Source organism: Pseudomonas sp. W22_MBD1_FP4 (assembly GCF_052113765.1).
In the GTDB taxonomy this organism is placed as follows: domain Bacteria; phylum Pseudomonadota; class Gammaproteobacteria; order Pseudomonadales; family Pseudomonadaceae; genus Aquipseudomonas; species Aquipseudomonas sivasensis.
Genome location: NZ_JBGQOI010000013.1, coordinates 56,343 through 114,013 on the forward strand (window position 1 = coordinate 56,343; position 57,671 = coordinate 114,013).

Sequence of the window (57,671 nt, forward strand, 5' to 3'; positions counted from 1 at the left end):
CATTGGGTTATTTCAAATAAACTCAATGCACCGTAAGACATTTGAGTCTCAAGGTATTTCTGAAGAAGAGCTGCGAGATGATGGGTGCACTAACGCAATCGCGGCTGCGTGGCACCTGAAAAGAGTTCTTACTCCTGATGTTATCAGCGAGATAAAAACCCAAGATGATTATCTGAGGGCAATTGCCTTGTACCACTCAGCAACGCCAGAATTTAATAAAATATACGCCGCCAAGTTAAGAAAAGCGTTCGAACGCATGTATGCGAGTGATGCAAAATGAATCAAGGTGATACTTCATCATCCGGCTTAATCGAATTCGGAATTTGGACGGCAGTTCTCCTTGGCCTGTGCTTTGGCCTATGGTGGATATTTCGGCCTTACATTATGTGGTTTAGCTTTTATACATCTTTTTTTGTTTTCAAGCATATTTATACACACTTGTCATTTTTGATGACTGACCATCAGTACGAAACCCTTATAAACGCTTTGAAGAACATTCCTCACATCTCCCCTAAAAGGTACGGTATTGAGGCTCTTTACAGATTATTTGAAATTCATGGCTTTGTTCTGCGCTGGCCAGTGAGCATCGGAATGATCTACCTCGGATGGGTAGTCAAAAAAGGCGTAGTACGCTTTAAGTACCGTCGCGAAATTAAAAACGTATATGATCTGATCGACATTCAGGCAGAACACTTTCCGGCCAGCAAAATCATTCAAGGCAAAAACCTTCTAAGCATGCATCTCTACGACGGACCATGGCGCACTTATGCCATACCAGTAGATTTTGCCCTAGACTTCAATTTGCTTTGGACGCACAAAGGAGCGAACACTTCCATCCTTGACCCTGCAATGCCGGTCAACGAAAAAGAAATGATTCCTATCCCGCCGTTTACTAAAGATGAAAAGTTAAAAGAGTTTTCTTGGAAGCGCCGTGCGCTACCGCACTACCGGTATACGGCCCTTAATCTTGCAAGAGCTAATAAATTATTTGCTTCACAGTTGGGGTCGCTGTGGAAGGGTTCTAGTGCGTTACCGCCTATGGAGCGAGGCCTCTACGCGGCATTTTGCGCTCAGGCAGCAGGTAACGGAGCCGAGGCTATCGAACTAATCAACCAGATGGCATTTTCATGGGTTGAGGCGACTTACGACACCAACTGGAACCCAATTACCCCCCATCATTGCGATACAACCGGTGCAGATGAACTCATCGCGAAATACGAAAGCCATGAAGACATCCAACGAGTTATTCAAACTCATGCCCACAGCTACAATGTTTTATATGGTGTGCTACATCTGGCCCGATCAAATGGGCGACTCTTCCATGCGAACTTTGGCTGGCTTAGGCCAGTAAATAGACAACTATTTATCTTGCTATGCTCCCATGGGGGCCAATGTAGTTACTGGGAGGTGGCAGGATTGTGGGCTCATTATCAAATCGAAGAACAAATGGGTAAAAGGCTGATTAAGCCAATGGTATTTTCTGCTGTATACGCATTTCACGACACGCTTTCAAAAGAACACTGGATCGATCCCGGCGAATACAGCGAGGACGCGCAAAGACGGGAAGTTGAAAGTGCGAACAAGATTATCAGGGACGCCAATGACGCTTCGAAAGGTGCAGTCTCTTCTACCGGATTTTCTGCACCTCAAAGAAGTACACCTGCGAAGGGGGCCAACACCAACAGCAGAGGCGACCACGGAGATGACGTGCCATGAGTGAGCCAAGTTCCGTCATTCATAAAAGCCAGGAAATTAGTCTTGATCAAATTATTATTGATCATCGCTCACTTTCCAAGAAAGCCTGGGACCTGCTCCAGTATCCTCAAATCCCATTCATATTTGCCTGCTTGGCTGCACCGCTGATTGTATTCGCTCCGGCGTTGTTTTTCCTTTCGACAATAATATTCTATATTTTGCAGCTGGCAGTAACTACTAAAGATGACGTTTTACCAATCCACCTTCCGTTAGGCGCCGGCAAGCCAGATAAAAATGATCCGAAGCCAGGCAATAACAAAGGTTGGTTTCTTGCGCGCGGTAGCTTTTATTTAGGTATTTGCCGAATAACCGGCATGGAGTTATGGGCTAACTTCAAAGCCCTAACACAGCATTTCTTGTGCATGGGCACAACCGGTGCCGGCAAGACTGAAAACATCGTTTCAATGATAGTCAATTATCTAGCTGTCGGTAGCGCGGCAGCAATGAACGATGCAAAAGCAGCCCCTAAAGCGATGTACCAAATTGCGACGTTTTGTCGTATTTTCAGTCGCGACTTCGATTTCCGAGTTACAAACTATATTAAAAGTCAAAATCCAGAAACTGAGGACCCTGCTTCTCGCAGTTCTAATGATGCGGGCATCTTCGCTCGCGGAACACCGGATTCAAACACTCAACTCCTAGTATCGCTTATGCCGCCAAGTGGCGGGGACAACAAGATCTTTTCTGAGCGCGCAATTGCGCTTGTTGCAGCCATCATGCCGGGGCTAAATGACCTTCGAAATCTTGGTAAAATTCAAATTGACCCATCAGTTATTCGTCGCTTCATGGGCTTTAAGGATTTTGTAGGTCTTTGCCATAACAACTTTATCGGGAAAAGCTCACGTGATGCACTTGTAGGCTATCTAAGCTCCCTTTCAGGATACGATGATAAAAAAGATATAAGCCAGCAAAACGAGGAAGTAACTAGGCAATTTGGCTTTGCGCAAGCATATTTCACCCGTGCCCTTGCATCCTTGTCTGATACTTACGGCCATATTTACTTGACTGGGCAAGGTGAAATTGACTACCAAGATGCAGTTTTGAACGGCCGCATATTAATTACTCTTCTGCCGTCAATGTCTAAGTCAGGAGATGAACTTGCCAACCTAGGTAAAATTGTTCTCACCGCAACCAGGAACGGTATGGTTGTCGGTTTAGGTACGGTGTTTGAAGGTAGCGCTGAGAAGGTTGTTCACAACCTACCTACAAACTCAGACATCCCTTACGGGATCATGAATGATGAAAATGCGTATATGTTAGTTGAGGGCCAAGAGATGATAAATGCTCAAGCCCGAGGCCTCGGTTTTGGTGTGCTCACAGGAACACAAGATGCTCCTGGCATGCTTCTAAGTATTGAGAAAACAACCAAGCAGATCATGGCCAACTCTGCATTTAAGCTATTTATGTACTTGGACGACGATGATACAACAAAGTTGGCTTGCGAATTGTCCGGTGAAGCCACTGTACTTATGCGTGGTGGCTTCAAACATGAAGGCACAATGAACCAGGTTTATGCCTCAGACCATATCAACGTTGATAAACGATACCGCCTGACCACTACCGCCATTAGAAAACAGAAGATGGGCCAGGGTTTTCTGCTCTATCAAGGTCAAATTCACGAGACTCAAGTCTTCAACCACGGGATTCAGGAAAAAGATAGCGACCCCAAAATGTGCTACCTGAAACATTGGTGGCCCGTGCGAATGGCTAAGGTACACATACCGTCGCAGGACGAGATCACGAAGCTGCTTAAAATTGACCCTTTGCCCGAGTGGGTCGAACTTGGTGAGATGATCCACGATGACTCGCGCTTCCTGCTGCGCGAAATGAAGATCTACTTTGGCTCGATGATTGCGATTCGGAACATTCAGCGTCGCGTAGCCGAGAATCCTGAATTGGCCAACATCGTCCGCCAGACCATGGGCAGTGAAGTCGCGGTAGATGAAAAGACCAGCTTGAGCAACATCGACAAGCAGCGTGACGCATTAACAGGCCCACTGAGCGTTGTAGCTAGCTCTCAGCTGTTATCGCCGGCAGACGTCATCAGAATGGTTCAAAAAATCACCGACGAGAAGCAAGGGCCTGCCAAGAAAATTCGGGACGCTGCCAAGCAGTCTGGCATTGGTGACTTCCTCACCGAAAATGCTGGGCTAGACCTGAGCGACCTGGGTGATGATCAAGAGGAAGTTGGTTCAGGTGGAGCTGGCGGATCCGGGGGTGGGCAGAGCTTGCGCACAGGCGCAACGCCCGAAAATATGGGCTCATTGCTCGACGAGTACCTCGAAAGCGAGCCTGACCAGCTTGAGTACGATCACCAGTTCGATCACCAGTATTCCTCGCCTGGCGCTCCGCCAGACCACCACGCTGATTACTTCGAAGAATTCGACAACATGTCTGATGAGGTCCCTTCAGATTTTGCTTCCAACGCTGAAAAGTCCGAGATGGCGATGGTTGTCGAGCAGAACCTGGCACTGATGCCATGGATGGCGAACGTGGTTGATTACACCGCAACTCGAAACGATTTAATTGAAGTTGAGACCTACTTCAATGGCGACGATGAGGTGGCTGCTGCTCAAAGTGTCGATGCCGGCCTGGACATCGTGGCATCGAAGATGAACTACCCAACGACGCCAATGAATCAAGCCACACCTCCGAACCTAACGCACATCCGCTCGCTACTTAATACTCCTCGCTAACGGGAGCCCAGTTACGAAGCCCGCGTAAGTCGCGCGGGCTGACGCTGCCTAACCAATCATGAATGAACGACCGATGACCACCCACCCACCTCAAAATAAGTCACCAATAGCCCTACTTGGGCCGCACTGGATCGAGTTTGTCTCTTCTGCATTGCCGCTGATGTTCGTAAGCCTTGTGGCGGTATGTCTCACAGCACCAGCTTTTCTCAAAACAGTAATGCTGGTGCTCCCTTGCGCTTTTTTTATAAGAGGCGTGGCAACGGTCTTCAGTACGTCTGTGACACTGCATCAGGGCGAAGTCGAACTGAAATCCGGGATTCTTCAACGGGCCACAATCAGCATCCCTATTTCGCGAATCGAGAGCGTAGGGATGCGGCAAAGCATACTTGGCCGCACCTTGGACTATGGAACATTAACCATCAGGACGATTGGTGGAGATTCTGTCTCGACCATCAACCTGGGTTCTCCTGAAGTCTTCCGCAAGCAGATTTACTTTGCTCTATCGATGTCGATTTAGTAACACCTCTCATATCCCAGCGTGCCATCGGTCGGCCAATATCACATTCACGTCGTAGCGCGGTTGTCGCACGGACTGTGCACACCGCATTGCTGTACGAACAAGGAAAAATAGAATGGCGCGCCGCCGCAAAAGTTCGACTTTCGATGACCTGTTTGCCGTAACGTTGAAAATTCCACTTTGGGCAAATTTACTCATTGCTTGTGCAATCTTTGTCAGCCTACGAATCTATGTCGGCAGTAGCGCACCGATGATCATCACCAGTTCGGGGAACCCTGGCATAGCGGCCGCTGAGTATTTGGGCAGGGTGATTTGTTTTTACAGCCAATTTTTGATCCCTCCAATTTTTGTACTCGGCGGTATCGTTGGATCACTGAAACGAAAACACAAGGCCCGAAAATTCCACAATATTTCGAACTCCTCCGACCCCGGCGATGCTATACGCCAATTGACTTGGCAAGATTTTGAAAGGATGACTGGTGAGGCTCTGCGGAGGCTGGGGTTCACCGTGAATGAAACGGGGAAAGGCCCAGATGGCGGAGTTGACCTGGTGTTACGCAAACACGGGGAAATCCACCTGGTGCAATGCAAGCAATGGAAGGCGCAGCGTGTTGGCGTTCAAGTCGTTCGCGAGTTATACGGAATAATGGCAGCCCGAGGTGCCGCCGGGGGTTTTGTTGTCACCTCAGGTGACTTCACCCAGGAGGCCAGGAAATTCGCATCAGGTACGAGCATTGAGCTGGTAGATGGCACTAAGCTGACACGCTGGTTTACCCAGTTCGCTAAGACCTGAACAAATCTTCGCTCTAATGCACGACAATGGGTAGGAGGAATTTCGAGGTACAAGGAATATGCCCAAAGAGCAAAGTATTACGTTTGAAACGCTGCCCCTCGTGAATTCGGGACTCACCGCGCTGCACCACGAGCAACCGGAGCGGTGTACTTCGCGTCCTGTTCTACCAGATCGATCAGTACCTGGAGCTGGTCACGGATTTGGTTGTTGATGTCCATCGGCGATTTATCCGTAGATTCAGTCGAGGCCGCTCAAGGGCAGGCCAAATTCATCTCGCAGAACGGGAAATTGCTCTTTATCCATTTCTTCCAGGTCCGAACAATCTGCATCGGCCAGGCCCTGGCGGCGCAGCAGTGCCGCAACGTCATCTTCCTACTTCGTTACGGTCTTGTTTGAAGGCAATGCCCACACTAGGCCAAGCAGAGGATGGCGACGAAGGCAGTAGGTGACTTGCTCTTTCGTTTTGCTCCGAGTACTGCTCAGCTCGAAGGTAAATTGATCATCCGTATTTGCTATTCGCTGCCCTTTGCACGGACCGTCGATCACCGGCAACTTCGCTGCTTTGTCGCGGTTATGCATGGATTTTTCCTACCGCTGGTTGAACATGTCAGTTTGCTTGTTCCCTGGATCTGCCTTCGGCGCATTCAGCGGATGCCCCAACTGACGACGAACCTCGCCTCGCCAGGCCTTGTACGGCGTATTTTCTCGCTCTCCCCACGGGTACGCCTCGGTCAAAGCCTTGCGCAGCGCTTTCATGTCGCTGCGACCCACGGTGCGAATTACTTCCGCGACGACCGGCGCCGCTGCATCTGCCCAAGACATTGCTTACTCCCCCTGCTGATCAACTTCAACGGCGGTACCAATTGAGCTGGTAACACCTGGCATCTGCGGGTATCTGATCAAGTACCCAGCGAACGCAGTCTAGATATAGGCGTTCAGGCTTGCTCGGACTGGGCCGAGTTGCTTGTACTAGGTAGGCAGACCCACCGGACGTGACGATGTAGTCGCCGGCGCTCAAGCCGTCTGCTCCGTCGATGTACAATTTACAACGCGTGAAGGGCTGACGGCGGCTAGCCATAGTCGTTTTTCCTAAACCTTCCGGAGACCTGGCCAACTGCCCAAAAGTAGTAGGGTCAACCCGGTCGTGAATGGAGCAACCACGCACGCAAGTATCGGTGCACGTCGATGGCGAGGGAGAAAGCCAACATTCGCTACCCCGACAATCAGGGCAAACATGGCCCAGAACAGAAGTGCCAGGGCGATCCCAGCTAGAACACCCTGCGCTTTGTTGTTTCCCATTGAAAGGACACCCGCAAGCGTCGATCCGAAAAGTATGCTTAATTCCATTTTTCCCGGTCTCATAACTTTTTTCCGGATTATTGCGCGGCCAGCCGCATGTCCAATCCCGACTCGTCGTCGAGGTTGAGTTTGCGCAGCGCTTCAAGCACTGCCTCGGAATGGTCACGGGCCTGAACACCGTCAACCCATTTGCCGTCCTGGTACACATCCCAACGCTTCATCGTGTTGCCTCCACTTACTAAATGTAGTGGCCAGTCAGCTGCGCCGGCACACTGAGTTCAGGTGTTGGGTAGTTCTTTGAGGGTAACCAATTTGGTCGTCATAGCGGTTCATTCCTTCGATACCCCGCTAGGCGTCACGGCTAAAATCTGAGCTTTAATCGGAGGAGTTTGTGATTTGACGCTCAAGACTATCAAGTGCGGTACGCAAATTTGCCAGAGCTTCAAGCTGCGCCCCTGGACAGGCCTTGATCAATGTATCCATGGTGGAATTCAGCTCGTTCAACACGCTCCAAGCGTTTAGAACGTTCTGTTTCGACGGTGACGTCATTACAAGAATTCGGCCTAAAACCTCAAGGTTAAGGCTTCGCTCAGGATCTGCGCAAAACGCCGCATGCAGAAGTTGCTCATGAAGTTCGGCAGGAGTTCGCACGCAAAAGGGTTTGGCCTGGGTAAGCTGAATGACAGGCATCATCTCAATCACTGGATAAAGCTTGAGGCTATCGCTCAGCAGGGAGAGCACAAAGACGTTCATACTTAATGCGTGAGCGCGTGCAGTGCTTTTGATTGCTGCGTGCAAGTCGGGAGGGATTCGAGCCAGAAAAGGGTGCAGTCCGTCACTCTTCACATTATCGCCTTAATTATTTGTTAGAAGGGCACAGGACTCTATTGCCAAGCCAGGCGGAACACGTACGGCATGCTCCGCCCCGCCAGTTACGACTGGAGCCAGCTTTCTACAACATCAGAGCCGTGCTCAGCTTTCCACTTCTTCAAGAGTGCGTGATTGCCGCCTTTGGTTTCTACCCGCTCCCCCGAATGTGGGTTGAGGTAAACCTTGAGTACCCGAGGCCTGCGCTCTTGTTTTCCTTTAGGTTGCTTATTATCAGCAGTGGGGAGCCGAGATGGATCAAGGATAGCGATGACGTCGCGAAGAGATTTGCCGTAAGTACCCAGCAGCCCACGGAGCTTTGTATCGAACTCCTTTTCAGCCTTGAAATCATCATTGCTGGAAATTTCATCCATGCGAGCCTGGGAGGCCCGAATCAATTCTTCCAGCTCGTTATATTCCTGAATTAAGCTCATATCTAATGCACCTCATGCGATTTTTGGAACTTGAAAATCCACGCCCAGCTCTTCCAAATATCGGTTCAGCAACTCTGGGGAAGAAGCTCTGAGGCTTTCCCTGCCCCTACCACCTGCTAGGATGGCTGGCAATGCTTTGGACAAATAGAGATTGCTTTCGTATAGGAATTGGCTTGCGACAGACCTGTTTTTAGCAAACGGGATTACATCATCACAGTTGCCGCCTTTACAAGCCCTCAACCATTCATCCAGCTGCGGGTCACGTGGGGCAATCATGTAAAGCTGCCTAATAGCGCGAGTCATACCAACGTAAAAAAGGCGACGCTCGTCCGCAAGATGAGTTTCGATTTTGGACTCATTAATAGACCTTGGGACAATTGGAAACGCCCCTTGATATAGGCTCGGCATAATGACGCATGGCCACTCCATTCCCTTTGATCTGTGAATACTGGTGATCAGGAGCGCTACTGTTGACTCCTTCGCCTTTTCCGAGAATGTAAGGAGATCTTGGATATGATTCATGAACTCTGGGAGGGACTTACCCTTAGAATTCAACTTAACATACTCAATAAACGCTTCGATGAGGCTCAGAATTTCGTCAGCCTCTTCGTCTGTGTCCGACTCTTTAGTGACATTTTTTTCAATATCAAGAAAGTACATCAACTCATTCAATAAAATCACTGCTTTGGGATACTCGCGCGCTTTGCCCATATGGCGGAGCTTCCGCCACAACTTGCCGCGTTTCAAAACCCTGTCGGACATCTGCTGATTCTGTGAGGCAACGTGCAAGGATACAAAGTTGCCAAACCCCTGCCCTTCCTCAGGGTGCTGAAGCACCATTTTGGCAAGGATCCCGCTTTTCTCCCATCCGATATCGAGCAAGGGTACGTCAATGACCTTACGGATACCCACTATTGATCCAATGTCAGGATCGCCGGCGTAAGGGTTGATCGCTAGCTGTCCCGCTGCGAGCTGCATCCAGCCAATCAGGGAAGCCACCCATTTGTTTTCAAGAACCGACGCCTCATCACCGCCTTCCAGCCTAAAAGGAATGCCATGCTGAAGAAGATGAAACTGGCTTTCAGCTGACTTTGAGTAAGACCTAACCAGCACAACCATTTCTTCGAGTTGACCGCCTTTCTTCAACCAGTGATCAACGATATTTACAATTTTCGGCTTGCCGTTCTGTATCACCTCATACTCAAGAAACAGCTCTGTATTCGGTGCTTTGGAACTGGAAATGCAGAGCTTGTCTGCTCTGTCAGAATTCCCGGATATGACGTAGTTGGCGGCGCAGGAAAGCGCGTGCCCATATCGCCAGGTCCGGTTTAGCTTGTAGATGGTGCCACCTGGAAAGTCGCGGTGAAAGTCCCGCAGGATGTAATCCGACTTCGCGCCACGCCAACCGTAGATGGTTTGATCATCATCGCCAACACACATAACAACAGCAGTAAGCCCTGCGATGAACCGAATAAGCGCCTGCTGACTTTCACAGATGTCCTGATACTCATCTAGAATTACATGGGCGTAGCGACCTTCGATATAACTCGCAGCAGCAGGGTTATTCAGCATGATCTGAACAGGATCATAGATAAGATCAGAAAAAAATCGAATGCGTTTTTCCCGGCGCTCTTTTTCAAACTGGTTGTACCATGGCACGAACCACTCATACCGTGCAGGCCAGTTACCGTTTTCCCAAACGGATTCAGGGGATTCAAGATCGCTTTTTACTCGGTCAATGAACGACAGAAATTCCTTTGCAACAAGGCGAGGGTATTTATGACCGTATTTTCGGCATGCAGACCCAATTACTTCAGCTGCGAATTTGGTTGCCTTATGCGTGTTCGCCTCGAAAGCCCAGGGCTCGGCGAAGCCCCCCTGAATCAACCGCTTCAGCGTCCTAGTGCCCAGACCATGGAACGTGTACGACTCTGGTGCATTACGCTTTCCAATTCGCTTCTGGAGCTTTAGAAGCATCTCATCAGCTGCTTTCTTATTGAACATGACTGCGACAATTTTGGTTGGGTCAACCCTAATGGCCTCAACCAAATAAGCAATTCTTTCGACCATCGTGAATGACTTGCCTGAGCCCGCTACTGCAAGTACAAGGGCATGCAGCTTGAAGTCGTGCATTACAACAGAATGCTGCTGGGGGGAAAGCGCCAAATTTAATTCTTCTCTATCGCGAGACTAATGAGTAGTTAGTTCGACATCGGGACTTTTGGACATTTCGCCAAGTAATCGGGTCGTTTTTTCTTCTTCAGATCGTTCAATTTTTTAAGGGGCGACTCACACTCTGCCAGGTCCTTGCCAAACTCACCGAGGCAAAGATTGGAGTTGCATGAGTCCTCCTCATCCTTTTTCAATTCTTTCGGCGTCTGAGGCTTCGGAAAGGTATCAGCGTATGTATTCACACAGAACATCAAGGCGACAACGATCAATGCAGGTTTTAGCTTGGAGTTAAACATTATGAAGGTCCTGTCAGTTATCGGGAGGAAACGCCAAATTGCTTGGCGCCCTTCGCTTCTTTATAAGAAACAATGATCTGCCGGAGCGAAGGGTTGATTCGAATATCGGCGCTATCACCCACTTGGTAGCCCGCATCAGCAACCCAAAGCACTGGGGCTCGGCGTTGCTCCGTAAAAGCAACCATCAGCGGCAAGCTAGGTGGTGTTCCGAGAAATATCGGCGCAGGCCAACCGACAGAACTGGCAATGCTCTTGATAAAAATCTCTAGCTCGCCGTTGAAGCCGCCCTCTAGCAGCAAAGGTGAACGCATTTCAGGGGGCACCTTACTCAGGTCGACCTTGAGTTCTTGCGTAACCCTGCCTCTCTGATTTTTCACGGTCTGAGAAAGAGAAGCCTGCTCAGCTGCGCGTGCAACTCGCTGGGCTGCATCATTAAGCTCTTGCACAGCGGGATCATTCTCGGTCATGAGCGGCCGACTCTGCTGAGCCTGGCAGCCGGCGAGAGTCATTGCCGCCATCAGCGCCACCATTTTGAACGTCATTTTCGAATGCACCTGCTTTCCCCACTACTAGATTTAATGATATTGCACCATGCTATCAGTGCTTAAGATACCTTATTTTCACAGCACCTGGAATCCCAGGTGACCGTCGGGCAACCTGATCCCGCAAACAAATGCCTGTAGCCCAGTCTCCTGGATGAACATAAAAAAGGCCTGCATTAGCAGGCCTCTAGTGAAGGGTTTTCCTTCTATCCCATTCGCATTTCCATACGAGAAGTAACCGCATCTCCCCCAGCAAGACCCACTTCTTTTACGCTCAACCCGGCGTCGAAAGAAAACCCTTCGCTAAGCAACTGAGTGTCACCATTGGCATCAACGATGCGTTCGAGTTCAAGCAATTTCATTGCCTGTTCGTTCGCAAGTTCCAATGCCGCTATACGGTCAGCAAATGGATCGCCCGCTGATGTGTCATCAAATTTCTGGCTTGCAAACCATCTGTTCAGTTCTTGCTGGCGCGCATGCAACATTTTGTACTCGGCTTCATGTGGCCACTCCATATCGAGCTTGAAGTCTTTGACCAGGTCGTAACTAGCGGCAGCCCGAGCCAGTTCGAACTCGTGCCTTTTGATTCGGTACTGAGTGTCGTAAAACTCGCGAGCGAAGCCGCCCATCACCTGGGCACTCTTCGAAAGACTGAATCTCAAAGGCAAAAGCTCACCATCGAGCTGCCCGCGCATGAATGACAATTTACTGATCGGGTTGATCTCCAGCACCAGCTCAATTCGCCCGACACGTATCCCCAAACTCTCGCAGTCCCCTTGAAACTTCATCAATCGAGCTTCAGCCATAGGGGCTCGCGCCAATATCGCCTCACCTACTTCAGTAGCGCGCAAAAATGTTGCGGAAGCTTCGAGACCCATCTTGCTCACGCCACCGAAAACCTCCACTGGTTTCCGGTCTGAGGATGACGATAGAGCGGCCTCAATTTTCCTTTCGCCATCAATCATTCGCTGAAGGATCTGCATCGAGCGGCTGAGGCTCTGCGCCTCGCTTGCCTTACCATACAAGTCACTTTGAAAGGCACGTCGCTTACGCTCCATTTTGTTGACTTTATCGTCCGTCTCTACCTTTTCGCGGATCTTCGGATTGCCCGTGGTGACCGCCATAACTTCGGCGTATCCAAGATCCATCTCTTCACTCACTTCGCGGCCCACTTGAGTCGGATCACTCAGTGCCTGCTCAGAAAATGTAGCCTTCCGCTGGTTGCCGCCCCACATAAACAGATCGAACGAATCCTTGGTCGTGTAGCGGTACTCAGTGACCTCATTGAATAACTTATTACCCTGGCGCTCGATGCGGCCGCGACGCTGGGCAATATCAGCTGGGCGCCAAGGGCAGTCCACGTTGTGTAATGCGCACAACCTGTCTTGAACGTTGGTACCCACACCCATTTTTTCGGTAGAGCCAATTAAAACGCGTATTTCCCCACTACGCACTTTTGCAAAAAGTGCATCTTTTTCGGCATCGTTTTTGGCCTCATGGACGAACGCAATGTCTTTGTCTGGCATGCCCAACTGGCCGAGCAGATCCCTCAGTTTCTGGTAGGTTGAGAAGGCACCATCTTTTTTCGGGGTCCCCATGTCCATAAAGACCAACTGAGTCGCTTTAATGTGATTGTGTTTTTCCCATAGCATGTGGATGTTTTCGGCGACCGCATTAAGTTTTGCACTAGCCGCAGCTGGGATCAAATCGTTGACCAACTGCATATCCAGCGCCGCTTTACGGCCCGCTGAAGCAATCGACAACATGTTGTCTTCGTGCGGTTTCACCTTGCCTGTCCGGATTTTTATCGCTCGCTGCGCGAGATGCTTCATGAAGTCGACCTGCCAATCTGACTGATCGACAGAAACGATCTCCAGGTGAACATCAGGGACCGGCAAGTTCAAATCACTGGCGTTTTTAACATCAGCAAAGGACCTGAAGAGCTTGATCATTTCGGGCAAGTTTACAAACCGCGCGAAGCGCTCATTCACACGAAAACCGCCGCCCTCTGGAAGCGGTTCTAGTGCGGTTACTACGTCACCAAACCGCTTGGCCCATTCATCAAAATCATGAATCCCCTGATCTTTGAAAATTTCGGGCCTCTGGATCATCCCGTGCACAAACAGCTCGCACATGGTGTTTGCAATAGGAGTACCTGTGAACGAGTTCATACCAAAACTTCGCCCATGGAGCTGGCGCATGAATTCGGTCAACATTTTATAGTTTTCAGCCCGCTGCGATCCTCCACGGGTGACACCTAGAACATCCATGTTTGAGTTGATGGCCAGGTTCTTGTAGAGGTGAGTTTCATCTACGTTGATCAAGTCAATGCCCAGCAAATCTATGGTAAGCACGCCCGACTTGCGCTGTTCATCGGCGAACATCTTTTCCACGTCAGCGAGACGCGATTGCTGTGATTTCAGCTGCGCCTCTAACTGACGTCGTACGCGTCCATCCGAGTCTTCAATCTTTGAGGCGATTAAGCGAATCGACTCCAGGTATTGAGCGGTCTGGATCGGTAGTGGCGCCTGAATGCGATTCATCATTCCGTGCGTCATAACGACTAGATCCCACTCGTTATTTCTCACACGTGCTAGGAATCGCTGGCGGGCTGCTCCTTTGAGGTCGTCAGCCGTAACTTGGAGAATCCGCGCAGACGGATACATCTGCTTGGCTTCTCTGGTGATTTGGCCAAGCATATGGTTGGGCACCGCGATTGCTGGCTTGTTGCACATGCCAACTTGGCGAAGCTTCATCGCGATTGCGACCATCTCGAAGGTCTTCCCAGCGCCGACGCAATGCGCTGCCATACAGTTGTAACCCATCAAAGCCATTGCAGCCTGGTTACGTTGATGCTGACGTGGCGTAAATGTCGACACGAGCCCAGGGAACGTCAGGCGTGTCCCATCGACCTTCGGCAATGCGATGGTGTTGCAGTTTTTGTTATACAGCTCGGTGTATCTGCCCATTCTCTCAAGGTTACGTGCAACCCAACCTTTGAAGGACTCCTCCAGCTCCTCCTGCTTTGTTCGGGAGGCCATCGTACGTTCATCGTTGACGACGCTGCGGCCGTCGGCAAGCTTATCGTAGTGCGTGGGTTTTTGAGCGTTCAGCTGCATTTCGAGCAGGCGCTCAAACGGAATGTCCTTCGTACCATTCACCGTCAATCTTCGGGTGGCATGGTTGTTTTTGAACGAGTTCGAAACCTCGACCGACCAGCTGCTTATTTCAGGGGTGTACCGTACTGAAAAGTCGCGCGCCGAAAGAGTCACACCAAACAGTTCGTTCGTGAAAGCTTCGATGTCCCGCACAGGTATCCAGCCAACGCCAAGTCGAATGGAAATATCCTCAAATGGAATTGTCGCCGGCTGCGCCTGCCTGAGCTTCTCAACGTTGACTTGAAGTTCGGGCATGGACACAAGTGCCTGCTCCGCCTCCGCCAGCTTGCGAACCACGTTACCGCTTAAGTACTGATGTTGTGCTTCATATTCATGGGTAACAGGATTGAGAAAAACAAGATCGCCTACGAGCTTTTGCTGGATAGACTCTTCGTCCATACCCAGCGCCTCAGCCATGAATGGAAAATCTATTCGACCCTTGATGTCGAGTGAATGGAAATAGGCATCCTCTGGCGTGGTGATGTTTGGAACCAAAGGCGCGCCAATAACCCGCTTTTCAAAGGTGTCGGCGGTGGCAAGAACCTTCTCGTTTTCGTCGTCCCAGATTTCTAGAGCACAGACCTCGGCTGACCCGGCATCGTCACCAAAAATTCTGACGTTTTTGGATTCGTTTACCGGGCCAAATTTATTCGTGAAAGAGTCATAGGCTTGCTTTGCCCGCGACTGAGCATCAGCCAAAACTTCGTCACTGCCATTCAACTGTGCAGCGATCAACTCACGACTAACGTCGCGCAGACCAATGTACGCCAGCATTACTTCCATGCGCCGCTTGCTGGTGAACTTCGTTTCGGCAACAACGTGCTCAAAACCAATTCGAATCCCATCAGCATCGAACTGGTCAGCGATATCGACAATCTCAATGATGCGACCGGTTTCATCAATGATGTTATCGCCAACGTAGTTGCCGACACGCTGCTGAACGCGCTCGAATTGACTCCAATCCTCAGGCTTAACCACCCTCGCGCTCTTCTTGAAGCCGTCCTGGCGTACCCAGTCCGTTTTCTTTGAAATGCCTTCCGGTACAAACTCTTCTACTCGAAGATCGACCAAGCGTTCCAACGTGTCGAAGCGATCTGGCACATCCATCGCAGAGAGTCTTTGGTTAATCAGTGCTGCTTTAGGACCGAACGCCGTACTGACCATCTGATAGCTGCCGAGCAGATTCTCAGGGTTATCTAAGTAGTACCGATTCAGATTTGAATCGCCTTCAGGATCCTCAAACATGCGTCCAGTTTCCGGATCGACTGTCACTCGAACCGACTCTGTGTAGTCAAAGGAAGGTTGCGTACCGGGTGGGCGTCGTTGCAAAAATAGGATGTCGGTGTCAACGGAAGCTTTGAGGTGTGAGAACGCCTCCCTCGGCAATCTCACTGCCCCGAGTAGGTCGGCCCTGCTGAGCATTTCTTCACGTACTTTAGGATCAAGCTTATCAAGCGAGCCGGAAGACGTGATAACCGACATCACCCCTCCTGGCTTCAGCTGATCGAGGCTGCGCAGAATGAAATAGTCGTGAATGTGATGTGCGTCTGGATAGTTAGAGTCATGGATTTTCGACGACCCGAATGGGACGTTGCCGATAACCGCATCGAAGTCCCGCGCTAGTACAGCTTGCTCATACTTGCTATGAAGAATGGTGGCATCAGGGACCAATGCAGAGGCCAGACGCGTGGTGATCGGGTCGCACTCAACGCCTATCAACGTGGCATGAGATTGTACTTCGTCAGGCGCACCCGTGAAAAATGCACCAGCACCGCAGCCAGCATCAAGGAATTTTCCGCCAACATTGACGCCGGAGCGAATAATCCCCTTCCAGATTGAAGACACCAGCTGAGGTGGGCTGTAATACGACTCCAATCGGTTATCGAGATACGCGCGCTGAAACTCCGATGCGCTCATGCCCAGAGAACGTGCAATTTTCTGTCCGTTCAAGTTGTCCCGTTCCTGACGGTTATCAACTCGAAGTAAATCCCCCTCGACACCCCAACCTCGAAACGATGCGAGCAAGCGCATTCCCATTTCACCAAGAGGCTCACCGCCTTCTTTTTTCGCGAGCGCATCGAAAATGGAAGTCGTGGTTGGAACCTTCACCTGGCCCGCTAGCATGTGTTCCAGCGTTGCGCCGCGCCAGTGACGGTTAATGGCATACCCGACTGTAGCGTCATCTTCTACAAACGTCGTTGCAGGCGCTGCCAACGCCGGCGCATTTTTCTCCAGAGTTTCCTCCGCGCCCTTAAGAAGGGTATCGGAATGCTCTGATGATTCTTGATTGATTGCTTCCGGTGCTTCAGCGCCTTTGGTGACCGGAGCAGCTACGGCGCGCTGCCCATTGAGCAAGTTCTGGCTTGCTAAATCACGAAGGTTCTTCATCTCCTTGAAGGAAATATGCTGAAGTGCCCTGATCTGAGGAGCCAGTTGATTAACCAGTTCATCGGGTGTGAACTGTTTCAGATAGTTTTCGCGATACTCATTCTCAACCAGTGCCATCTGAACTTGCAGATCCATCGGAGCAACCACGATAGCTGATGCATTTAGCTTGATGTTTTCGGTGATGTACATCTGCGCGAGGCTGTCTTTCAAATCGACCGCAGCGTAATGAACCCCATCCAAAAAACGGCCATTTGCTACCGCGTGACCAAACAACGGCCTGGCAGCGTTCATCACGATCCAGCCGTCAGTAAACTCAGGAATGCGGTCAGATTCGGCAACGACCGACTTCATTGCATCAAGCATTTCTTCAACATGAGTCGAGGCGTTAGTAGCAACCCCTGTGCCGGTGTTACCAGGCTCGTCGATCTGGGCGACGGACCCAGTGGTTGACTCAGTAAGCTGTTGTGTCTCAGGCGCGTCAACAGAGACAGGGACGTTGTCGATAGGCGCTGCGACTTGAACCCCGTTAGGCACCAAATGAGGCCAGTGCTGAGCGATGTGAGTGAGTAATTCCGCGCCCACCTCTTCAACGGTCCCTGCCAAGCTGTCCTGAATTTCAAAGAGAGGAAGAACCTCTCCTTTGTGATGGCCTGTGATATGGAGAACCTGCCGGCCTACGGCAATAACTATCTGAGCGCCTTCGCCTTCAAACAGGTATTCAAGGTCAGCATCCGAATCAAGGGAGTCGTTTTCGCGCGCCGTGAAACCGTAATTCAGCAGTTGGCCTGTGAGTTGAGTTTCACCCTGGATACGGCGCGACAAAGCGGCCGCGATGAGAGCGTCATTCTGGGTTGCGAAGTCAAAAGCGTGGACAAGATTTGCATCTGCCCCCGTATACCGAATGGCGAAATCTTCGATAATGTTGTCACGCAGGCCGAGACTGTGAAGTACACGCCTCTGTGAGGCGCTCAGAGCGCTCGCAGCAACACTGCCTCCAGCAGAGCCAGCCAGGGCATCAATGAAGGCGTCGCGCGTCATCCCATCGGCTCCAAGGCCGTCCTGGTAGATCCGGAATGCCTCATCGTAGTCACGGCGATTAAAGGCTTCGCGCGCTACTGACTGAGTGTCTGCATCGATAAAGAATGTTTCAATTGGTGCGTTAGCAATTGCTACTGTGCTTGCGTTTCCAATAACCGTATCAACGGATGTCGTAATTGAGTCTTCTGCATTCGAATTGCCGGGGGGGCCATTTCGGTAAAGCTCACCAACAGCCTCATATTCAGGTTCGGTAAACTCTTGAAGCTCAGGCGCTTCGACAGCATTTGCCCGCACGCGTGGCTTCGGCGCCGGATCGGTTACTGGGTTGCCGGCCTGTTCTGCTCTTCGCTCAGAACTATCAGGCTCATGTTCACGTCGTTCATCAGGGTTTCCCTGCTGAACGACTTCGCTGCGTTGTACCACGCCGCCCGATCTGGGTGAGTTGCGGGCGCCGGAAGCGGATTCTTCAGTCGGTACTCCCTCTCCAGCTTTCTGGCTGCTTCGCTCAGGATTTCCTGTTGTTTGTCCAGGTACGCTATCAGCTTGCCCGTCTGGAACAGCTCCAGCATCATCTGAGGGTTGGCCTTGTACATCAGCTCGTGAACTGTTCTGGACCAAAACTCCATCGGTTCGAGTTCCGGCATCATCGACGCTTCTAACGGCATCATCATTTGCGCTTCTAGCGCTGACTGGCTCCGCGATTGCACTTGTTCCATCGGAATTACCTGCTTTCTGTTTCTGTTCAAGGTCAAATTTTGCAGCTGGAGAAATTTGCTCAACTGTCCAATCAACAATCGCTGCTTGCGGGAACTGTTTAAACAAAGTCCCTAAGGTGAACCCCACAATACTCCGCGACCAATATTGCTTTTTGGGAAAGCGCATGTCACGGCTAAAGCCTAGGTTTGTAAGGGTGGCGCGAATGGCATCACTTTTTAAGCCAGGTCCCGCCAAAACGATTGTGTGTTGTTTTTTACCGCTGAGATCGCGGCCGAGCACCAGCTTCATCTGGTATTCGGACAAATCTAGCCACTTTGAAGTTTTGCTCATGAAAGATCTTCCGACAATTGGCAATCCAGGTGTCAAGGCCACCTGGCTCGTAGTGAGAAATGCTTGTTAGCCTAGGCGTGGGGCCGTAGACCGCGCGGCCGAGATAGCCTCAGCCTGCTCGAACATCTCGTTGAGATCGTCTTGAGGAAGGTCTTTGCTTAACGACTCAATCGCGTGAAGGTCGTCTTCGAAGCTTGCATAGTCGTAATGGTCGTCGTCCAAATCGCTCGCACTTTGCGCGGACTGCTGCGACTGAGGCGGTTGAGGTGTGACGTCTTGATTAGAACCGCCAGTACCGGCGCCAGCCGAACCAAAATCATCGACAGCAGCAATCTCCCGGCGACTCAAAGGCCGCTGATTTGGTGATGACTGCGGAGTGACCGACTGCGACTGTTGGGCGGTTATACCTGCTGCCAAATTTGCACGGTGTTGCTCACGCTCAACCTCTGCGGCAAATAGAGGGACACCAGCAGTCAGCTTACCGCCAGGCGCTGGTGCAGTATCAACTACACCTACTCGCCCAGTGCGTGTGTGCTTCAGATGGATGAATGACTGTTTGTGGCCAAAGAATGGCTCTCGCCCTTCCACCTTTACTTCATAGGCGTTTGGAACGGAGAAATACTCACGCTTTGCTTTGTTATTAAAAAGAATCATGTCTCGCCCGACAGACAACGAAATGCCAGGAAGCACCGATACGTCAATCTCGTCGAGTTGCGCTGGACTTGCATGAGACTCCGTCAGGCCTTTGATTGCCGCAAGAATGTTCTGAACACCAGGATGCGCTGCAACTCTTTCTGTAATTTCTTGAGTCGTAGGGAAGCGGTAGCCCGCACCTTTATCTTCAAGATCTTGCTTCACCCCCCCTAGCCCATAAACCTTGAACGATTGGGAGCTGTATCGAACAACTGCCACAGGGGCCATGCCGCCCAACGGGCCATTTTCCCACAACGACTTACCCGAAACGTCATGGGTAATCGCAGACACCACGTCTGATTTCCATGGCATCAAATGCTCAACAATCTTCGAGACCAGATCCGACTGAAGCTGCGACCCGGTTAGCACTGAAGCCGGCGCACTAGGGTCATAGGCGAGTACAGCGGCGTCTTGCATATTGCTACGCACACGAACTGGTAGTGGCTGCATCACAGCGTTGATGCAGAAACCCTTTTCGTAAGTGTGAAAAAACTCGGCGGTGAAAACAGGCACGTTTGCAGTCCCGTTTTTTCCCGTTACGACGGCCTTGTCGGCACGAAGGACATCGCCAGCTTTGGGGACTGCCTGGCCTGCATTTGATTTGACTGCGATGACGTAGACTCGCTCGTTCGTATCCGTGCGGATCCCGCGTACACGGAAAACGTCAGGTTTAGCCGTAGAAAATGCCGGATCTGCCTCTACCTGAACAAGAAAATTGCGAGGCTTCACAGAGGCTTGTTGTGTCTTTACCTGCTGTGCAAATAGCTCTTTGACATCCATTAATTGGTACTCCTAGCGCAAGCCTGGAAGGGCTCTCATGGGGTGTTTTTGGGTTTTTTCTTCTTCGCTCGCGAATGTTTCATCAACTGCCGCGAATGCCTCGCTGAGGTGCCCCGTACTCACCCCTACTGGCATATAGGTTTCGATACTCGAATCGTCCGCATCAAACTCACTTGGATGCCCCTGGTTCGAGATCAGACTTTCATCAATCCATGCCCCAAAGACATCTGCTGCTGCGGTTCGATATACCTCGCCAATTTTCACATCGTCCTTTTTCTGAGAGAGGGCAATTAACATCCCCTCCTTCCGAAATTCGGACAAATCAACACCTTTGTCTTTCAAAAATGTAGAAGCCTTACTCGCATCTAGGGTGCGATTGAAAAGGTGGTCAAGGTTCACCTGGCCACCCAAAATTTGAATTTCTTCCAGCAATGCTTGAACTGAGTAATCACGCTTATCCGGAAGTAGATCGTCGTCGGTTGCCCCTAACGCCAGGGCTTCTTTGATTATCTTGTCGTCATCCAATTTATTTGGTTTGACGGTGACGACTGACAGGGGCAAGGCTTTGTTTTCATAATCCACGTCGGAAAGAAGCTCGTTTATGCCCGCTTGAGCCTTTTTGAAGACCTTCTCCAGATGAGAGATTCCAGACTTGGCCATCATGTACTGCTGTTGATATTTGGCCAGATCAAATTCGACGTGCTCATCCAGTTCAAGCTTCCCGGACACGCCTGGTGTGGGGACAACCCCCTTCAGGACATAATCGTTCCAAAGATCTTTGCCGGCCGCGAGCAGTTCCGCTTGGAGTGAGGTTTTGAGTTCGACTGGTAACGCGACGATCCGACACCCAGGAATGTCCATATGAGCAATGGAGTGAGCCAGCTGAGTCATCCGCTCCGCTCCCAGCCCATCAATGCACCTTGTGAGGTACTCCGTCATCGTCGGCGGGAGATCTAGTTTCACCAGTTCAGCACCGTCGAGTCGAATGCCCGCAATTTTCGCCATGGTCGCGTAATGATGAAGTTGAACCTCGTAGTCAAAGTCAATCGTCTCAGAAAAAACGTTTGGAACCTTGTAGTCAACGAGGATGCGCTTGCCATTTTTGATTACGATATCGTCGGTGTTCCCGACCATGAATTCGTAACCTGCGGCCTTGCGCGCGGCAATAAACAAAGCCGTAGCAGCATGGTCTATGACTGCCCCGTGCCGTGCCAGGTACACTTGCCGCCCTAAATCCTCAAGGGTGTTACCGCGCCGCATGTGCCAATTTTCGAATTCTGGCAGTCGAATCATCAACTTGCCCTGAACCACTTCCTTGACCGACTGGAAACCTTTATGCCGCTCTCCGCGATAAAAGCTGACCACGGCACCCATCTCAGAGCCGCCTATCCCCATCAAACGCTTTGCATGCCACTCAGCGCGGCTAGCGTGGTGACGCATGATGCCTTCAACCCAGCGCTTGGCATCTGCCTGCTGGATCACTGAAAGCTGAGGAAGGTTGCTAAGGATGTTTTGCATATAATGATATTGCACCTTGCAAGCCGATTTAAAAAAAAGGGCACGCTGCGGCCACCCCCTAAGCAGGATGGTAGGCGCTAGCGCCCCTTGTCGTCAATTTTGCGTACGGCGATTTTTCGACGCCCTGACCAATGATCAAAAGCCTTGACCCAGGTCATCGACCACATAAAATCAACGCAAAACCAATTTAAAAGTAATAAATATACAACGCCTTAATTAACTGCGTTTTCTAGCAACAACCTGAACATCAGACAGTAGATTTCCATAGGTTGCTGTCTTCATAGCGGACAAATCAAAGAGTGTGGCAACTTGAAAATCACCAGCCTCTTTACTGCTGATCGTGTAAGCAATAACCTTTAGATGTTTAAATGAGTCCATCTCTATAACTTGATCGAACAAGTTTGCGAACCTTGTTCCACCCTTGGGGAAACTTTCAGCGCCTTCTGGTATATTTCGCGTCCAAACCGAAACAACAGCATCCATAACCTCCTTTTTAGCGCGCACTAATGCAAAAAAACCTGTGTTTTCTATCCCTTTGCCTGGATCATTTTTGTCGAAACCAATCTTGTCTCTGAGCCATAGCCCAATATCAACGTGTACCGTAGCAATAGATGCTGCATAACCTTCTTCAGCTGCTTTCCTTAGCAGATATGCTTCGCCAGGATTGCGATGCCCGTATAAAAATGTGATCCCCTTCTCAGGAAATTTCACACTTGGAAACCGGCTCTCTATTCCCTCTAAGGTTACGGTTGGTCCAATCGGCCTCCCGTCCTTACCTGCCTGAAACCACACCACGGTGGTCAGATTGATTTTAGACATACCTACTCCACTGGACACACAACAAAACCGGATTACAACCGGACAATGTACCGCTACACTATACCCGTTTTCAACAAAAGCAGGAATGTACCGTGCCTACCCGCAAGCCTCGACCACAAGTCACTCCTGGTAATGAAACTCTAGCAACACCTACGCTTCTTAGAGGGAGTAACTTAGACCAGTTCGCTAGTACTGAGAATCTGGGCCTTGTCGAGCTTAGCGCAGCAATCGGCATGAACACCTCTGCCCTGTACCAGCTTAAGAACAAGGACCTGCCTCTCAAGACCCCTTTGGCCATTTTGCTCAGGCTCTATGCATCATTTCCCGATACGATCCCTCGTATGTGGACGCCGAGCTTTATCCAGTTCTATTTGCTCGTACGCAAAGCAGCACCAGATTTTCAAGAGTACTCAGTTGGACCCCTTCTCGGAATAGACAAAAATTCAATTTACCGTATACGTCAAGAAGGCTTCGACGAATGCAAGGATGCGACCAAAATTCTGGTCCTCCTGATTTATCGGCTGCTGACCGAAGATCTTAAAAACTGGAGCGTTATCAAGGATATTGTTGAGCTAGAGGCAAAGTCCAGAGGACTGGATCCCGAGACGATCTGGAAAAAAGGGAGTTGGAAGCAAGAAAGCAAAAAGCAAACAACCAAAACGACGGCGCCAAAGCGTGCGCCGCAACCTAAAGAGTCAGTAACCAAACCAATAGTTTGGGAATAACCGAGGCAGGGGTGTCGATGCTAAATTACGATCATTCACAGCAGGATGTTTTTGATGCCGTAAATTCGGTACTCGGCGCTCTAAACCGGTTCAGGGCTGCGGCCCTGCAAGAGGGCGCTGTCTCTCAGGGCGTGCTTTTTGACGACCTGGGTTATCCTTGCGAAGGCAACAAATCAGAGCTGCTCATTTCTGCCGTGTGCAAATGGGATGTTGCTGATGAATCAGAAAACGGAAACGTGTTGCGCTTCCCTGGGGTGTTTGAAGTCTCAGACGACCTCCTAAATGCAATCGGAGATCTTAACCAAAGCAAAAGTGCGCTGGAGCTTAAAGCTGGGGCAATCATCAGCGCCAATGCGCGTGATCGACAGAACAAGCTGCGCGAGATATTCAAGAGGCAAGGTCTGGGTCGCACCCACCCTCTTCAGTGCTGGCGACTGATCCACGTCATCGATCATGAAGAAATCAAGACAATCGGCTTTTCAACCATAAACAAGTCAATTGGAAGCGAGGTCATGACCAAGGCCGAGGCTCTCAGAAGGCTAGAGCGAAGGGATGCGCAAGACATTATCGAGGAGCTTGAGGGCGAAGTGTGTAGCACGGTCCGCTGGGTCACGCCCGTATCCCCGTTTGTACGCGCGAATGTCTCGTACTGGGTCAACGGTGCTCTGACTAACAAATCCATTCATGCCAGCTTGCCTTTAATCGTACGAAAAGGTTCCTGGCCTGAGAAGGTGAAATTCAACGTGCCGCGCGTAAACCCAGTTACGAGAAGTGTCGACCCGGAAGAAAAAACTAAAAAAATCAACCTTCGATTCCGAGAGAACGCCTACCTTGCGCTGAGCTAAAACTCAGCGCAGGGACATGTACGATTTAGGCTTCACTGCACCTTCGCGTAGGTCAGCCATTGCCCGGAGAACCGCGCGAGCGCCTGTAACCAAATCAGGCAGCTCACTGACACGACAGTCTTCCACTGGACGCCCTAGAGTGATGTACGACCAGTCAGTCGACTCACCCAGCACCTCCACGGGTCGATCCGCTCCACTGAGGCGCATAGCGCCGGCCAATGCAGGGCCACAACGCTGAAAGGACTCAAAAGAAGCAATCAGCTCTGAAACATTGATGCTCGTTCTCTCATGCATATTCTACTTCGCCATTATCTAGTTCGATGCCTCGTACCGGGTTAGCGATCCCTATCTCCCGATTACCATCAATCACCCGTATGACACTACCACCTGCCAGCAGTTCCGCAAGCTGTTCTGGTAGCTCAACCAGCCTGAGCCACTCGATTGGCATCTGCTGGTCATCACCCTCCTCGCATAATTCAAGGATGAGATCGTTCCGCCTCACCCTGGTTATGAGGTTGACGCGACCGATAACGAGATCGTCGCCGATAAAGCCCGCCTTCCCATCAAGGATGATCACAGGATCATTCCCATCACGGCGCCCTACCAAATATTCACACAAAATCAAAGCACAGCCTCCTGTCATGTTTAAGCCGCTACTTGATGCCTCCGAAGCAGCTCTGCCGCAATTTGTTCTATTGCTTCTTGCCGACTCATAGAGACGCCAACAGATGCATCCATCTTTGCCTTGATCGCAACTTGTACGTCCGGTAAGTACTTGGACAGCACATTGCGCGCCCAAGCAGGGGATGGCCCTCTACGGTATAGGATACCACGAAGTGAACGCTCATCTGCTTCGTTCGCATATGCCCATCTCTTGATACCGCCCATCTGAAAGTGCAGTTTTAATCTCTGGACACCCTCAGTGGTTTTGAAAACTGCAAAGACCTCTGCACCTTTAGTTGCTGTTGGCTTTGTAATCTCCAAAATAGCATCACGCTCATCATTTGAGAGGTCCAAAATTTCCTGAATATCATTCGCGATATCCATAGACTGAGCAGCTCCGAAAACCAGGTAGGTAGAAGCTAGACCTAGCATGCCAGGCGGAAAATGCTTGGGAATTTGTGTGCCAAGCATGATACCAACCTGATACTTACGACCTTCCAGGCCAATACTGTCAATAATTTCCAAAGCACCCTGAACCTTGCCCACTCGGTGCAGTTCATCACCCCAAAATAATTTATCAATTTGGTCCTGGGCCTCAAGATACTGCAAGTGCCATTTGACCATTTCGTCCGGAACGCAGAATGCATCACGCCCAACGGAGATCTCACGGCCAGTGTCGCGCAGATTGACAAACAGGTCTTCAGTCTGGAGGCGCAGGGCAACGCTGAAAAATATAGAACGCTTCCAGTCATCATATTCACCCGTGCCTCGGCCAAACACACTAGACATATCAAACACACAAACACGGGACTCTGAAATGTCTACGTTTGTAATCCCCGCCATACAGGGGAACATTGCGTTCGCTGCCGCGATGCACTGAGAAACGGCGCTAGTAAGGTCCTTGCCTTTGTACTGAGATTTCTTGAAGCGGTCGGAGATACGATCAAGCACCAAAAGCAGGTCACCAAGCTGCGGAACAGCGTAGCGCTGAGCTACTTTAGCAGCATAAATTTTTGACTCATCTTTGTTGCGTGCACCATACAAAGCCAATGCATCAACGATCTCCCAATAGTACGCACCTTTTTCCGGTACATACTCGATATCAGAGAGCGCCTTAACAACGATAGGATCCGCGCCATTTTCTTCATAAACAATAGGGTTTGACTGACGCATGGATGGGTTTCGTTCGTCATAAGCCTCTTGAAGAGTGTCTTTGAGGATATGCATTACATTGACAATCGGCGCATCTTTAAAAAGGGACTGACAAATAATCCCTAGCCAACTTAAAAGGAACTGCTTATGGTCTTCTAGAGGACTACGCAAGCACAGCCGCGTATCCAGCATGTTCTTGACCATCGAGCCGTCATTGACAAAATCCTTAAAGAGAGCCTCATGCTTTCTGTCGGCCGCCAGCGAATCCCGAATCAAGTCGATAACGCCTGCCGATGAAGCACCAAAATCCAGACCTCGAATATAGGGCATTTCGCGAGCAAGCGGATGGTTTGCGAAATAGAATATGTGTTCAGATATGCAGTTGGATTTGCCGTAACCCTGCCCCCCCATAATCAAGGTCAGCATTGCGTTCTGCAACTTGCTCATCGGTTGATAGGGCATCAACACACCATCCGGCGTGCGGAACCACATTCCAAGTGATTTGTCCCAAAGACTCGCCGGCCTCATGATAGGAAGTTGAGTAACGCAGTCAAATTCAGTCTGTGGTGCCTTGGGACATATTGGCGGTATGGCATATCCTGGAGTAGCAGACATTGCTGCTTCGATTGCGCAGCCGTACATAGTATCGACTTGTTGGCCGCCCCACTGCTGTAACAAAGTCTCAACGTCGCGCGCGCGGTCTTGAAGCTCCGAAACGTCATAACTCGGATTGCCTTTGGAATCATAGAGAGGTTTAAGTTTAGACCAAGTGGTCGCAGCTAAACCAAAACCAAGTACAGCGCCTCCACCCTCTTGGTATAAATTAAGAGCCGAGTCACTCTTTGAAATCTGACGGTTACTTTGAGAAGCAAAAGAAAAAACCGACGCAAAAAGGCGATTCCAGTAATTTGCTTGGGAAGAGTTTGCCATAAGACTAAACGCAAGACGCACTGGCAGACGGCGCTTGTAACACATCGAAATAAAGGTTTCCAGGTGCTCTGCATTAGAGGCGACTTCTGAAACATACATCGGCGCATAAATCCTATCGCCAAGCACAGCGTAACGCCCCAAATCAATTGCGTCGGGAAGCATCTGATTAGAAAGTTTTGGTGGGAGCTTAAAGCTCCAATCGTTTGGCTTGCCATCAGAGGTCTGGAGATCCTTGATGGACTGCTTAACACCTTCGGTCGGTCGAAATTTAACATCGCTAACTTTAATTCGAGGGTTCCAACCAGGACTTGTCGAGGAAGGTATCAACGACATCCTCATCGCACGCAACGCGTCACGCGAATTAAGACGACTGAAAGCATAGTTTTTGCCGACTTCACTCATGAACATCATTACTTTGTTTAAGTGCTGTTCATGCAATGCCTCTATCGCACGTACACCGGCACGTAAATTCATAGAGTCGGAGCCCTTCGCCGCTTGCGTGATTTCGCGACGCCTCTCAGCAAGAGCGCTAACCTGATCTGCCTTGGGTAAAGAATCAATATGCGTAACAATGAGTAATAACTGATCTTCTTTAGCGCAAATTGCTCCATAAAGGTCAGCCTCTTCCATAAGAATGTCTTCAGAAACCAAGCCCCGACGCTTACCAGCCTCTACCATTACCTTACGACTGGATCGGGCTTCCTCGATCATTCCGTCGGGGTCAAACTCATAGAACCAAAAAAGATCAAAACCCGCCGCACTTTTAGACGCGCTCGAATTTCTGATGAATTTAATCCAATCCCCACGAAGAGACTGAAACTGGTCTGGAAAATATTGCCCCATGTAGCCTTTAATTTTTACAACACTCATGAGCGAACCGTTGTAGAGCGCGAGGATGTTGTCATTGTGCGGGCAGGCAATTGGGAAATACTGAGAGTGATCCTTTTTTGACCAGCCTCGCAGACCATCGTAAATATCCTCAACGCCTTCGAGAAACCGATCAGCAAAATTCATTGTCTAAATCCCAATGCAAAATTAAAAGCGCTTTTGATGTCGTGCACGCTACGTGAGTCTTGAAAATCGAGAGCATCAACTGAACTTGAGTTGCTTAACTGCGGAGAATAACCCATCTCATATAAAAACCGAGAAGGCTGATAGATTTTATCATCAGGCGCACCAGGAAAGGCATAACGATCTGAATGATAAAACTCACAAATAGCTTTTGCCCTTGTAAGGCCGACATATCCGAGTCGGCGCTCTTCCTCAATATGACAGTAGCCCGCATCTTCATCACTTACATCGGAGCGTGCATCGAGCGGCATGAGGCCTTCGCTCATACCTACCAGAAGTACGTGATCCCACTCTAATCCTTTTGATCGATGGATCGTGCTTAAAGTGATTTGACCAGAACCGCCTTGTGTTTGGCCGGAATCACGCAAAGCAATTTCGACGGCAATATCGCGCCAAGTTAATTGTTCCCCTGACGCAACACGTTCAGCTAACTCTTCATCAATATTTTTGCTTAGAAGCTCTAACGTCTGTTCGCGCCTCTCCCGCAGCAAATCGTCTTTCTCTCGCTCCAATAACGCCATCGGCCCGTCAATTGCCCAGAGGATAAATTCCTTAGCCGATGAACACATTAAAGCTTCTGATTGGATATCACCCATGAATGATTTAAGAGCTGCTATGCGCCCAGCAGGGAGCCCTGGAAGCTCAGCGGGCAGGTTGTACAGATCTGCCCCTGGCGTAGACTCCATCCAGTCGCAAACGGTGTAGGCACTTGCCTCGCCAAAACGATCTATGTATGGGACCAACGATTTAAGTGCGTTCGTGTCCTGCGGATTTCGAGCCAGGCGCACTGCGTTTGTGATCGCAACGACCTCGGCACGATCAAATAAACTCATCCCACCTACTACATGATAAGGGATGCCCGCCTTGCGAAAGGCGGGCTCAAGCAGGACTGCCATACGGTTGGTTCTGTATAAAACAGCGATTTCTGTAGCTGGAACACCGTGAAGGAGCTTCACGCGAACGCCTTCAGCGATATCTCGCGACATCTCCCAGCTATCAGCAAACTCGCTTAGCACGGGATCAGTACCTTCAGCGCCCTCTGAAAAAGGCGTCTTATCTAACCGACCATCGTTGTGCTTGATTAACTCGTTGGCGATGCTGACGATAGCTTTAGTTGAGCGGTAGTTCTGTTCAAGTCGCAAATCATGCGCGTTAAATTGCCTCTGGAAACGACGAAGATTACTGACATCAGCCCCACGCCATCCATAGATAGACTGATCATCATCACCAACGCTCGTAACTGCGCAGTGACCTTTGGCAATTTTCGCAACGAGTTCATATTGGATGCGGTTGGTATCTTGCGACTCATCAGTAATAATCGCTCCTAGCCCATTTCTTACCTGCTCCGCAAATAAGGGATCTCGAACTACCTTAAGCAGAGGTAGAAACAGTAAGTCATCAAAGTCAAGAGAATTTGTCTTTTGCTTTGACTCCTCATAAGAGACTAAGGTTGACCATGCCATTAATGTCTCTTCGTCAGTCAGCTTATGAGAAGCCTTAAGAGCGCTGCACAGTTCATAACGGTTTTTCTCATGATTTCTAACATCGAAACCGGCTTGACGTTTAAGGCTCCATGTCCCCAGCCAATTCATCGGATTCAGACGTTTCTTATCGGCGCTCTCTAGCTTCTTAGGAAGACCAGCGTCTCGCGCAAAAGAACGCATCAGTCGTTTTACATCAGTATCATTAAGTAAGGTAAAGTCAGCTGTTAAATCAAAGGACTCAGGACTTGATTTTATCAGTTTCAAGCCATAACTATGAAAGGTGTCAAACTTTATATTAGCTGGAACAATGCCACTCAGTCGCTTTACGCGCGACTTCATCTCAGCCGCTGCTTTATTACTGAACGTAAGCATTTGCAAATGATGCTCGGGCGGTAATAGTGAAGCAAGACGTATTGCTCGCCTGGCAATCACAGTTGTTTTGCCAGACCCAGCCCCAGCCATCACCAGAATCGAATCTGCCAGTGGATAGTTAACAATTTCATTTTGCTGGTCGTTTAGCTGCATGTCGTGCTAACTCCATTTCTTTAAGACACGCCTGATCAACCTGAATACTCTTGATGTGATCACCTGATGAAAGTAGCATTTGCTGAATATGCAAAGGGACCGTTTTGTTAGCAGGATACATTTGTAGACCCGGAACAACTGCCGGGTATAACAGTCCTAGCTCCAGAGCAGCCTGGGGAATCAAAGCGCGTACGGACTGTGGGCAAACCACACCTATTCGTCCGTTCCCATATGTAGTGATCTCCATGCCCAACGCCTGCAACTTAGTTGCTGCCAAAAGGCATCGCATCCTATCCTCTGCTTGAAGCCAAGCAGTTGAAAGAGTCTTAGAAATACCAAAACTTCCAGAATTTTTTCTAAGGGTTCCTACCCAAAGGTTCTCAGATGCAACACCATAGGCATATGAAATGGCAGACCTTTTTGTACGAAAGGTTTTCAACCCGGTACTTTGCCATCCATCAGCAACGGCAATTTGTAGCACTTCCACATCACCATGGCTTGCCAACAACGACAACTCTGGCAAAGCACACCACTCCCGAAAGTTTCTTGCATCATATTCACGCCCGACGCCAGAGCCCTTTTTGACATCCATCGCGCCGGCGCCATAGTTCATCAACTTACCGATTGAATCTTCCAAGCCATGTACTTTCACGCGCGCAAAAAGCGGAACCGACTGTTCGTATGCCCATTCGACGATTGCCATCGGATTGTTCCCATGGGCCGGCAATGAATGGCGTTGTACAAGCTTGATATCACCACTTGGCAACGGGACTTCAAGCATCTCAGCCGCCCAAGATGTTCTGGGATACCAGAAACTGAAAACGTCCGCGTTTTCATAGCGGCGGGACCGCTCACATGCAGTGAAGCGTTGGCCAGCTTGCTCAGCGACTTGATACACAGCCATGCCCTTAGGCGGCTCAGCACTACCGTACAGCTGGCCAACAGCTTGCGCCATTCCGTAAGCAGGGTACTGGGTAAGGCCAAGCTGGCTTTTGAGCATCTCAGCCGCGCAACCCAAAATTTCAGCAAGAATCGCCACCTGGTGATCCATCGTCAGAACCTGGAGTCCCAGCTCATGAACCATTTGGGACAGCCTTGTTCTGAAATACCCGTCATTCGCGATCCTAGGTGTCCGGCCTAGGCCGGCTTCGTAGAGCCCTTCATGACTCGCATTAGTTACCCAGAGAGTTTGGGATGGCAAATCGGCTGCTGACGAAAAATTAAAGGGGCTACCACCATATTCACAAGCGATGTTCTCAGCTCGCGAAAAAGGAGAGGCCCCTTTGAACAGTGCAATTCCGATCTTTGAAGCCATGCCGAATCTCCCTTACTTCGTTCAAATTTTAGCTTCGATTGGTTTGTAAGTTGACAATAACCAATAGTGGCACTGTTTCTTCCAAAAAGCTGAGTTCGGCCAAAAACGAACTCCCTTTAGCACTTCGTCTCTAAACTCGTAGTACTCGATTGGCAAGAGAGATAAGGCACGTGCGAAATCTGAGTCGTTATCATTTTTATAAAGGGGGATATTGCTAGCTAAAAACGGCTTCCTGATCCGAAACGCTAGATCGATCTCAAGCAACGTTTTGGCATGGTCGTGACCAACATCCATACTATTGATCCCGACAGTCACATAGCTAGCAACCAAGCTTATTTCGGCCTGAGAAACATCCGGTAGCCAAATCAGATTGCCAGCGACAGGAAGCACCTCAGCATGGTCGCCTCTGTGCTCCGAGACGGACCAATTTATTGAGAGCGCGGATGCACAGAAGGGACAAAGGCAAATAGCTCCTTCAAATTTCAGCGCTGCAAGCCCTGAATGAGAGACATCAACTGGCACCATATAGCCATGAGGCACCTTTTTACTGGCACGGCTAACAAAACCACAATATTTGCAAGCAAATCCAGCAGCTCTTAGGACGTCCATACCAACGTCCTTTAGCTGTTTATTATCATGCCAAAATCCTTGGATGATTTTGCCTGCCAATTCAGGATTGTCGACCGTACCAATCATTATCCCTGCCTCAGTAATTAATCCCAAGTTCCGACATTTGCGATTCTGCGTCACCTTCGCCGTTAGTCGCACTACCTGCGAAACCGAGGACGATAATTGGAACAACTACAGCCAGTGCTCCACCGAGAACAGCGAAGAGCTGCCATGTCAGCGGCTGTTGTTGTTTTTTCGTTGAAATAGCCGAAAGGATTCCCCAGCCGGCAAAAAATATGCCCGCCGCTGCAATAAGCAACAAGATGATCGGCACAATGATTTTAGCTTCAGACTTCCATCCGGTAGCAAAATTCGACAACAGCGTCCCCCCCGCAGCCGAAGCGGTACTTGAATAAGCCATCAAAACGATGGCAGCGAGTGGGACAACGGCCTTAACGACATTCATTACACGTTTCATTCAACATACCCCTGCTATTAATTGAAAAATCCAAAACCGGTTGAAGCTTCTACAGCTGATGCAATATGCAACACACAAACCAAGGCTGTTCCTGCAACGATTCGGGACATCGCCGAACCTATGACATCACCACGGGCTTCTATCGAAACCGTCCCGAGTTTAGATAACATTAAATAACCACGACCTACGGTCACGTAGCCCGTGATTACCATTATTCCCAGAGCAGCCATAATTGCAGCATCATATGATCCGCCGCCTGAGGCATATTCTGATATGCCCATGGGATCAGAGTTAGCCCACAAAGAGCCAGACCAGGCTTTAACCCAGACCATCAAATCGACGAGGCTAGATCCGCCAATTAGTTTCCAAAAAATATGCGCCCAAGGGGTAACTAACCCGCTATCCCTTCTTCCTAACTTAATGATGTCTGTGATTCCGGAGGCGGCGATAATGACGCCGATGGCTGCAAACAAATAGATGATCGAATCAAGAATAACCGGGTATTCCTGGCTTAGATTCATCAACATGCTTACGAAGTCCATACTTACCTCATCACCGTACGATCAAGCCGCTAGTTGTGCACACAGTGCGTGCATTGGGGTCGAAGCTTTTCACGGTGCCGAAGCCGGGAACTTCCATATCAACTCGAACCATAACGCCCTCTCCGTCTGTTCGTCGAATGTAGGCGGCTGATGCCGAGACACCTTTTACGTTCCAGTTCTGCGATATTGCTTTAGCGCCGCAGGCAGCAACTTGTTTGTCACCCCCTAAACTCGAATTTTGTACTGCGTGGCCTGTACTTGGCATCGAAGAGTTAATGGCTGCGTTTGCAGGCGCCGGATTTTTGATAAGAGACCGTGTCTGCACCATGTCTCGATTTTGAGCTTTATCGACTGTCTTGGTTGGTATTTTAGGTCCGCCGACAAGCACCATTTTTCCGTTGCCCGCGCCACTTGGGCTGCTTTGCTTTTTAACTGCCGCAATTGCAGCTGCTACCGCATCCGATGTGATTGCTTTAAATCGTTCGTCCGACTTGACCGTGAATGCAGCCAGCTTTTCACTTAGCCCCTCGATTTGCGTGCCGTATTTACGGTTCTGTTCAGAATCGTTTTGCACTTGCGATTTAAGCGAAGCTACTTCACTACTAACCTTGGCCAATGCGTCCATTACCTGGAGCAACTGGGCTGAATTCTTTTTAAGATCCTGATTAATAGTTCCAAACTGATTGTTGGCCATCAAGTCTACTTGCTGAGGCGCAAGTTGATTTTGCTGCTGAGATGAAACTACATTGGTCGGCTCAACAGCTTGTATTTGCTGCTGTCCAGCAACCTTTGCCATGTTGTCGTAAAACTCGTCCTCATCCTCCTGACTCGTCCGTACTGGCGCAACCGAGAAGGCACCTTTCTGATCGCTTTCGTGCTCTGCGAGTGGTTGACTGGTAGCACCGTTAATTGCCCCCTGAACTCGGCGTGGGGTCGCTTCAATTTGTGGTTCAGTAGTCACAGAGCCTGGGCGAATGGCATGCTCCTCAAAATCGAAGGACTTACGTTTTGTCGAGGCTGGGTGCGGATTCATAAACCCGTAAGCCAGCCAGCCCAAAACGCCAAGGATGAGCACCCCTACGCCGCCTATAATCAGCCCATATTTGATCTTTTCGTTCTTCGTAAGGCCAGCAGGGGCCTTTTTAGGATTACCGATTTCCTGGTCTGGTGATTCAAGCTCTGCCCTAAGCAAATCGCTTTCACGTGGATCTGCGCGGAGTGGCTCTTCGTTCTGTTTATGACCAGGGGCTGCCTGTTGATCCCCGTTGCCTGTGATCGCTTCAGCAGAGTTCTCGGGATTTCGGGTCGAAAAATCCTCTTCCAGGAAGCCGTAGTCCTTGTCTGCATCAGGTGATACTGAGGTTGATTCTGAATGGTCGTTCATGTGAGCCCTACTTATTTGTCGCCGCAGACATCGTCCATAAAGACAATGCCGATGGTGTCATTAACTTTCAAAGAGACTGTTACAGGTCGATCTATACGGCTCTTAAAGACATCACCGATTGACTCACCCAAGTCACCAACCGCCATTTTCAACTCACGCGACGTGTCCCTAGTTGTGTTTTGGACTACGTTATCCCCTACAAAAACCGTGTCGGTATTTGAATTAGCCTGAGCAGCTTTACCCAGTGCGGCCAACGTTGCCCCCACACCCCACCATCCGTATCGATAGAGCGTGTGGTAATCAACATCGCCGCCAACCGCATTTAAAGCTGTTTCGGTATCCAAACCAATTGCATCGATTTTGCGTGGATCATCTTTACCAAATAAAGTAGTGAAGCTGATCCGATTCCATTCCTCTTTGCGTACAGCTTCGCCTTTCAACCTATGTAGTCGTAAGGGGCCGTTTATCACTTCAACAATCAGCGGTCCGCCGACGTCACTGCTATAGGCCATTGTAGATCTTGCCATGTATTGGCGCCCAGCTCGAACCACAGGATTCTTACACTTGTTTGCAAGCTCACCGTTCATATTGATCTTGCTATCGTAGTCGGTTACTTCATTACGTCCTGTGGAAGAGGTTAAATTCTTTGTTGTATTCGATTTTACTGTTGCATATGACCATGATTGCGAATCAAGTTGAGGCTCTTCGGTTTCGTTTTGTAGAATGCGGGTCACAAGTTCTTGCGTTCCTTTCGGATACACAATTGTTACATTCTTGCCTTTAGCGGGTGCACTCTCGGGCTGTCCGCTACTGTCATTTGTTTGATTGCCCGCTTTAGATATCCGATCTGGATTTCGGAACCCTCTTTGCTCCACAAATGGATTATTATCTTCATCTTCTGTGAGGATAATCGGGTGTGCTGACGGATCGGTTTCTTGCTCATGCTGAAGTTGTTGATTATTGAACCGGTCAGCCTCTTCCCGCTGCAAGTTACTTGGCTTACCTGTTCTCGACGTGACTATATTTCCTCCGTCCGTTACTCCGCCCCCGACAGCTTTCGCGTCACTCGCAGTAGTGCTGACAAAAGCCCATACACATGCACTAAGCATAGCTGCAACTGCGACACCAATGAAAAGCAGTCGTACCCTGTTACGAGGTGAAAAAATGGATTTAACTGCACTTGCACCGCCTGTCCCTGGTATTTCTACTGTACCCCTGCTTGAAATACGATCCCCATCAGCTCCGCCAATGTTTTCGAGGTCAAGATCATTTATTTCTTTGTTCATTTAGTGACCGCTTCCTGACATGGATTCTGCAAACGTGCTCGCCTGCTGACTACGCTTTATCATTAGGGTCACGGATTTTCCCTCGTTGTTTGTCGCCATAATCGTAGGACTAGCTGGCAACTTATAGGCTCGGTACCGGCCATTCGCATGAGTAACGCCTGCTACCTTTGGTGAGTAAACGGACAATGGGGTTTGGAGGAATATGGTGTTATCTTTAAGCCAAGCTTTTCCCTCCCCCCCCTCAACCACCATTAACTGGCTTCCTATCGGCCCGATCCCATACAGCGCGTTATTTAAATCAGCATCAGTTCTAGTTCCGACGATTACTTCGTCACCGCGATTGATCGACTTCAAATCGGTTTGTGGCCCCACCTCACTGATTTTTACCGTTGCTTCTTTATGGTAGACCCCAGACTTCCCCTCTAACTGGATGGAAATAGGTGTAGATCTATTAACCAGGTACACGGTGATGTTTCCCGTCGCCCCATGTTTTAGCGCGGTGATATTCAAAGATCCCGCTTGAGGATCATTGATGTCAATTCCATTCACTGCGGTTTCGCCTTCCTTCTCTTTATCGGACTGAGGATTTCCCTGGGGCTCAGCAACTCTGACCACAAGTACACTTTTTTTAAGAAAGTTTATACTGCGACGAATTGGCCACGGCTTTCCGTATGCATCAATAAAATTTACAGAAGTGCTCATTCCGCGAGCGATTATAACTACTGGGGTTTTGCTTTCTGGATCACTACCGACATTGAAAACCTCTTCGATATCCAAAAGAGGTTCTGCAAGGTTGTCGAATGTGTCAATCACAGGCGTCCGGTATGACGCGGAGTTCTGAATAACTGCCTGCCTGACGTCCAAAATTTGCTGTGGGCTGCCCTGTAATATACCTTTAGCAGCTTCAAGTGGGTCACTAATAGTGACCACCTCTTCTGTCTCTGCTGCGGAGAGAATGGCGCTAAATAAAACACAAGCCAGACTAACTACGATATGCAAATTCAATTTCATTGCCCCTGAGATTCAGACCGAGGACGAACTCGAAAACTTTCAACCCACAAGCCATCGCCGCGAATAACCAAAGAAACTCTTCGAATTTTGAGGGCAATAGTCAGATCCATAGTGCCCCTAGATTTACCGTCGATATTTACTCGATAGGGTACCAATACAACCCACTCGTAATAACCAGTTTTGTTCAGCTTGTAGGCCCGCATTTCTGGCATATTCGTTGTAGCGAAAATCGTACCTTGACGTTCTCGTGTTAAGTAATCAGTTAGACCGACTTTTTTCAGGCTCCGACCAAATGCATCTCGGCCACCGTCAGACAAACAGAACGAGTTGTTTTTTAGTGTTACATCCCAAGGCTCTACGTATGAGAGCCGGTATATGCTTTGTACGCATTTTGTTGCCCACTCAAGTATTTGCTTGTGCTCATAAATGGGCTCGCTCAACAAGGGCAACTCGCGAATTCGGCCGTCGACGGTTTCTCCCAACAATTTAGTTGGGGGCTGGTAAGCATATTGGACTGCATTTCCGACCATGGAAAACCCAAGCAACACGGTCAGTCCTGCGATAAGGCGGTTTTTAACCGTTTTATCTTCTCGCGCAGAAAGGCCTGCCTGGATCACGGCAAGGAGGCCGTTCATATCCAGAAGCTTTTCCAGCAGGCTGCCGGCGCTCTGTGCCCCTGAGCCCTGATGGTTTTCAGCTTGGTTTTTACCAGCTTCAGTCGAGTTTCCCACGTGCGTTCCTTTGGTTCGAGCCGCCTTGCCGACTCCAGATTTTCGTATCCTAGCAGGATTCATTAACTGCGTGTAGTATCATTAAACGATGTCACTCAAACGCTAGAGAATCTTCACTTTCTTGCTGAAAGCACTTTTTGCCGCGCTTCTCAGCTCTGCTCAACAATTACACGAGGAGTTACTAATGCCCCCAATGTCTCAGGGTCGAAAGCAAGTATTGTTCGGCCTCGCTTTGATCGGATGCCTCGGCGTCGGTGCAGCCGGAATGTTTCTGCTCATCAAGCCGTCGGCTTCTGAACAAACACAATTGATGCCGGCGGTCGAACGTCCTACGAAGCTTTCAAAAACCGACGCCGATACGTCCCTCATCACCCGCCTCATTCCTTCTTCGGAAATCAGGGGGGTAGAAAAGGTTGAAATGGGTCAAGGCACATGGATGTGGGAAATTGACATGCTCGCAGACAAAGCCAACCCCAAAACGGCTGGCTTTGTGTACCTCTCGGCTGATGGCACCAAAATCTTGAACGGCCCGCTGATGGATAAGCGCAGCCGAATCATGTCGCTTCCTGATGAACCAACTTCTGGTCAGGCTCCGCACGAATATACAGAAGATGAATCGCGCGAGGCTCAAGGCCAGCAGGCACCGTCACCTCAGCAAAGCCCCTCCGCACAATCTGGTGCGAGCGCTGACGCAATCGCACAGAAAGTGAAGCGGGCAGCAGCACAGCGGGAAGTTTTCTTGTCAGGCATTGAGCAACTCCCTTACATGAGCACTAGCAAAGGCTCTCATCCCATTTATGTTTTATTCGATCCTCTTTGCACTGCATGTGCAAAGTTGTACAAGCAGCATAAGGCAATTGCTGAAGCCTATGATGCTGAGTTCCGTTGGATCCCTATTTTTAATAACGAGCAGAGCTACCCTCTCTCCGCATTACTTCGAAAAACCTATGAAGAAAATCCTACACGCGGTTTGGAAATGCTCGACCAAATGCTTTCCAAAACATGGAAGGCAGAAGAGCACTTTGCAGATATTGCTGCTTTGACTGAAGGTGACTATGGGCTCGTCAAGCCTGCCGCAGCTGTCTACTTGGCCATCACACGCGAAATACCTGGTATCGGCACACCTTACGTTATGTTCAAGAACAATCAGGGCTTGGCCGAGGCTTTCGGTGGTGTACCGTACTCGACGGACTGGGCCTCGCTCAAAGCTTTGAAGTAGCAGAAGCATTTACTCAGTTTGAAAATAAAAACCCCATTCTCATGGGGTTTTTTTTGGTTTGAATATGGTAATCACATCCTCATAGAGGGGCCAGGCGAAGGCAGAACAACCATCTCTTGCTCCGGCGATCTCAGCAGATGAACAGAGACCCTTGCGCTTGCCTCCAGGCCTGATGAGACCCTTTCAGCTAAATCTCCCCGCATGAATTGCTTGAATATGCTTTTCGCTTTTTCAGCACCCAGTATTGCAGCTACATCCAATACGCCGTCGGCAAACCCTTTAACCCGATAGAATTCTACAAGCCGAGTTTCGCTCATATCCAATTTGCCTTGAGCCCAGAGTTCAAAAGCGTAAGCCTGCATTTCCAATTGATTGCTCAGCGCTGATGCAATGCACCCCTCTGACATCTCGTTGGCACGCATCGCATCTACCACCAAAGCACTCAGTCCCCCGCCGCCACCGAACGCCTCTCGCATTACTGTGCGCTCCTCGGGCTCTAAGAGCGTCGCTTCACAAGCATGCCATGCCTCGTGATAAAACGTGCCTCTGTCAGCGTGAGCATCATTCAGCCCAAGGAGGTTTATCGATGCCTTGTATAGCCCCGCCTTCCCGCCTGGCTCGCTAAATACCATCAACCTTGGCTGTGACCTCTTGAATAATCGATCAAGTTCATTCATTGCAAGATCAACCAGGTCTTGCAATGGAAGCGGCGCGGCGCTCGTGTTTTCTGAGTGAAGAACAGGAATGTCTATATCACCAAGGAGGGGGTGGGCGACTTTACGCACCTCCAGCTCAATTGCATCGAGCAGGGGCTCTACCCAACGACTTATTCTTTCCATGTGTTGCTTCGAAGGGTATTCGCCCCCCCCTTTACCGGCACGCACCAGGTAGTCGTTGCGCTTGCCCTGGAACTGCATTTGATCGACAACCCACATTTCCATAGCTCGGGCAAACATCTCAGCGGGCTCAGCCCAGTAAGATCCTAGCTCTGCTGAGCACTTCATCATGTCCGAAAGCTCTGTGTAATCGTCGATGTTGTTTAAGTCTCCCCCCGACCTCACGCTACGCATAATCGCGACTTGAAGATCCCTGAACGCTTTTCTTACTGGTTCTCTTAACGTGGATCCTGTGAGGATTGGAAGCGGACCAGGCACCTGCAAGCCGTAAGCGAAGGTGTTTAAAAGATCTGTAGGTCGTCCCGTATGTATATGGCCAAAGTGGTTTGCCACTGCATGCCAATACTCATGAGCTAGCGACCCATCGCCGCGCATGCGCGTGAGGTTCATTGCGTAGTTGGCTGGCTCGAAATGCGCTGAAGCTGAATTCGCACCACCGACACCTCTCGATCCGATACAAAGCCCCAATCTGCCGCCTAGACTCAATGCCATCGGCTCCCAACCAATTAATTTGGCAAAATCCATCATTGAGTCGTAAGACAAATTCAAATGCGCTTCGCGCTCCAGTTGGTTCGTCCAGTTCCCGTACTCAACCCCGCTGAAAGCGAATGTTTTCAAGAAATCCTCTGATACCACCGACTTGCCTCCTCGGTAGTCCTCTCCCTCTCGAATTACCTCACCTCGTTGCACTCTCGATTGCTCTGGGGCTCGTGCGATTCTTTTCTCTTTCAGATACTCGGCCCATGTCGCATCTTTCATTAGTCGGGCCATGGCTGTTGACCGACTGGCGAAAGGCTCAAAGCCACGTAGAGTCAGGCCGGCAATTCCTCGGACTTTGAAGTCGCGATACTCATACGACTCCCTAACCGGCTCGGTCAGACAAATTGTCATCGTTATGCGCTTAAACTCCGCATTAATTAGCGCCTTGGACTCAATGAATTCTGGCTCACCAGGGCTTGCATCTTTCAAGACGCCTGAGCGGATTTTTTCAATCAGTCCACGGAATTCGTCGCGCGCTGATGAAACAAGATCTGTAAAACCGCGCACGTGCGTCATGGCGGGCGATTTTGGCTTTCGTGGCAATGCTTTCCAAAGGACGTCTAGAGCAATCGCTGTTTGGAGCTGAATCCCCTCATCACGCATCTCCTCGAAACTTTTGCGCGGCCAGATTAACTCTCGCTTTAAATACTTCTCTTTTTGTTCAGATGTCATGCGACTGGCGTGCTCTATAAGTGCACTTGTGCTGAATCCTCTAATGTCTTTTTTTGCAAACCCAGCGACAACCCCAGCATCTTCATATTTTTGACCGGAGGAAACTTGATCGCGCTCTACAACTGCTCGCTCACCTGCTAGCAAAGCGCAAAGGCCAGGGTCTGAAAACGCAACTGCATCCAGGGCGATTGCGGCGCCTTTAAGACTATGGCGCTGCTTCAGGCGAACAATTGCCGCTCCCAGCACAGCGTCCCTACTCTCTGCCAAGGAAGAGTCTCGGCCGGGTACTACATAGCGATTCATCCTGATACTGCGTCCGGCAGACAGAAAAACGACAGAGCCCTCGTACCCTCGGATTTCTTCGGCTATGCAGTCGATTTGTTTCTTGAGAACAGCCTCAGGGATAAGTTTTGCTTTTTCTTTAAAGCCACTTCGCAGCTCATTCTCGATCCATGCATTTAGCTCCCCCGTATCAGCTCTACGCGTAGATTCGATGGCCGCGTAATACCGATTAACTAGAGAAAACTGACTCAATTTCCTGCGGGCAAGCTCAAGCTCATCAGTTTTATCTCCTACTAGATCGGTACTATTTAAAAGACCGATTGCTGTAGTCATTGCTTGAGATGCCGCATTAAAATCTGTCAAAGGCAGAATGTTCACCACGTCTTTCGAGACGAACGAAAGGCCCGGTACGTCGTTTGCTAAAGAAAGGTGCATGGTGCCTGGATATTGCATGTGGCCCAATGCTAGCGAGTAGCTTGCCGTATGTTCTTCATCACTATTCCCAATACCGCCATTGAGACTCCGAAGCACGGATTCGAGAGTAGAGACCGACACCGTAATGCTTGAAATCCGAAGGCTTAAAGATGAACGCTGCACTACTTCATTGTCGCTAGGGACTATAAAGTTGAACAACTCCATCGAGGATCTGGGGTCAGCACTGTTAGGATCTGAAATGTGCTTCGCTAGTAGATTTCGTCCACTCGCCGCTGTAAGAATTGACACTAGTTGATCGCGAGTAATTGAACCGCTGAACCCCGAAAGCGCAATATCATTGAGTACGTTCGCTACACGATAACTCGTTAATAAATCTTTGGGTATCGATGAGCCAGTGTTCGCCATCCGACCTAGAGCGGCAACATCACGCTCAAAGCGCTGAATATTCAAACGATGAGAAGCATCGAGCCTTAAAGCGGTCGAGTCGTATTCCAGGAGATCGCCTCTCAGCACCGGCAATCCATTTACCCCATCGCAAATTGCATAGAACCCAGATGAGTTATAGTTGCCGATACACATCTCGATTTGGCTTTCTGATTCTTCCTTTCTGAAATGCCTTGATAGACAGAACCCTATCCCAGTCTGACCATAATAATGTTTTGACAGGGCATATAGATCGCTTTCAATTCGTAGAAGCGCTTCAAAGATTTCTTCACCCAAATGACCGATTTCAGCACTTTCAAACAACTTCTGCTGTATTTCTTCCCGCCAACGATCAGACGGAAAAAGAGTCTCCGAAAGCAGCTTTTTAACGGCGACTCCAGTCTCTTCGGTATAGCCTTCAAGCGAGAAGTCAGGGGGGTTTGCAGTTTCTGAATCAGGCAACAATGGTGCCGTCTGAAACCCTACAGCCATACCTTGATCAACATCAGCGATTACTGATTCCCAGGCATGACCTGCGTCTAGAAATTGAATTTGCTGACGTTCAACCTTCAACAATGAGGCTACTGCTACGCCAGCAACAAATCTCGGTCCATCCTCATAAACCCAAGCGTCAATGTCAGCCTGCCGCAGAGTCATGGCTAAGCGACCTTTATGAACTATGCCGTTACTATCAGCCCAATGCACCGAATCGCCACTGCTGATTACAATGCCGCCGCGAACCTGAATCGGTTCATTCGAGACGCCAGACCAGCCTCTGGCGATAGCAAATTCAAAAGCCTCATCTGCAAGTACTCCCGTAGCCTGCATTCTGGCGAACGCCAGTTCTACAATAGCGTCGGCCTCCGGAGTTTCATCTCCAGCCATCGCTGACTGAACATGAGACCATGCAGCTGATCTGGTCGATACACCTTGGAAGCTGAGTTCAAATAACACGCCGTCCAAATTATTTTGCCACAGCCCTGCAATCGCATCCTGCACTGTGAGCGGGACAGTGTTTGGCTGAAATTCGTCCGGAGTATTCAGGACATCTTCTGGACGGAATGCTTTTAATATTATGGAGGGCGAGAGGTACTCGTATTCAGAGGGGGCAGTTGCCCCCATCCGAAGCCATGCGCGACTGCCTTTTTTAAACCCCAGTTCCTCTAGACGATCGCTCCATACAGCCGGTGCGCTTTCGACGGCCGTAACCAACTTCCCACGTACCAGTACAGGGTTAAATAGGGCTTCAGAATGAACGCCCCAAACGGAGGGATATTCTGTGTCATGCATGGCCATCTACTCACATGCCAGGGCGAGGGCCAAAGCCCAAAGCTTGAGAGGCACGCTGGAAAAGCTTATCTATCGCGCTTGCCAATTGTGCTGCGATATTACTTAGACGGTCGCTTAAGCTCACGCCATTGTGATCACTCATCGACTCCAGCAGAGACTTATGTTTCTGCTGTACATCGCTTATCCGACGGGTAATCTCAGAATCGAGTTGATCAGGAGACAATCCGGCAGCTGCGCCCACAACCGCCGCTTCCGTCGACTTTGTCGCCAGGCTACCGAGGGAAGTGATCAACTCGTTAAACATGCCCTTGTTGGCGGGCAGCTCAAGGAACTCATTCATGAACTCTGTGCGCTTGGCGCCCTCCAGCCCTTCAAGGCCTGCTGATAGCCCGTTGGCGTTCATTTTGACCATCAGCGAGTCCATGTTGTGGGTGATCTGATCAATTTCTCCTGAAAGCTTGCCATATTGCCGCTGGCGTAGCCGGTTGTTAATAGTGGAGCCGCCGGACTGGACCATCTTTGCAAGACCTGCGAGTCCAGCCCCCCCGAGCATGCTTAGGCCTTGAATCAAACCTACCCGGATTTGCGATTCCGGATAGTTTGCATTTGGTCCGCTGGATTGAACGTTGGCAATCCCATCCATTAGCTCTGCGCCGTTCATCTCGCGCGCCATCGAAAATGCACCCTTTAACTTCTGATCATGTAGGTGCGACCTACTGTCCGTATCCGGCGGGCTCTCATCTTCATTTGTTGCCGATGGCGTTGGTTGCAGTTGCTCCATTGTTGCTCCCAGCACCTCACTCGCCGGACGAAATTCTTCGTCAAAGTCCATGTCCGTACCCAGTGGGTCGGTGGGAATAGGGTTCAGTGGAGCTTCGCCTGCCAGCTCAACCGGCTTCTCAGGACTCGCGTCAACACGAGCGCCAGCTTCTGGCTCGTCAGCGGCTGAATCAGATACGGCGGAAATTTCCGGGATGGGGGGGCGCTTTGTCAGCGGAGTCCCCAATTCGGGATCGGAAGCATGCTCTTCAATGAGCGCGCCAATCGAAGGATCATCTAATTCATCAAAGTGCAAATCATCTTCAGCACGATCAGCAGAAAGACCCTCTTCCATGCGAATGCTTGTGAAAGCCCGGTTTAACAGCTCCTCGATGCCAAGGCTATCTAGCGCCGGATCGTCTAGTTTAATCAGGGCGGCATTCTCATCAGGGAGCGCAATTGTCGGGCGTTGAGCATCCAGCACATCTTCGAAAGCGGTGTAGTTCAACGGTGTCTCCACATCGCTATCGGCTACAGCGGTGTTCGTGGATTGTTCAACCTGGAGGAGAGAATCGTCTTTGCTCATTTCGTCACCCGTTATCGAGACTGCAAGTCTGTGTTTGAAACTTCGCGGCTTTCTTTCATTGCCGCCAAAATATTGCTTTGCCGCTGAAGAGAGTTTGCGATCCCTTGCTGGTGGAGCATCTCAGCCATTTCCAGAGCAAGTTCTTTGTTCACAGCTTCAGGGCTCGCAGATGCCGAAATCTGCTTAATCCAGGTCGGAGAAAGGGCTCGATAACTAGCTGTCATCTTCTCGATCTGATAGTTAGAAAGCTGCCCAGTAGTCCAGATCTTCTTGGTGTCGTCGTCCATCCCCTCTGTGAAATAGCTCAGCTGGTCTTTGAATGGATCGGACTTAACGAATTGAATGCGGTTGCTCTCGTCCTCGTCCAGGATGGATTGAGCGGTGAGCTGCCTGGCCATGAGCGCATACGAATGGGCAAGGTTGTCCTTTTCACCCTGGGACCCTTTTTTCTTGATTCGTTGAATTTCTTCTTCGGGGGGAAGCTCAATCGGGAACGGATTGATCGTCGCGTCCTTAACCTTGCGATGCTCTGCAATAGCTGATGCATCGTTGGGAATGGGCGATCCAGAGATGATAACCTCGGCCGGGTTTATATCTTCCTCACCGAGAACCTCGATCACCTTCTTTATCGAGTACTCTTTCCGACTCTCACCAGGTGGTAGGTTTGCACCGCGATAGTTGTTGGCTTGCGTCTTTTCGACCAACGCTTTGCGTAGCTTGTTCGATGCGCCAGTAGACCCTGATCTCACACCGGCAGTGGCTGTTTGTGAGCAGGCCAAGCGCGGCTTCGCAATCGAGGGGTCCATCTTGTAGGCATTTTGAACTCGCTGCTCGGTAACGCCAGTACCCGAGGCAATGGCCGTACCAAAGCTCGCATTGGTTCGCATTATGTAATCCATGCCATTCAGCAGCGCTTCAGTTTGCAGGCGCTGGCCATCCAGAATGCTGTGCGCAGCGTTGTATGCACTCTCTTGGCAGTTATAGCAGTAGACAGGAATACCATAGGCTGAGCATTCTCCGGCCAGCGCCAGGAGCGCACCACCAATAGCAGCACGAAGCAGGTTTTTAGAGTCCATCGAGTGCGCCCTTTAAGCCGTCTCTAACGCTGTTCTCAACGCGAGGAGTACGGTCACTTGTTGGGTTGGGGAGAAATTTCATTGCGCTGCCAGCGCCCTCCCGCGCGTACTCCATTGCCTTCTGCTTCGCTACTTGCGCCACTTGGTCGCTGACTACTTTACTGAAGTCATAGCGGTCAACCTGGGTGCCGCCTGATCCGTCTGTAGTTCCCCCAATGCCAACGGAGGCAATGCCATACGGATCGCTGACGGTGTACTGAAGCTTGCCAACTACGCTGGCGATGAAATCGTTGGCATACTTACAGGCCATATCGCGAATTTTCGCCATGATGCCCCCCATCAAGCCGCCCATAGACGGGATCCTTAAACGTAGCAAACTGTCCATCGTGTCCAGGATTGGTAGGCAACTGGCATCTTTTACGGTTGGGGCGCTTTCAATCATCTTGGCCATCGGCTTCGATAGGTTTTTTTCGTATTCAGTTACCGCCATTTCGTCCATTTTCTTGCGGTTTGTATCCATCATTTCGTCGATATCGCAGGCGCTGTCGGTCGGCGCTGCTGCGTACACGTACTGATGCGGCAATGTCACGCACGCTACAAGCGCCAGCGCGATTAAGGACTTGCTTTTCATGCTCGCGTTTCTCTGATTGTCCGGATTGCCTCAGCAATCGAATTGGTTCGCTCACCGCCAAAAACTCGGCCTAGCAGTTCACTGCGATGAATAACCATCACCCTTTCGAAAAATAGGTCGGCGTAAACACCGGCCTCCCCACCTACACGCCCAAGTGCCAAGACGAATCGGTTTACAAAATTCGGCGAATTTCGATCCATCACTTCCAGCAGCCGAAAGAACCTGCTGGTTTCGACCCAAGCTAAAACTTGAGCTAGCTGCCCCGCCACATACGGTTTATGCATCTCACGCACGGCGCTAGGGTCCTCACTCAAAGAGATGAGCTGATGCAGAACGCCGAGAAGCTCTTTATCACCATGCTTCTTCAACCAGATCTCCTGGCTGTCCATCCATGTCATCAACCTGGCCAGTGCCGCACCCAGCTCAAGCCAGCGCGTTGCGACCATTTCACTGTCCAGCAACTCACTTGTGTCGGGTGCCACATCCTGGCCCACCATATCGCTCACCGTGCTCACCATAAAAGATTTTGACTAGGTATCATGATTTTATACCATAATGAAACAAGCTTTCCTAAACCGCATTCAGGAGGCGATCTCAAGGAATTGGATATGGCTAAATCACACGAGTCCGAACACGAGCAGTCCGAAGTCATTGAGGCTGAGCGTAAGCCGGCCCCGACAAAAAAAAGCAAAGTGGTTGCGGTTGCGAAATTCGTAATCGCTACCGAGGCATGGAAAAAGCACGCGCGCATGCTGAGGTACCGAGCCTCGTTTCCGTTGCTGCGCGAGGTGGTGAAAAATGGAACACGAGCTAACAAGTTCATCATTCCAACAGAAATCATCGACGACGTTTACATCGCTAAATCGATCATCGGTCATCGAATGATTATGTGGTCTTCTCTCGCGTGCCTCTGTTACTTCCTGACCATCTTTTCTAAAGGCCTCGCGGTAGCCATCAAATTCCACTCGCCGATGAACATGTGGCTGCTTTCGTCTGTTCCACTGATCATTTTTGTCAGCTTTCGAATTGCCTTGAGCTACAAGGTGTTGGGGGCTTTTCTTTCCGAGCGCAACCGGCGGTTGAGCGCTTCAGAAGATTCGCGCGTGGAGCGCCCAGCAAATGAAGTCGCATAACTCACCATTGATTAAAACGGCGGCCTATGCCGCCATAATGACTCTTGTACTTCACTCGGGGCTCGCGTTCGCTGCCGATGGATATGCCATCGAGTCTTTGGCTTCTAAATCAAGTGCTGGCTATGACTTCGGCCAGAAGATTATTAACTGGATTACGTACGGCTCTGATACGGGGACGCATGGTGAGAAGTCACTGCTTTCGGTGCTGTCTGCCACACTAAGCACGATTGCCCTTTTCATGATGGCGTTCTTGGCCATGTTCGGTGGTCTTAACTACATCATTCAAACCGCGAACAAAGGTGTACCAGGCGGACAGGTTATATCGTCCTTTTGGATGCCGCTTCGCATCAGCGTTGCCACGATCCTTATGGTCCCGCTCACTTCGGGCTTTTCTGCTTTGCAGTACGGTGTGACAGGTGTGGCTGAAGAAGGGAATACACACGCCAACATCTTGCAGGAAAAAGGTCTTAACTACGTTTACGACAATGGAGTTTACCGCCCGATTTCTCTGGTCAATGGAGACGATATAGTTTTTGGATGGATTGGCTCAGAGGTCTGTAAGCAGTACATAAACGCCTACACCCAGTCCGACACAATTCAGTTTGAAACCGCCACAGTGGGCAATGTGGTCAAAGGGTATGAGACCAAATTCCAGTACGCATATAAGGAGTCTGCAAACTCCGGGCGCGCTGCAAATCCAAGGTCCAGTTATTGCGGTAGCATCACAATTGCTAGCCCTCGAAAGGGGGAAATCCCAGATTCAACTGGCCCGTTTAGCATGGCTGCGTACCAGCAAATCTCAAACGACGTGGCTACTCAAGCTCAGAGTCAGTTGATAGATCTTATTACTGGACTCCAGCCAGCTGTTGCCTCCATCGCAAGCAAAATCCTGTCTGACCAATCGGCTCTCCAATCGATGCAATCTAATGGCTCAGGATCACAATCTACCTTTGAGCGTGCGCTAAAAGAGGCGCGTGGCAACGTGTCGGGCTTGGCCTCAGAAATCAACAAAGTAATTGCTACCTATAATGAAGGTCGCCAACGGATCGTCGCTCAGGCAGTCAGTAGCGCAAACTCAAAAGGCAAGGATGGTAAAGACTGGAAATCTCAAACCATTGACGGGGGGTGGCCGCTCCTTGGCACAGTATTCTGGCAGGTGAGCATTAACCAATCACAGATCAACAGCCTTGCACAGTTGATGCTGGCTACAATTACCGACCCGCAACTGGATAAAGAGTGGTTACAGGATCAGCGTTTGCAAGAGGTGTCGCAGCGCATCTTGGCTGCCAAGAAAGCTTATGGCCGTAGCGGTTCGAGTGTCTTACAAGCATCAACCTCTCCAGACCAGCCCATTCCCTCATTATCAGGAATAGCGCTTTCCGGTGCAGAAGGTTCTGACCTATTTGACGCAGCAAAAATGGTGCTCTACTCCTCACTCAGCGGGATAACCAGATCTGCCCTCCAGCGTAACTCTCCTGACGATTTTCTGGTCAACATCCAATACATTGGTTCAGCGATAGGCACCGGTGCCGAGGTGATGTACTTAGTAAAGGGTGCAACCTTGACGGCAATGATGGCCTCTGCAAGCACCGCTGAGCAGGCAGGCGACATGGCCACCAAGTCGAGCCTTTGGACGATGATTTTCCCAATTGGCATGGGCGTGCGAGCGGTAGGTGCAGGCGGTTCGATCACCAAGGATATCATCCAGGCACTCAGTCAGTTCTTATTGCCAATGGTTGACACGGTCCTTACCGTTTTGATCGGCATTGGATTTCTCGCCGGCGTAGTTTTGCCAACCATCCCCCTTAGCATTTGGTTTATGGGGGTGATCTCGTGGATGCTGTTTTATATTGAGTGCTTGCTCGTCTCGCCTTTCTGGCTTGCCGCACACGGTACGGCCGAGAAAGAAGGATGGGGGACAGATCACACCAGGCAGGGTTACATGCTAATGATTGGCCTGTACCTCAATCCGATTCTGCGAGTTGTTGGCTTTTTCGCTATTTACCTAGCGCTTAAGCCAATCGGTTATCTGTTCTCCTGGTTCATGGACTACGTTCATGGCGTGTTGGAATCAGGTTTCGTTTTCCTATTCAGCTCTGTCGGCGCAGTTTGTATAAGCCTGATGTTTGGTTACACAGCCACTGTTCGTGTCTTCGGCCTTCCATCAGAGTTGTTTGAACGCGGCCTGCGGTGGATCAATGGTGGTCAGGAAGTAACCGGTGATGGCCATAGCGAGGAGAAGGTGCGAAGTAACTTTATGGCGTTCATTAGCAAATCAGAACAAGCAGCTCAACGGACGTCAGCTGGCTCACTTTCAAATCCTAAGCCAAGCTCTGGAAGCGATAGGCCAAGCGGAACAAATCCAAGGAGGGGTTAACTAAATCGTCAGCAAAAAAAACCAGCCCTGAACCGGCTGGTTTTTTTGTCCTTTGACTTCTGACAAATGGCGTTCATTGCAGAAGTGGCAACGCGAGGCCGCATGCTGCTAATACGAGGAACCCGGTCATGAAATAACCGGAAGCAGAGTTGTAACCTGTAGTCCGGAGCTTGTGGAACCATGTGCCAGGCTCTGGCTCAACAAACACCAGGCCATCCCGAAATGCTGTATCAAGCCAACCTTTGACCATTCCTCCCGCTATTACTTGATAGATCAGTGCCGACCCGAAGGCAAATCCGAACCCAGTAACAACAGCTTTCACGGCTCGCGATACCAACCCTTCTACCCCAAACTCCAGCGTCAGGATGCCAGCGATTCCCGAAACGGCAGTGTTCAGCTTCCCAGCGTTCCATGGAAGGACATATGCCCACTCTAGCATTACCACTCCAGTTACGGCGCCTGCCAGGATCATCGGAAAGGACTCACGGGCGAACGCATAACCCGACAGCCTGCCGGCTACAACGGAATTGCGCAGCGCTGCCACCGAACGAGGCCCAAACGCAATTAAGGCGCCGACACCTACAAGGAAGCAGCCGGCACCGCTTTCCTCGGCATAGAAGCCGAATGCAAAGAACGCCATTACGACAAACCAAACCGCTACTTTCCAGAGTGGCCACACCTCGGTAAACCAGCTGCCGGTGGTTGCACGGCTGTAATAGAACTTGAACTTCCGGCTAACACCCTCTCCCTTAACAGCCAACCCAAGTGCACCGTAACGCTGCGCAAGAAGAAGGAGTGTTTTGGCCTCGGCACCAACCCTGCCTGGCGCCCATGGCACATAAACCGCACCGTAAGGATCATCCAACACTTGATTTGCTGCGACATCAACAAGATCGTTGCATGGGCGGAAGCCACCGCTACGAGCGCCGCTTTTGTAGTCCAGTCCCTTAGTCATTGCGATCCCCTCAACAATAAAATTCGCCTGATCCTATAATCAACTACGAGACATCTAATGTCAATAGTTTATAGGTAAATAATCCATATATTTTGATCGAGTCAGCGTCTGGTGATACCCTTCTCGTATCACCCCCAAAGAAGGTTCCATCATGCCTGTAAAAAAGGTTGGAAGACCTGCCGTTCCCGGCACCCAGACAACGTTCCGTTTTCCGCCCGAGCATTACGATCTAATACGATCTGGAGCTGACATCCAGGCTACGTATCTATCGCGCGCCCACCCAAAAAGTCACCAGTTCTCGCCTAGCAACGCGTTATGGCTTCGCGGTTTGATTGATTACAGCTACAAGAACAGGAAAGGCATTCCAGTTGACGTGGTAAAAAAGGCCATGCTTGAAGTGACGAGGGGAGTTGAAGAAATGACGTCGGTCACGCTGATTTTGCCTGAAGACCAACGGGTGATGTTGCGCAAATTAGAGTGTGCCTGCCAGGCACTCAACTGGAAGGTAGATCTACACAGAAATGCGGCAATTAATTTGATGGTGAAGATTCATTCCCAGTCGTTTAATGAGGCGCTGCGCCTTGGCTCTTCTCCCCAGCACTCGTAGCACGAGTCCTGATTGCCAGTTGCGGAAAACGGGGCTACGCCCCGTCTTCTATTAGCCCATTGCACTCAGAGCATCGCGACCCATTCTCCTCTTCGGTCGTGGTTGCATCTCACCAGCCGATGCTCCACCTTGATTTTCTAGCGACCGCAATGTGGACTCGATAACCATCTCTGGTGTTTGCGACGCGGTGCTGTTTTCAACAGCAAAATCGGCCATCGAACTGGGTTCTAAACTTGGCGCGGTTTCAACTTGAACAGGAGCAGCTACAAAAACCCCTTGGCCGAATCGTTCATCATTTACGTGCGCCGCTGGTGTAGAGCCTGTCGTTGATGATGCTGGCGCCACGGTTACCCGTGGCGTTATATCAGAAAGTACTCGTGCTGCTTGGGGCTCGCTTTGAGCCTCAGACTGTACCTGGGGAGTGATACTTAGCGGTGCATGCGTGCCCTGCTCATCACTCCGCATCTGATTCATCAAGGCGTTCAAAACAAACTTGTTTAGGGTCCCGTCTGCTTTATGCGCCTCGATTAACTCAATAAGCCTCACAATCTCTGACCGGTTTTCAACGTCAACATGGTTAGCACGCAGAATTATCTGCGTTCTGGCTTTCATGAATATTGCAGAGTTGAGCGGTTTACGTCCTGCCATTTTCAGCCTCTACTCGCCACCAACTGACTCAGTTCGCTTCTTGTTGCTCGACCATGTACTTGAGTACACCTCGGGCGTTCGCGAACTCGTCTCCAATCGTTGCAAAACTAACCGCCCGTTGCAGTGCTTCCTTGAAGACCACCGCGCCGCCACCAACAAAGTGAATTGCCTGGTAGTCACCAATTCTTCCTGCCTTGGACTCGACGTAGTTTACGATACGCTGAGATACCTGGCCGATGATTGCCTGTACATCTGCAAAAAGGTCCAGTTCACGCCCTCCTCCACGGTGCTTTCCTGTTTCAAGGATTTTTGTAACTGCACGAGTGGAAAGGTGAGACTCGTGACCGCCCGAGCCGTACTTTTTTTGGTACTCGGTGTTGATCTGTTCTTTCACATCCAAGACACCAATTCGCTCGGTCCCAGAGTGAGCATGATCGATCATCATGTTTCCATCGACCATTCGGATGCAGACGATATCCGTGGTGGAACCGCCGATATCCACAATGAGAATGCTCCCGTCGCTCTCCTCCAGCGCCTCGAACCGCTGCATGACGCCTCCCGTCTCGTCCAGGCCCCAGTCATAAAATGCACTCAGTGCTTCCGGGAACATATGGGCTGAGGCAATTGCTACTTTGAGGGAATCCTTTTCTGTGATGACATTATTTTGTTCGAAGTTCTCAACTGCCTTTTTGATAAACGGCACGTTCTTTGAGCCGTCAGCATTGAAGAAGTCGCCGAAAGGTAACGTCAGACCAACCTTCACATTTTTCCCCGCCAGGCCAGCTTTGACCATGGCATGGTGCAACAGCACTCGGTTTGGCTCCACAAATGGATAGTTCGCGTTACGCAAATTCAGCGGCTGCGTCACAGCAGGGCTGCACGTATAGGTGTTGAGTACATTCTTTTCATCATCGACAACCTGGTAGATGTTTTGACGGTCGCCGTCTACTGAAGTCATGTTGGTGCCGCCAACTTGTACACTGGTTGCAACCTTCAGGCATTCAATTCTGCCATCGGCCGTAAAGAACGCCAGTTTATGGTCGGCATAGCCGTTGTCGTCAGCAACCAGCATTACAGAGGATTGAGCTTTTTTCATGAGTGACCTATTCCTGTGGTTTCAGTATTTTGCCAAGCGGGCAAGCTTGCGATTCGTGTGTTTGGTTCGATAAGCACCGGCGAAATAACGCCGAGCCCTTTTCAACGTGTAACTGACGGTCCAACCTCGTCGCTCAAGTAGTACAAGACCAAGCACTACCCAAAAGCAAAGTTTGACCACCGGCCAAAATGGAGCGACGGGCAGAACCATGAATGGCACCAGCACGCTGGTATGAGCCTCAAAGAATTTGACGCTGATCCGTGACTGCTTACTCGCGAAGGCAGTGTTAACTGGTTCGCCCTTTTCCGTAGGAAGAATCATTTGAATCTCCCTTCACCAAGTTCTTGCTCGATTGAAAGCAGCGTTCTTTCTGCAATACTCCCTGCCTCGTAAAGTTTCTGTACGGACTTCAGAAGCGAAATACCATGTTCATTGGTCATGGCTTTAAGGAACGATGGCAAGTTATCCACGGGCATTCGCATCGCCTCGTCACGCATGTCGTTTGTAATGGCGAGCGCCGAACGTGCCGCGACTCGTCCTAAGCCATTCGCCATGGGGAATAAGCGTTGGTGAACAATGAGTCTCACGTTCTCTACTAAAGAGTTGGTCATCCTCACCCGATCTTCTGCTCCGAAGGGGTCTACCATTCGAGGGATCGTCATATGGGTGCTCGTGACGTGAGTTGTGCAGTAGGTTGGGTGTGACGACATAGCTGAAAGAAGCGCCCCCTCAATCGTATCCCTGTCGCGTGCTTCACCAAACACGACAGCATGGGGGTGACGACGCAGCATGTTTCGAACAGCCTCTTCGTAACTGGTTAGATGCGCGCCAAACCCTGGCCGCCCTATTTCAGACTGAACCACCATCCCAATACGACCAGGTGTCTCCCGCAGGTCATTCTCAATCGGCGAATTGAACGTAATGACACGCTTTGCCGGCACGCTGGTCAGAAGTTCCCCAGTCATGGAATCCAGCAAGGTTGTTTTGCCCGAGCCTGTCGGTCCTGTGACAATGACAATCCCGGCTGAAGGCACACAGTTTTCTTGGATGTAAGGCTCTATTCCTAACTGATTCAAAGTCTGAACTACTTTCCCTACAGGTCGGATCAATATCTCCAAACCCATCCCGCCACCGACCATGCACCCGGTAGCAACGCAGCGAAAGCGAACTGATTTCGTCCTGTCGATCCGCAGCGAATAGTTGAAGTCACGCGGTTCAGCACGCGCTACCTCACTCGCAGCATTGGGATCCTTAACTAGATCGTTCAACAGGTCTGCTATTTCTCTGTAGTTGAGTTCACGCCCAGGAAGTCTGTGAATCGCGTCTGCCCACATGACAGAAACTGGGTCACCCGACAAAAGGACTAGGTCCTCACATTTGTTTTCAAGGCAGTAATGGAGCAGCGCATCGAGGTAATCCATGCTCAATCGCAACGGGACGTCAAACTGTGGGGGAGCGAGCGGTTTGGTCGAAACCAAATCTGCAACAATCCCCGTTTTGTCCGGCACCATTATTGACGCGTCCATACCGGCGCCCATGTCTTCACTTCTGTGAAATTGCCTAACTGCCCGATGCCAATGATCTGCTCCCCGACATTCATTGTCCGCCCACGGAACGTGACTTGGGAGTTCACTACCTTGAGATCTGCGGGGGTAAACATGTTTCGGTTTTCTAGTGTGATGTACTGGTACCGTCCCTCTACTGCACGAACCAGCTGGTTGAGTCGATCCGAGTAATTGGCATTCGCTTGGTACACACCGGCGTTCCAACCATTGATCAACGCTTTTTTCCAGGCGCTGACTTCAGCCTCTGTTTTCGGATATAGGGTTTCGTGTGGGAGGTCTGGCTGTTCGTATCGCTGGTATAGGTAGTCACGCCAGGTAGGAACGGAAGAGATAACCTGCGCCTCCTCCTGAACCGTGACGCCTGCCTTCACAACTCGGACTTCATCACCTTCTTTCGAGTATTGGTTACGAACCTCGATTACAGCTGGAATCAGCAAGTGTCCGTCGCGAACAAATTGAGCCATGTTGTAGGTCACGTTCATCTTGCGCTCTACAGCATCCAGGTAATCCATCAACATTCCGTAGCGATAGGCGAGCCCTGACTGGGCACCGACTCGCAAACCTTCCTGGCTAATCGCATCTGTTCGCAGCTGACTCGCTTCATCAGCATTCAACTCCTTCACGTCCCTGCCCCGCAATTCGCCGATCTTGCGAATCTCTGCTGGTACCTCGACTTGGGTAGAAGGCATTTCAGCAACTGGAAAATCTATCATCGGTCTCACCGTATAGAATTATTAAACCTTGTTTTCGCGATCAGTATGACACCCCTCCTCACCGACAACAAAACAAGGCTGCGTGGTACAGTACCACGATACCTTGCAAAATTGTGCCACATAAATGCGCTTCCGCCAAGACCACCGAACCGTCGTAGAAACAAGATTTCCGCCCTCCTCATCTCCCTCCCGCCACCTATATGCACCCCGGATTCTTTTCTACGTGCCCAGTTATTAGATTCCAGCCCTCACCAAGCCCAGACAAAGCTCGTGGATTGACGTTAATTTCCATGGCACACAATTAGAATTTCACTAATTAAAGTGGCACAGAAATTAAAAAACCTTGCATTCCTGTGGCACAAAAATAATTAACGTGGCACATAAATCGAAAAAATGCATTTGTTGTGGCACATAAATGCTTTTTAGCCCTATTTCCTGTGGCACATAAATCAAGATTTGTTTAAACCGTGCCACACAAATTAAGGGACGCTTGCTTGCTGCATTTCTGATCTCGATTGGCCAACTGGGGGACTCCTTCCATGACAAGTGACACAGCAGTCCGTTTTGCGCACTCCTGCCTCCCCTAGCAAGAAAGTTTATGAGGGCCATAACCGCCACCTAAGCATCTCTTTTTCGCCCTACTCCCCCTCTTATCTCTCGTTTCCATCCGCGCACCCTCGATCTCCCGTCCGCCCTAGAAATAGGGTGGTCGATTCCTGTACCGCTACACGGACGTTTATAGTACCTGGCAATGGACTTATTTCGTACCTGGGGGGGGATTCACTCTTGTACCTAGGGTGGGACGCGCTCTAAAATGTCCGCAATGTATTACGTTGTGATGTTTTTAGGTGGTACAGGGATTTTGCGTTCCTTCCTTCCTATTGATGGGGTTCTTTAGGTTTTAAAGCTGTATCTGATTCGTTTTTGATCCGGCGTTAACCACCAACCCTAGGCGTAAACCAGTAACCCTAAGCGTTGACCACTATTCACAGGCGTTAACCATGTCTATCAGTAACGACATTCAGATCCGCGCAATTGGAATTCTCGAAAGGTACCGGGCTGAAAAGAAAACCCCGTTAGCCAACAGCTTTGATTCACCCGTTAACGCCACCCTCCCCCTCGCAGACGCAGCACAGGGCTACTCCGTTGACCTGGACCTCTCCGTCAACGTGACTGACTTCGTTCGCTGGCTTGATAACCGCGTGATCGTGAAGGGCCTTGGTGAATCGACAGCGCTCTGCTATCGCAAGTGGGTCTCTGCTCATCTCGAAAATGTTGGTCACACGTCTACAGGTGAGCTGAGGGCTTGGATTGCACCTAGCAGACGCCAACGAAATGCGGCCGCAGCGGAAGTGAATCCCGAAAACGTATTGCGCAACGACGTGGACGATTCCAAGTTGTTTGTGACGTCTACGAGTACAAACCAGCGTTACCTTTCCTTCATCAGCGAAAGCGTGCTCGAACTCGTTAAAGCTGATCTGTTGCCACCGGCGAGAACACGCGCTGAAGAGGAAAATCCTTCGCGCAATCGCATAGCGAGCATGGAGACCGCCATGTGGTTTATGTGCACGCTCTGGACTGGTCTGCGCCCACGCGAATGGCCTTACGCCCGTTACCTGGAAGAGCACTTCGACCCAGATACAGCGACAACGCAGAAGCAAGTCCTTGAGGTGCGCACGCTGAAGCAGTCGGGTCGACGTGAGGACAATCCGCTAAAGGAAAAGCGCTATCTCGTGCTAGAAAACTGGCCCGCCAACCAGATCGATGCGCTGAAGATGTTTTTGGGAATGGTCTACAAGCATGAGGACGCCGGCCAATTTGATACGTTCTACGAAAGGCGCCGCAAACTGTTACAGCGCTCTTGGCGTCGAATCATCAACTCAAAGGTTGGCGTTATTGAGCACATCGGTGTTGAGCTTACCGCCGACAATAAGGCCAAGCTCAAGGCAATCGCAAAATCGACGAGCAGCCCCGCTTTGTTCGACGGCAATGCTCTGACGTTTTACACGGCGCGCCACGCCTTTGCGGAAGAGGCTCGCAGATCTGGGAGCTTCAGCAAATTTGAAATTGCAGCAGTGCTCGGGCACTCGATGATCACGAACCAGGCATATTACGGTCCCCGCAAAGATACCCTGGATCGTGAGCATAGTTTCGTACTGCCGAAACCTTGGCCTGGTGACGCTGAAGCTATTGAGATGTGGGATA

The 57,671-nt window shown here is 50.2% G+C and carries 46 protein-coding genes (2 of these 46 cut by a window edge); 13 read left to right on the forward strand and 33 right to left on the reverse strand.

All coding sequences use genetic code 11. The features are described 5' to 3' along the window. The 6 genes from ACEN2T_RS17445 to ACEN2T_RS17470 form a co-directional block, all read left to right on the forward strand. A protein-coding gene (locus ACEN2T_RS17445; RefSeq protein ID WP_442117118.1) for a lytic transglycosylase domain-containing protein crosses the window boundary here: on the forward strand, window positions 1-280 show its 3' portion. It extends 245 nt beyond the left edge of the window; only the last 280 of its 525 coding nucleotides appear in the window; the start codon falls outside the window, past its left edge; its stop codon occupies window positions 278-280. Beyond that, complete coding sequence (locus ACEN2T_RS17450; protein WP_442117119.1) at window positions 277-1,716, forward strand: secretion/conjugation apparatus DotM-related subunit; 1,440 nt, start codon at window positions 277-279, stop codon at window positions 1,714-1,716. Before ACEN2T_RS17445 ends, ACEN2T_RS17450 begins: the two co-directional genes overlap by 4 nt. Continuing rightward, window positions 1,713-4,451, forward strand: coding sequence for a hypothetical protein (locus ACEN2T_RS17455; RefSeq protein WP_442117120.1), 2,739 nt, complete (start codon window positions 1,713-1,715; stop codon window positions 4,449-4,451). The genes ACEN2T_RS17450 and ACEN2T_RS17455 overlap by 4 nt, the downstream gene beginning before the upstream one ends. Before the next feature lie 73 nt (window positions 4,452-4,524). Next, window positions 4,525-4,968, forward strand: coding sequence for a PH domain-containing protein (locus ACEN2T_RS17460; protein ID WP_442117121.1), 444 nt, complete (start codon window positions 4,525-4,527; stop codon window positions 4,966-4,968). 115 nt (window positions 4,969-5,083) lie between these two features. After that, window positions 5,084-5,761 (forward strand): restriction endonuclease, encoded by a 678-nt coding sequence (locus ACEN2T_RS17465; protein ID WP_442117122.1) that lies wholly within the window; start codon window positions 5,084-5,086, stop codon window positions 5,759-5,761. 210 nt (window positions 5,762-5,971) lie between these two features. Then, the gene (locus ACEN2T_RS17470; RefSeq protein WP_442117123.1) at window positions 5,972-6,157 is read left to right on the forward strand and encodes a hypothetical protein; all 186 of its coding nucleotides are present in this window, start codon (window positions 5,972-5,974) and stop codon (window positions 6,155-6,157) included. A gap of 192 nt (window positions 6,158-6,349) precedes the next feature. Here the strand turns inward: ACEN2T_RS17470 and ACEN2T_RS17475 are convergent, their stop codons facing one another. The 11 genes from ACEN2T_RS17475 to ACEN2T_RS17525 form a co-directional block, all read right to left on the reverse strand. After that, a complete protein-coding gene (locus tag ACEN2T_RS17475) occupies window positions 6,350-6,583 on the reverse strand; it encodes a hypothetical protein (RefSeq protein ID WP_442117124.1) in 234 nt (77 codons plus the stop codon). Window positions 6,584-7,137: 554 nt separating this feature from the next. After that, entirely contained in the window at window positions 7,138-7,281 is a 144-nt protein-coding gene (locus tag ACEN2T_RS17480) for a hypothetical protein (RefSeq protein ID WP_442117125.1), read from the reverse strand. Window positions 7,282-7,435: 154 nt separating this feature from the next. Beyond that, window positions 7,436-7,906, reverse strand: coding sequence for a toxin-antitoxin system HicB family antitoxin (locus ACEN2T_RS17485; protein WP_442117126.1), 471 nt, complete (start codon window positions 7,904-7,906; stop codon window positions 7,436-7,438). Window positions 7,907-7,992: 86 nt separating this feature from the next. Beyond that, window positions 7,993-8,361: a histone-like nucleoid-structuring protein, MvaT/MvaU family gene (locus tag ACEN2T_RS17490; RefSeq protein ID WP_442117127.1), complete on the reverse strand. Its 369-nt coding sequence runs from the start codon at window positions 8,359-8,361 to the stop codon at window positions 7,993-7,995. Window positions 8,362-8,373: 12 nt separating this feature from the next. Further along, window positions 8,374-10,527, reverse strand: a complete 2,154-nt coding sequence (locus ACEN2T_RS17495; protein WP_442117128.1) for an ATP-dependent helicase — start codon at window positions 10,525-10,527, stop codon at window positions 8,374-8,376. Window positions 10,528-10,562: 35 nt separating this feature from the next. Next, a complete protein-coding gene (locus ACEN2T_RS17500; RefSeq protein ID WP_442117129.1) occupies window positions 10,563-10,829 on the reverse strand; it encodes a hypothetical protein in 267 nt (88 codons plus the stop codon). A 17-nt stretch (window positions 10,830-10,846) separates the two neighbouring features. Further along, a complete protein-coding gene (locus tag ACEN2T_RS17505; protein ID WP_442117130.1) occupies window positions 10,847-11,371 on the reverse strand; it encodes a DotD/TraH family lipoprotein in 525 nt (174 codons plus the stop codon). Window positions 11,372-11,577: 206 nt separating this feature from the next. Continuing rightward, window positions 11,578-19,002, reverse strand: coding sequence for a helicase-related protein (locus tag ACEN2T_RS17510; protein WP_442117131.1), 7,425 nt, complete (start codon window positions 19,000-19,002; stop codon window positions 11,578-11,580). Window positions 19,003-19,068: 66 nt separating this feature from the next. Beyond that, window positions 19,069-20,475 carry a hypothetical protein gene (locus ACEN2T_RS17515; RefSeq protein WP_442117132.1) on the reverse strand — a complete coding sequence of 469 codons (1,407 nt, stop codon included), beginning with the start codon at window positions 20,473-20,475 and terminating at the stop codon, window positions 19,069-19,071. A gap of 12 nt (window positions 20,476-20,487) precedes the next feature. Next, window positions 20,488-21,993 (reverse strand): YqaJ viral recombinase family protein, encoded by a 1,506-nt coding sequence (locus ACEN2T_RS17520; RefSeq protein ID WP_442117133.1) that lies wholly within the window; start codon window positions 21,991-21,993, stop codon window positions 20,488-20,490. Between the two features lie 216 nt (window positions 21,994-22,209). Then, complete coding sequence (locus tag ACEN2T_RS17525; protein WP_442117134.1) at window positions 22,210-22,812, reverse strand: hypothetical protein; 603 nt, start codon at window positions 22,810-22,812, stop codon at window positions 22,210-22,212. 92 nt (window positions 22,813-22,904) lie between these two features. On the opposite strand from ACEN2T_RS17525, the gene ACEN2T_RS17530 reads away from it, so the two are divergent. Both ACEN2T_RS17530 and ACEN2T_RS17535 read left to right on the forward strand, forming a co-directional pair. Further along, a complete protein-coding gene (locus ACEN2T_RS17530; protein ID WP_442117135.1) occupies window positions 22,905-23,537 on the forward strand; it encodes a hypothetical protein in 633 nt (210 codons plus the stop codon). A 17-nt stretch (window positions 23,538-23,554) separates the two neighbouring features. Next, the gene (locus ACEN2T_RS17535; protein WP_442117136.1) at window positions 23,555-24,382 is read left to right on the forward strand and encodes a hypothetical protein; all 828 of its coding nucleotides are present in this window, start codon (window positions 23,555-23,557) and stop codon (window positions 24,380-24,382) included. Between the two features lie 286 nt (window positions 24,383-24,668). Here ACEN2T_RS17535 and ACEN2T_RS17540 read toward each other — a convergent pair whose 3' ends face one another. From ACEN2T_RS17540 to ACEN2T_RS17590, 11 genes are all read right to left on the reverse strand, one after another. Further along, complete coding sequence (locus ACEN2T_RS17540) at window positions 24,669-24,959, reverse strand: hypothetical protein (RefSeq protein WP_442117137.1); 291 nt, start codon at window positions 24,957-24,959, stop codon at window positions 24,669-24,671. A 68-nt stretch (window positions 24,960-25,027) separates the two neighbouring features. Then, window positions 25,028-28,141 (reverse strand): hypothetical protein, encoded by a 3,114-nt coding sequence (locus tag ACEN2T_RS17545; RefSeq protein WP_442117138.1) that lies wholly within the window; start codon window positions 28,139-28,141, stop codon window positions 25,028-25,030. Further along, window positions 28,138-30,207: an ATP-dependent helicase gene (locus tag ACEN2T_RS17550; protein ID WP_442117139.1), complete on the reverse strand. Its 2,070-nt coding sequence runs from the start codon at window positions 30,205-30,207 to the stop codon at window positions 28,138-28,140. The genes ACEN2T_RS17545 and ACEN2T_RS17550 overlap by 4 nt, the downstream gene beginning before the upstream one ends. Beyond that, window positions 30,182-31,522 carry a hypothetical protein gene (locus ACEN2T_RS17555; protein WP_442117140.1) on the reverse strand — a complete coding sequence of 447 codons (1,341 nt, stop codon included), beginning with the start codon at window positions 31,520-31,522 and terminating at the stop codon, window positions 30,182-30,184. The genes ACEN2T_RS17550 and ACEN2T_RS17555 overlap by 26 nt, the downstream gene beginning before the upstream one ends. 21 nt (window positions 31,523-31,543) lie before the next feature. Beyond that, on the reverse strand, window positions 31,544-32,218 hold the full coding sequence (locus tag ACEN2T_RS17560) for a hypothetical protein (protein WP_442117141.1): 675 nt from the start codon (window positions 32,216-32,218) through the stop codon (window positions 31,544-31,546). 10 nt (window positions 32,219-32,228) lie between these two features. Then, window positions 32,229-32,609: a hypothetical protein gene (locus ACEN2T_RS17565; RefSeq protein WP_442117142.1), complete on the reverse strand. Its 381-nt coding sequence runs from the start codon at window positions 32,607-32,609 to the stop codon at window positions 32,229-32,231. Window positions 32,610-32,626: 17 nt separating this feature from the next. Beyond that, entirely contained in the window at window positions 32,627-33,136 is a 510-nt protein-coding gene (locus tag ACEN2T_RS17570) for a hypothetical protein (protein WP_442117143.1), read from the reverse strand. A gap of 25 nt (window positions 33,137-33,161) precedes the next feature. Then, a complete protein-coding gene (locus ACEN2T_RS17575; protein ID WP_442117144.1) occupies window positions 33,162-34,535 on the reverse strand; it encodes a hypothetical protein in 1,374 nt (457 codons plus the stop codon). Between the two features lie 11 nt (window positions 34,536-34,546). Continuing rightward, entirely contained in the window at window positions 34,547-35,821 is a 1,275-nt protein-coding gene (locus tag ACEN2T_RS17580) for a DotG/IcmE/VirB10 family protein (protein ID WP_442117145.1), read from the reverse strand. Continuing rightward, complete coding sequence (locus tag ACEN2T_RS17585; RefSeq protein ID WP_442117146.1) at window positions 35,822-36,826, reverse strand: DotH/IcmK family type IV secretion protein; 1,005 nt, start codon at window positions 36,824-36,826, stop codon at window positions 35,822-35,824. Between the two features lie 2 nt (window positions 36,827-36,828). Continuing rightward, window positions 36,829-37,563 carry a DotI/IcmL family type IV secretion protein gene (locus ACEN2T_RS17590; RefSeq protein WP_442117147.1) on the reverse strand — a complete coding sequence of 245 codons (735 nt, stop codon included), beginning with the start codon at window positions 37,561-37,563 and terminating at the stop codon, window positions 36,829-36,831. Between the two features lie 121 nt (window positions 37,564-37,684). Between ACEN2T_RS17590 and ACEN2T_RS17595 the strand changes: the two genes are divergently transcribed. Next, window positions 37,685-38,782, forward strand: coding sequence for a DsbA family protein (locus ACEN2T_RS17595; RefSeq protein ID WP_442117148.1), 1,098 nt, complete (start codon window positions 37,685-37,687; stop codon window positions 38,780-38,782). Window positions 38,783-38,853: 71 nt separating this feature from the next. Here the strand turns inward: ACEN2T_RS17595 and ACEN2T_RS17600 are convergent, their stop codons facing one another. The 5 genes from ACEN2T_RS17600 to ACEN2T_RS17620 are packed head-to-tail and all read right to left on the reverse strand — an operon-like array spanning window position 38,854 to window position 46,869. Continuing rightward, complete coding sequence (locus ACEN2T_RS17600; protein WP_442117149.1) at window positions 38,854-43,320, reverse strand: LPD1 domain-containing protein; 4,467 nt, start codon at window positions 43,318-43,320, stop codon at window positions 38,854-38,856. Window positions 43,321-43,330: 10 nt separating this feature from the next. Further along, window positions 43,331-44,665 carry a hypothetical protein gene (locus ACEN2T_RS17605; protein ID WP_442117150.1) on the reverse strand — a complete coding sequence of 445 codons (1,335 nt, stop codon included), beginning with the start codon at window positions 44,663-44,665 and terminating at the stop codon, window positions 43,331-43,333. Between the two features lie 11 nt (window positions 44,666-44,676). Continuing rightward, a complete protein-coding gene (locus tag ACEN2T_RS17610; protein ID WP_442117151.1) occupies window positions 44,677-45,741 on the reverse strand; it encodes a hypothetical protein in 1,065 nt (354 codons plus the stop codon). Further along, a complete protein-coding gene (locus ACEN2T_RS17615; protein WP_442117152.1) occupies window positions 45,731-46,372 on the reverse strand; it encodes a hypothetical protein in 642 nt (213 codons plus the stop codon). The genes ACEN2T_RS17610 and ACEN2T_RS17615 overlap by 11 nt, the downstream gene beginning before the upstream one ends. After that, window positions 46,369-46,869, reverse strand: a complete 501-nt coding sequence (locus tag ACEN2T_RS17620) for a type IVB secretion system protein IcmW (protein ID WP_442117277.1) — start codon at window positions 46,867-46,869, stop codon at window positions 46,369-46,371. Before ACEN2T_RS17620 ends, ACEN2T_RS17615 begins: the two co-directional genes overlap by 4 nt. A gap of 111 nt (window positions 46,870-46,980) precedes the next feature. On the opposite strand from ACEN2T_RS17620, the gene ACEN2T_RS17625 reads away from it, so the two are divergent. Together ACEN2T_RS17625 and ACEN2T_RS17630 are read left to right on the forward strand one after the other, a co-directional pair. Continuing rightward, window positions 46,981-47,505 (forward strand): hypothetical protein, encoded by a 525-nt coding sequence (locus ACEN2T_RS17625; RefSeq protein WP_442117153.1) that lies wholly within the window; start codon window positions 46,981-46,983, stop codon window positions 47,503-47,505. Then, window positions 47,492-49,882: a DotA/TraY family protein gene (locus tag ACEN2T_RS17630; RefSeq protein WP_442117154.1), complete on the forward strand. Its 2,391-nt coding sequence runs from the start codon at window positions 47,492-47,494 to the stop codon at window positions 49,880-49,882. The genes ACEN2T_RS17625 and ACEN2T_RS17630 overlap by 14 nt, the downstream gene beginning before the upstream one ends. 73 nt (window positions 49,883-49,955) lie before the next feature. On the opposite strand, the gene ACEN2T_RS17635 is transcribed toward ACEN2T_RS17630, so the two are convergent. Then, complete coding sequence (locus tag ACEN2T_RS17635) at window positions 49,956-50,837, reverse strand: hypothetical protein (protein WP_442117155.1); 882 nt, start codon at window positions 50,835-50,837, stop codon at window positions 49,956-49,958. A gap of 151 nt (window positions 50,838-50,988) precedes the next feature. On the opposite strand from ACEN2T_RS17635, the gene ACEN2T_RS17640 reads away from it, so the two are divergent. After that, on the forward strand, window positions 50,989-51,444 hold the full coding sequence (locus ACEN2T_RS17640) for a hypothetical protein (RefSeq protein ID WP_442117156.1): 456 nt from the start codon (window positions 50,989-50,991) through the stop codon (window positions 51,442-51,444). Window positions 51,445-51,495: 51 nt separating this feature from the next. Here the strand turns inward: ACEN2T_RS17640 and ACEN2T_RS17645 are convergent, their stop codons facing one another. The 5 genes from ACEN2T_RS17645 to ACEN2T_RS17665 are packed head-to-tail and all read right to left on the reverse strand — an operon-like array spanning window position 51,496 to window position 55,466. Further along, the gene (locus tag ACEN2T_RS17645) at window positions 51,496-52,092 is read right to left on the reverse strand and encodes a hypothetical protein (protein WP_442117157.1); all 597 of its coding nucleotides are present in this window, start codon (window positions 52,090-52,092) and stop codon (window positions 51,496-51,498) included. A gap of 28 nt (window positions 52,093-52,120) precedes the next feature. Further along, window positions 52,121-53,188 (reverse strand): plasmid segregation protein ParM domain-containing protein, encoded by a 1,068-nt coding sequence (parM, locus tag ACEN2T_RS17650; RefSeq protein ID WP_442117158.1) that lies wholly within the window; start codon window positions 53,186-53,188, stop codon window positions 52,121-52,123. Window positions 53,189-53,209: 21 nt separating this feature from the next. Further along, window positions 53,210-53,509: a hypothetical protein gene (locus tag ACEN2T_RS17655; RefSeq protein WP_442117159.1), complete on the reverse strand. Its 300-nt coding sequence runs from the start codon at window positions 53,507-53,509 to the stop codon at window positions 53,210-53,212. After that, window positions 53,506-54,726, reverse strand: coding sequence for an ATPase, T2SS/T4P/T4SS family (locus ACEN2T_RS17660; RefSeq protein ID WP_442117160.1), 1,221 nt, complete (start codon window positions 54,724-54,726; stop codon window positions 53,506-53,508). Before ACEN2T_RS17660 ends, ACEN2T_RS17655 begins: the two co-directional genes overlap by 4 nt. Then, entirely contained in the window at window positions 54,699-55,466 is a 768-nt protein-coding gene (locus ACEN2T_RS17665; protein WP_442117161.1) for a type IV secretory system conjugative DNA transfer family protein, read from the reverse strand. Before ACEN2T_RS17665 ends, ACEN2T_RS17660 begins: the two co-directional genes overlap by 28 nt. A gap of 1,001 nt (window positions 55,467-56,467) precedes the next feature. Between ACEN2T_RS17665 and ACEN2T_RS17670 the strand changes: the two genes are divergently transcribed. Further along, window positions 56,468-57,671: the 5' portion of a hypothetical protein gene (locus tag ACEN2T_RS17670; protein WP_442117162.1), read on the forward strand. The gene runs 131 nt beyond the window's last position; 1,204 of the gene's 1,335 nt are visible here — the first part of the coding sequence; its start codon is at window positions 56,468-56,470; the stop codon falls past the right edge of the window.

Excerpts from the sequence above, each read along its gene's own strand:
- ACEN2T_RS17450 (WP_442117119.1), top strand. The coding sequence starts at position 277 with ATGAATCAAGGTGATACTTCATCATCCGGCTTAATCGAATTCGGAATT.
- ACEN2T_RS17455 (WP_442117120.1), top strand. The coding sequence starts at position 1,713 with ATGAGTGAGCCAAGTTCCGTCATTCATAAAAGCCAGGAAATTAGTCTT.
- ACEN2T_RS17460 (WP_442117121.1), top strand. The coding sequence starts at position 4,525 with ATGACCACCCACCCACCTCAAAATAAGTCACCAATAGCCCTACTTGGG.
- ACEN2T_RS17465 (WP_442117122.1), top strand. The coding sequence starts at position 5,084 with ATGGCGCGCCGCCGCAAAAGTTCGACTTTCGATGACCTGTTTGCCGTA.
- ACEN2T_RS17470 (WP_442117123.1), top strand. The coding sequence starts at position 5,972 with ATGTCCATCGGCGATTTATCCGTAGATTCAGTCGAGGCCGCTCAAGGG.
- ACEN2T_RS17475 (WP_442117124.1), bottom strand. The coding sequence starts at position 6,583 with ATGTCTTGGGCAGATGCAGCGGCGCCGGTCGTCGCGGAAGTAATTCGC.
- ACEN2T_RS17480 (WP_442117125.1), bottom strand. The coding sequence starts at position 7,281 with ATGAAGCGTTGGGATGTGTACCAGGACGGCAAATGGGTTGACGGTGTT.
- ACEN2T_RS17490 (WP_442117127.1), bottom strand. The coding sequence starts at position 8,361 with ATGAGCTTAATTCAGGAATATAACGAGCTGGAAGAATTGATTCGGGCC.
- ACEN2T_RS17500 (WP_442117129.1), bottom strand. The coding sequence starts at position 10,829 with ATGTTTAACTCCAAGCTAAAACCTGCATTGATCGTTGTCGCCTTGATG.
- ACEN2T_RS17505 (WP_442117130.1), bottom strand. The coding sequence starts at position 11,371 with ATGACGTTCAAAATGGTGGCGCTGATGGCGGCAATGACTCTCGCCGGC.
- ACEN2T_RS17510 (WP_442117131.1), bottom strand. The coding sequence starts at position 19,002 with ATGAGCAAAACTTCAAAGTGGCTAGATTTGTCCGAATACCAGATGAAG.
- ACEN2T_RS17515 (WP_442117132.1), bottom strand. The coding sequence starts at position 20,475 with ATGGATGTCAAAGAGCTATTTGCACAGCAGGTAAAGACACAACAAGCC.
- ACEN2T_RS17520 (WP_442117133.1), bottom strand. The coding sequence starts at position 21,993 with ATGCAAAACATCCTTAGCAACCTTCCTCAGCTTTCAGTGATCCAGCAG.
- ACEN2T_RS17525 (WP_442117134.1), bottom strand. The coding sequence starts at position 22,812 with ATGTCTAAAATCAATCTGACCACCGTGGTGTGGTTTCAGGCAGGTAAG.
- ACEN2T_RS17535 (WP_442117136.1), top strand. The coding sequence starts at position 23,555 with ATGCTAAATTACGATCATTCACAGCAGGATGTTTTTGATGCCGTAAAT.
- ACEN2T_RS17545 (WP_442117138.1), bottom strand. The coding sequence starts at position 28,141 with ATGAATTTTGCTGATCGGTTTCTCGAAGGCGTTGAGGATATTTACGAT.
- ACEN2T_RS17550 (WP_442117139.1), bottom strand. The coding sequence starts at position 30,207 with ATGCAGCTAAACGACCAGCAAAATGAAATTGTTAACTATCCACTGGCA.
- ACEN2T_RS17555 (WP_442117140.1), bottom strand. The coding sequence starts at position 31,522 with ATGGCTTCAAAGATCGGAATTGCACTGTTCAAAGGGGCCTCTCCTTTT.
- ACEN2T_RS17560 (WP_442117141.1), bottom strand. The coding sequence starts at position 32,218 with ATGATTGGTACGGTCGACAATCCTGAATTGGCAGGCAAAATCATCCAA.
- ACEN2T_RS17565 (WP_442117142.1), bottom strand. The coding sequence starts at position 32,609 with ATGAAACGTGTAATGAATGTCGTTAAGGCCGTTGTCCCACTCGCTGCC.
- ACEN2T_RS17570 (WP_442117143.1), bottom strand. The coding sequence starts at position 33,136 with ATGTTGATGAATCTAAGCCAGGAATACCCGGTTATTCTTGATTCGATC.
- ACEN2T_RS17575 (WP_442117144.1), bottom strand. The coding sequence starts at position 34,535 with ATGAACGACCATTCAGAATCAACCTCAGTATCACCTGATGCAGACAAG.
- ACEN2T_RS17580 (WP_442117145.1), bottom strand. The coding sequence starts at position 35,821 with ATGAACAAAGAAATAAATGATCTTGACCTCGAAAACATTGGCGGAGCT.
- ACEN2T_RS17600 (WP_442117149.1), bottom strand. The coding sequence starts at position 43,320 with ATGCATGACACAGAATATCCCTCCGTTTGGGGCGTTCATTCTGAAGCC.
- ACEN2T_RS17605 (WP_442117150.1), bottom strand. The coding sequence starts at position 44,665 with ATGAGCAAAGACGATTCTCTCCTCCAGGTTGAACAATCCACGAACACC.
- ACEN2T_RS17610 (WP_442117151.1), bottom strand. The coding sequence starts at position 45,741 with ATGGACTCTAAAAACCTGCTTCGTGCTGCTATTGGTGGTGCGCTCCTG.
- ACEN2T_RS17615 (WP_442117152.1), bottom strand. The coding sequence starts at position 46,372 with ATGAAAAGCAAGTCCTTAATCGCGCTGGCGCTTGTAGCGTGCGTGACA.
- ACEN2T_RS17620 (WP_442117277.1), bottom strand. The coding sequence starts at position 46,869 with ATGGTGGGCCAGGATGTGGCACCCGACACAAGTGAGTTGCTGGACAGT.
- ACEN2T_RS17625 (WP_442117153.1), top strand. The coding sequence starts at position 46,981 with ATGGCTAAATCACACGAGTCCGAACACGAGCAGTCCGAAGTCATTGAG.
- ACEN2T_RS17630 (WP_442117154.1), top strand. The coding sequence starts at position 47,492 with ATGAAGTCGCATAACTCACCATTGATTAAAACGGCGGCCTATGCCGCC.
- ACEN2T_RS17635 (WP_442117155.1), bottom strand. The coding sequence starts at position 50,837 with ATGACTAAGGGACTGGACTACAAAAGCGGCGCTCGTAGCGGTGGCTTC.
- ACEN2T_RS17640 (WP_442117156.1), top strand. The coding sequence starts at position 50,989 with ATGCCTGTAAAAAAGGTTGGAAGACCTGCCGTTCCCGGCACCCAGACA.
- ACEN2T_RS17645 (WP_442117157.1), bottom strand. The coding sequence starts at position 52,092 with ATGGCAGGACGTAAACCGCTCAACTCTGCAATATTCATGAAAGCCAGA.
- parM (WP_442117158.1), bottom strand. The coding sequence starts at position 53,188 with ATGAAAAAAGCTCAATCCTCTGTAATGCTGGTTGCTGACGACAACGGC.
- ACEN2T_RS17655 (WP_442117159.1), bottom strand. The coding sequence starts at position 53,509 with ATGATTCTTCCTACGGAAAAGGGCGAACCAGTTAACACTGCCTTCGCG.
- ACEN2T_RS17660 (WP_442117160.1), bottom strand. The coding sequence starts at position 54,726 with ATGGGCGCCGGTATGGACGCGTCAATAATGGTGCCGGACAAAACGGGG.
- ACEN2T_RS17665 (WP_442117161.1), bottom strand. The coding sequence starts at position 55,466 with ATGATAGATTTTCCAGTTGCTGAAATGCCTTCTACCCAAGTCGAGGTA.